Below are 51,452 nucleotides of genomic sequence, written 5' to 3'. Positions count from 1 at the left end.
TGAAGTTCTTTACGCCAAATGGAGATGCATATCATCCAACATGGAACATCATTGGACTTAGGAACCAACCGAGTGCAAAGATTTACATCTTTGACAGGTATGGAAAACTGCTCAAGCAGATTAGTCCAGCAGGTATTGGATGGGATGGAACGTATAATGGTTCGCCAATGCCATCACAGGATTACTGGTTTAGAGTGGAATATGTAGATCCATTTGATGGAACGGCAAAAGAATTTATCAATCACTTTACTTTAAAGAGATAAAAACATCAACAATAATATAGAATCAAAAAAAACCGGAGAAAAATAGCTTCGGTTTTTTTATGAGGTAAGAATTTGTTAATTTCAAGGAAAAAACAAAAATGTGTGAAAAAGCAAACTTATATAAGCGTTCTTCTGTTTCTGTGTTGCTGTTTTAGCACACATCACATAATTGCTCAAGACATTTCCTTATTCCAACAATTTAATGGTCGTTTTGACTATACCGCGTTTGGAAACACACTCAATACTGTTGAAAATGGCACAACAGGTCCTTGTCTAATCAACACTAGTTCTAGCGCTACTTTAACATTAGCTGCAGATCAAACAATGGTCGCAGCTTATTTATATTGGGCAGGTTCCGATGATGGAGATTTTGACATTGAACTTAACGGAATTCCAGTAACTGCAGAACGTACTTTTAGTGATGCATTAACTGCAGATCGCACCTTTTTTGCTGCTTTTGCAGATGTTACTGCTATTGTCCAAGCTGAAGGAAACGGTTTGTATACAGTGAGTGAATTTGATCTTACTTCAGTCATTGCACCTTACTGCCCAACAGGTACAAATTTTGGAGGTTGGGCTATTACAGTTATTTATGAAAATCCTTCGCTTCCTTTGAATCAATTAAATGTATATGATGGATTAGAAAGTGTTCCTGAAGAATTGGAGATTACACTTGACAACCTCAACGTTTTTGATAATATGGGCGCAAAAATAGGATTCATTGCATGGGAAGGCGATCAAGCTTTAAGCGTGAATGAGTCTTTACGTGTGAATGGCACTATTATTTCAAACTTACCTTTGAATCCTGCAGATAATGCGTTTAATGGAACAAATAGTTTTACAGGCGCTTCTAATCTGTACAACATGGATATTGATTTTTACAATATTCAAAACAACATCAGTATTGGTGATACAGAAGCAACTATCTCATTGACTTCAGGGCAAGATTTTGTGATGATTAATAATATCATTACAGTTCTAAACAGCCAACTTCCTGATGCAACCGTTGTTATTGATGAAATTGATAGTGAATGTGAATCGCGTGGTTTGGAAATTACTTATACCATTTCAAACACAAATAGTACAGCTGTTTTAGCTCAAAATACATCAATTGCGTTATATACTGATGGTGTTTTGATTGCAACTGATGTAACACAAGTAGCACTAACTATCGGTGGAAGCACACAGCAAACAATTATTGTAACGATCCCTACAACAATTCCAAATACATTTGACCTTTTAATTGTAGTTGATGATGACGGAACTAGCACAGGAACTGTAGATGAAATCAACGAAGATAATAACAGCGCTTTACAAAGTTTCACCTTACCTACTTCACCAGTGATCCCAATATTGCCTGCTTTAGAACTTTGTGACAATATTGAAAGTATTGTATTTGACTTAACTGCTCAAGAAAGTTTTTTTAGTGATCCTTCATTTACTTTTGAATATTTTGAAACATTACTAGATGCTTTAAACAATACAGATGCCATTACAAATCCTGATTCATACAGTACTACTAATTATCCCGCAGAAATTTTCATAAAAGTCACCAATAGCATCACACTTTGTAATTCTATTGGAAATTTTGAATTGATTCTTTTAGAAAGTCCTGAAGTAATGCAACCAGAAGATTTAGAAGCTTGTAAGTTGGACGAAACCGAATCTGTGACTTTCGATTTAACACTCAATGAGACGAACATAAATACGGATTCAAACCTCATCTTTAGCTATTATGAAACAGCCAATTCAGATGGGACATTTCAGGATGAAATCATAACTCCTACTGCTTTTGACAATACATCAAATCCGCAAACGATTTATGTAACTATAGAAAACCTATTGGGTTGTATTTCTTCAACCAGTTTTGAATTAATTGTAGATGATTGTGAAATTTATATTCCTAATGGTTTTTCTCCAAATAATGATGGAAAAAATGATGTTTTCAACATAGTAAATTTGGAAGCACATCCAAATCATGAAATTTATATCTACAACAGATACGGCATACTCATCTTTGTTGGAAATAAAAATACCTCACGTTGGGATGGATATTCAAACAGAGGTACTCCAAAAAACAAAAAACTTCCTACAGGAACCTATTTTTATGTACTTTATTTAAACGATGAAAATACACTCGCAAGTCCTTTATTATTAGAGCAAACCTATACAGGTTGGGTATATTTACAGAATAATTAAGTTTTCTTTACAATAATCTCCTTGATTTTCTGTATTTTAGTGTGGATGAATAGCAAACTTTAAAATTAAGTTTTGTGTACTAAAAACAATTTTAAAGGCTTGAAATTATGTATATATTTGTTCATAATTTACAATGACCTAGAACCCAAACGCTAGAGCCTGCCCAGTTCAAACCGTTTTAGTCACAAAAATGACTTAACCCCATACCTATGAAAAAAGTAATCCTAACGCTTTTTACTATTTGCGCCTACCAAATAGTTTCTGCGCAACAAGTAACTACTAACGAATCATTTACGCTACAACAACTTGTAGAACAATTAGTGCAAGGCTGTGTTGAAATTTCTAATGTTACTTCAAATATTAACGGAAACGTTGATGGTTTTGCTAGTTACGCTGCGTTTAATCAAGCTGGTTCCAATTTCCCTTTTGCAAATGGTTTGGTATTAACCTCTGGTAGAGCATCCGACGCAGGTAATGGTCAAAATCCAATACCACTGAATAGCGGAACTACAAATTGGGGAACAGATCCTGATCTTGAAGCAGTTTTAGGTGTTAACAATACTTTGAATGCAACTTCAATTGAATTTGACTTTATTGCCGTTACCAATCAAATTAGTTTTAATTATTTATTAGCTTCTGAAGAATATGCTGAGGATTTCCCGTGTCGATTTTCGGATAGCTTTGCTTTTTTAATTAGACCCGCAGCAAGTTCAGGTCCATACACAAATATTGCTGTAGTTCCGGGAACAAATATTCCTGTAAGTACAAGTGTAATTCACGATGAAATTGTAGGTTTCTGTCCTGCAGAAAACGAAGAGTATTTTGAAGGATACAATTTAGGCGATACCAACTATAACGGACGTACAACTGTATTGACTGCAACTGCAAACTTAATTCCAAATGAACAATATCATATCAAATTAGTACTCGCTGATGGAACTGATCAAAATGCAGATTCTGCTATCTTCATAGAAGGAAGTAGTTTCAACGCAACAGTTGATTTAGGTCCCGATATCACTACTTGTGCCAACTCATATTTATTGGATGGAGATATTGGAAATCCACTAGCAACCTATCAATGGTTTAGAAATGGAGTTCCAATTCCTGGAAGTACGAATACTACTCATGATGCCGTACTAACGGGAACATATCGTGTTGAAATTACCATTCCTGTTGGAACAGAAAGCTGTACGATAGAAGACACAGTAGTTGTTACTTTAAATGCTGCCCAAACTGCTGGTCCAGTTACTGATTACGAATTGTGTGATGATACAGGCGCCGTCGGTGTAGAGAGTTTTAACTTAACAATTAAAGAACCTGAAATATTAGCTACAGTTCCTCCAGCAAATTATACCGTAAGTTATCACCCTACACAGAATGATGCTGATAATGATACTAATGCATTACCTACGACAATTGATAACACAACATCTCCTCAAGAAATTTTTGTGCGTGTGTTAGATATTGACAATGGGTGTTTATCATTTACGAGTTTCAACTTAGTTGTGAACAACTTACCTGTAATAAATGAACCTACACCTATTGATGTATGTGATGAAGATGATGACGGAATTACACAAACTAATTTAACGGTTAGAAACGACGAAATTACGGGAATGAATCCTGTTCTTGGAGTTACTTATCACTTTACACAAAGTGATGCTGAAAATAATATAAATCCAATTGTAAATAACTATACCAATACAGGGCCTAACAATACGGTTTTTGTGCGTGTAGTTAATACAGAAACAGGTTGTGTAAGCATGACAACTTTAGATATAAATGTTGGAACATCTCCTGTACTGACAACACCAGTGAGGAACTTATTAGATGCTTGTGACCCAGAACACGATGGCTTTGCAACTTTTGATTTAACAGATATTTTAGCTGAAACTACAGCTGGACTTACAGGTGTAACTACCACAGTACACACCACACCTGAAGATGCGGAAACAGGTGACAATCCTATCACAGATATTACAGCTTTTGACAATACCAATCCGCAAGAACAAACATTATACATCCGCGTAGTTGATAATGACTCTGGTTGTTATACCGTTACACAATTCAATATTCATGCAAATGCACTTTTAACAGCTACCAATATTGCTGCCGTAAATCGCTGTGATGATCCAAGTAACGACGGCGTATTTGAATTTGATTTATTAGCTATTTATACATCTATTCAAAACGATTTAGCTTTTGTAAATATTCAATTCTTTTTAACAGAAGACGATCGCAATAATAATGTAAATCCAATAGATACTGGTGTTCCATTCAGCAACACTTCCAACCCACAGGAACTATTTTTACTACTAACAGATACTGATACTGGCTGTGAAGATGTTTCTTCTATCCAACTGACTGTAAATCCGTTTGTATCTGCCCCAACTGTTGGCACACTTACAGCTTGCGACACAAACTCAAATGCAATTGCTCTTGTAGATTTACAAATGTTTAATGCTGATATTTTAGGTACCGAAACTGGATTTGAAATCATATACTATTTAACATTTGCTGATGCTGCGGTTTCTGCAAATCCAATTACAGAACCTATTGTAAACTCGTCTAACCCTCAGGAGATATTTTTCCGTTACAGAAATACGAGTACATTTTGTTCAGATATTGGCTCGTTCATGTTAGAAGTATTACCTGCACCTGAAGTCAATGAACCAAGTACAATTTTAATTTGCGACGACGATACTGATGGAATTGCTGACGTAAATTTAACGCTTAGTCTTCCAGAAATAATTGCTGATCTTACAGATATCAATATTTCTTACCATACCTCTGGAAGCGGTGTTGCGAATAATACTGATATCATTACTGATCCAACAGCATACAATACGGCAAGTACTTCTGCCTTTTTACGTGTAGAAAATGCCATCACAGGTTGTTTTGCTACGGTTGAATTACCGATTATTGTGAATACGATTCCTGCAGTAGTTGCCACAGATATATATCAATTATGTGAAACTGATACCGATCAAACGGAAAACTTTATTTTGGAAACTAGAGATGATGAAATATTAAACGGTCAAACCAATATGACTGTTCTCTACTATCCTACTGCACAAGATGCATTGGACAAAACCAATGAAATCGACAAAACACTTCCATATGCAAATCAAACAAACCCACAAACCATTCATGTCCGTATAGAAAATGATACAGATCCTGATTGTTTTGCTGTATCCGATTTTGTAATTCAAGTAAGTCCTGCTCCAATGTATAATGACCCTACAGATATTTTTGTGTGTGATGACATTACAAATGATGGTATCGATACATTTGATTTAACAACAACCCGAGATGAAATTTCTGCAGGAATTCCTCAAAATTTAACGGTTACTTTTCATAACACGGAAGAAGATGCCGAAAATGATGTAAATCCTATTGGAAATACCATAACAAACACTTCAAATCCGCAAGCAGTCTATGTTAGAATATCTAATGATTCTAACTGTCATACTGTTGTAGATTTTGCATTGAATGTAGTTCAAGTTCCAGAAGCAAATCCAGCACCAGATGTTACAGTTTGTGATACAGATTATGACGGACAAGTTGTGTTTGATTTAACCGAAGCTGAGTTCTCTATCTTAAATATTCGTCAAGACGATGTTATAATTACCTATCATGAAACAGAAGACGACGCTGAAAACGGTACAAATGTAATTCCAGATCCTACAAATTATACTAACAGTAACAATCCACAACCAATCTTTGTACGATTGATCAATACAATTTCGGGATGTTATGTCATTATTCCATTTACATTAAATGTGAATTTACCTCCTTTATTAAACAATATAGCAGAAACTACTTTTTGTGATTCCGAAGTGCCTGGCACTCTAGATTTACGTCAAATCGACGACATCATTATCGATGATCCAACGGGAGTTTCAATATCGTACTATGGTTCTGCTGCTGATGCACAAAGTGATACCAACGAACTTCCTGATATTTATTCATACATTTCAAATCCAGAAACCATTTTTATCAGAGCTGAAAATGATACGACAGGTTGTTTCTTTGTACAAAGTATTAATGTAACTATAAATCCAAATCCTATAGCAAACCCTGTAAGTGATATGGAAGCATGTATTAGTGATAATGCGAATAATACACAAACTTTTGACTTCTCCACGCAGTCTGCAACCATATTAGGCACACAAAATCCTGGACTATTTACGGTAAGTTACCATGTAAGTATAGAAGACGCAGAAAATGATGTAAGTCCATTACCGCCATTATACAATGCATTCGATGAACAAATCATTTTTGCTCGTGTCGAAAATAATGTAACAGGTTGTTTTTCTACAACTTCATTTATGACCATTATTCATCCGCTTCCTGTAATTGATTTACCAGATGATATTACACTATGTTTGAATGATCTTCCTTTAACCGTAACTGCTGGTTCTGATATTGGAAGCTCATATCTTTGGTCTACAGGAGAAACATCAGCATCTATTGATATTACTTCTGTCGGTACCTATACTGTAACTGTAACAAGCCAGTTTGGTTGTCAAGAAACCGCAAGCTTTAATGTCAACGAGTCTGAATTGGCTACGATTGTAGAAGTAGATGTAGTAAATTTCTCGGATAATAATACCATCACCGTAACTGCAAGTGGAAACGGAGATTATTTATATGTTTTAGATGGTGGAACGCCACAGATTTCAAACGTTTTTGAATATGTTGGACCAGGCTATCATGTCGTAACTGTATTAGACGTTAATGGTTGTGGAGAAGTAAGTGAAGAAGTTGTGGTGGTAGATTATATCAAATTTGTGACGCCAAATAACGATGGCTATAATGACACTTGGCACATTATCGGAATAGAAACACTTCCAAAATCGGTTGTGTACATTTTTGATCGCTATGGAAAACTTCTAAAAACCTTACGTGCTAGCGATCCAGGATGGGACGGAAATTACAGAGGACGCAGAATGCCATCGAGTGATTATTGGTTCTTAGCAGAAATAAAAGACGGACCAGATTCGTTTGATATTAAAGGACATTTTACCCTGAAACGATAGTCACTTATATCTGTGAAAAAATTTGATGATATAAATGATTCTGAGTACTTGACTATTTTAAATGATATTCAAGAAACCAAGAAAATAGAAGAATTGCAGCCAACTGCAATGTCATTTTTAAAATTCTTCACTAAACTTCAAACTATATGCATTTCTATCAGCTTCCGATGGTACATGAGTGATTAGAATCATGGATACTGGAAAGTGGTTTAGCGACGGTAACAATCCTGTTTAAAAATACTTAACTCAAAAAGGAATTCATAAAAAAAAGAGGCTGGAGTCTAAAGAAAATAACATAGTTATTACTCATTCAAAAAAGTATTCACAAAATAGTCTTTATAAGCTCGACCAATTGGCACACAAATACCTTTAGATAAGTAAACTTGATTTCCTGAAATCTTCTCAATATGTTTTGTATTGATGATATATGATTTGTGAATTTGACAAAATGTTGTAGTTAATTTAGCCAACCAAGTTTTCAAAGAATCTGAGCTCAAATATGATTTATGTTGTGTAACAATTTTTACATAATCTTCATCTGAGGTAAAATACATAATTTCATTAGTATATATTTTAACCAAATCATGCCCAATTTTTATAAAAAAATGATCTTCATTTACAGATGTTTTTTCTTGAGCTACTTCTAAATTAGGCTTCATCAAAGAGACACTTTTTGAAATCGCTTGAATAAAACGTTGAAACGAATATGGTTTGAGTAAATAATCAACGACATTGTATTCATAACTTTCCAAAGCATATTCTGAAAAAGCCGTAGTTAAAATTACTTGAGGAGGATTTTGAAACGTTTTTAAAAAATCCATTCCTGATATTTTTGGTAAATGAATATCTAAAAAAATTAAATCCACCATATTATTTTGTAAAAAAACGATAGCATCAACTGCATCAGAAAACGTTCCTTTCAAGTCTAAAGTACCAACATCTTTAATGTATTTTTGTAAAATACGCTGCGCAGGCGCTTGATCTTCAATTATAATACAACTTCTCAACATATTATTTTCGTTCTTGTAATTGTAATGTAAGCGCTACATTATACATATTAATTGACGCATCAATTGACAATTCATATTTGTTAGGATATAAAATCTCCAAACGTTTTTTCACGTTCTCTAAACCAATACCTTGGGACAAACTTTGAGTATTTGAATCAGTTAAAAAACTATTACTACACATAAAGTTTAACTTTCCATCAGCAGAGACATCAATAGCAACATCTATCACAATACCTTTTGTTTGACTAGCTGAACTATGTTTAAAAGCATTCTCAACAAACACAATTAATATCAATGGAGCTATTACAAAAGTATCACTGACATTTTTTGCTTTAAAACTAGCTGCTCCTCTATTCTCTATTTGTAATTCATTCAAACCTGTAAAATGCTTTAAATGCTCAACCTCTTTGATAAGCGACACATAATCTTCTTTACAGTCATATAACATATATCGTAATACCGAAGAAAGCTCTAAAATAATAGAAGGTGTTTTTGGAGAATTCTCCATAGCATATGAATACAAATTATTTAAATTATTAAACAAAAAATGTGGATTGATCTGAGATTTCAAAAAACGCAATTCACTTTCTTGCATTGCTATTTTTAATTGCTCAACTTCATTCTGCTTTTTACTAATATCCCAAGCAAATTTAAAACTAACCATCGTCATTATTAATGGTACAATTTCTAATAAAGTATAAAACACATTAGAAATATATTTCGCTCTTTTATCCTCAAAAAAGATCCGTTCTAAAACAAGTTCTTCGGTTACATAAGCATACGCAAACACCAATAGCAAAGCACTAAAAAATCGCAAATATTTTTTAGTATAAAAAAATAATGGAAGTAACACATAACCAATAAAGAATGCCATAGACATATAGTGCAAAAAGAAAAAAAACTTGTGCATCTCTATATGCGGACTATGTTTATCAAAAGAATACAAGAAGAACAAAACAACTAAAAAAAGTCCTTGTGCTAACCATTCTTTTGTTCGTAAGTGTTGAAGCAAACGTTTCATTGTTTATAGTATCATTCTTTAATCTATTGGATACAAAATTCATGTCATCACACTGTTTCGCACATGATTTTAAAAACATGAATCTTATATTCTTCAAAAATAAGCTATTACATACTATTTTAGTATAAAGTAATAGCAAACAACACAAATACCACTGCGAACAACGAATATTCCATGCCAAAAACACAAATGTTGTTTACAGGAATCTTACTGCTGTTCACTGGATTCTTTTTTAATAAAAGAAACTACTCATTGATATTTGTCATCAAAAATAAATACATCCATGAAAATCAACTTGCTTTGCTTTATAATTGCATTGGGTTTTATTGGCTCATTTTCAGCTAATGCTCAAGAAAATACTGAAATAACAATCACTGGAACAGTGGTTGAAAGCAATAATGTTCCTGTAGCATTTGCAACAGTGCTTATTGCAGATAGGGATACTCAAAAACCAATCACTGGAGCAACAACTAACGAAAAAGGACAATTCTCTTTTACAACCTCAACGACTAATTTTTATATAGAAGTCAGCTTTATAGGTTTCAAAAACAAAAAAATCAAAAACTTTACCATACAAAATAACCGTATTGACTTAGATAAAATTGTATTATCAGAGGATCAATCACAATTAGATGAAGTTATTGTTCGTGCTGAAAAATCGCAAACAGTTTTTAAACTTGACAAACGCGTATTTAATGTAGGTGCTGATCTAAGTAGTACTGGCGCAAGTGCCTTAGAAATTTTAAATAATGTTCCTTCTGTAAATGTAAACATAGAAGGACAAATAAGCTTACGCGGAAATTCAGGCGTGCAAATACTCATCAATGGAAAGCCATCTGTACTTGCTAGCGAAGAGGGAAATGCATTGGGAAGTATTACTGCGGATATGATTGATAAAATAGAAGTGATTACAAATCCTTCCGCAAAATATGACGCTGAAGGAACTTCAGGAATCATTAACATCATTCTAAAAAAGAATGAAAAGAAAGGTTTGAATGGTTCCGTAACATTGAATACTGGTATTCCAAACAATCATAGTATTGGTGTAAGCCTTAATAGACGTACTGAAAAATTCAATCTATTTAGTCAATTAGGATATGGAAGACGAACCTTTCCAAGAGAAAGCGAATCTAGTAGTTTAAACAGAGCTACCGAAACTACCTTGACTACTAATGGCGAGAGTGATAAAAATGAAAAATTCTTCAATGTTATTTTAGGAACAGATTACCATATCAATGATTTAAACGTAATTACACTTTCTGGGCATTATGCTTTTGAAGATGAAAAAGAAAACTCAACGCAATTATATCAGTTTATTGATAATACAGCTACCACTACAGATGCTTGGAATCGCCGTGAGTTGACTACTGCTAGCAATCCTAAATGGCAATATGAATTACAATACAAAAAGGATTTTGAAGATCATAAAGAACATAGTTTACTTTTCAGTGCTTTAGGAACATCGTTTGGGAAAGACAAAACATCAAACTTTAACAACACTACGACTATTGGTAACATTCCTGACATGTTGCAAGAAGCTATTACAAATTTTGTTCAAAATGAATATACGTTCAAATTAGACTATACACATCCTTTTGGCGAAAAATACACCTTAGAAACTGGTGCACAATTTATCATAGATGATGTAAGCAATAACTATCAAGTTAGAGACTTCATCAATAATGACTGGGTAATCAATGCAAGTTTTAGTAATATTTTTGATTACAATCAAAATGTACTTGGTGTGTATTCTACGTTTGCATATGAAGCTGAAAAATGGGGAATTAAAGGTGGTTTGCGTTTAGAAAATACAGATTTAAGAACCAAACTTGTAAATACCAATGAGCGTAACACACAAAAATATACAAACCTATTCCCTGGCGTTCACACTTCTTATAAAATAACTGAAGATTTGTCATTACAAGCAGGATATTCTAAGCGTATATACAGACCACGTTTATGGGATTTGAATCCATTTTTCTCCTTCCGTGACAACTTTAATATTTCAACAGGAAATCCAAACCTAAATCCTGAATTCACAGATTCTTTTGAAATCACTAGTATTCTTAAATTCAATCAAGGATCCTTAAATTTTGGAATTTATCACAGAGCTACCAAAGATGTGATTGAAGACATTTCTACGTTTGAAAACAATGTGACCACTTCACAACCTAGTAATGTTGGGACAAACAAAGGAACAGGTATTGAACTTAACGCAAAATACAACGCGACAAACTGGGCAACTTTTACAACTGATTTTAACTACAATTCATTTGTTCGAAAAGGTCAGTTTGAAGATTTAAACTTTGATTTTAATGGAAATCAATGGAGTTCCAGATTAACAGGGAAATTTAAATTACCATTAGATTTTACCTTAGAAGCAACAGGAAACTATCGATCTAAATTTAAAACAGTTCAAGGAGAAGTTGCAGACAATACCTTTATGAATCTTGGAATCCGTAAAAAAATGATGAAAGGACGTTTGAATGCAAATCTAAGTATCAGAGATGTATTCGCTTCTCGTCGTCGTCAATCCATTACAAATCAAGTTGACTTTTTAAGAACCTCTAATAGTGTAAGCGGACGTTTTGTTACTATTGGAATTAGCTTTGGATTTGGAAAAGGAGAAGCCATGGAATTTTCTGGACAAAAGAATTTTTAAGTACAGACATTATGTAATTCCACCTTTATTTCCCCATAATAACCTGAAAAAAGGCAATCGAATGTGATTGCCTTTTTTTTATACTTTAAAAAGAAGTATATTAAGGATTCACATCTCCTTTGTTTCTATAAAAATGAAAAAATATACACTAATACTCTTAATGATCTTCTCTTTTGTGGGATGCCATAAAGAAAAAAGTTATTCTGTCAAACAACTAGATGCATATTCGTTTCGTAGAAATTATTTTGGAAGCGACACCTTGCAAGGAAAAGCTTCAGAAAGTTTTTTGAATAGAAACCCTGTTCAAAATTACGAATACAAAACTCAAGAAGGTCGCTTTTACGAAGAATTGGTGTCGAATGGAATCATAGATAACAAAGAACTTATTCTAAATAAATTTGATTCTTTACCGAATGATTTCCCATATAAAATTAGAGACAAATCAGTAATGTTGAACATATCGTATCCTGAAAGTTTTGACGTAAGCGGCCGAATTCTAATCTTTCGAGAAAGGGAAACTATCATTCATAGAGATACGATATATTTTGACAATCCTACGCAAGTAACTTTTTGCAAAATGGATGTAAATAAAAATGGCACCGATGAATTGTATGCTTTATTTGAATGGTATGCTGCAAATGGTGATAATTATGAACTGAGTGTGTATGAACTAGAAGAAAATTAACGGTTACATTAGAGTGGCAAGAAAATTGTTATCCTTCTATACAATAACCTATTTCTCAATAATTTATAGAATCTATGTTAGTTGGAATCGATTTAGGAACTACAAAATCTGTTATTGGATATTGGCATGAAGGTAAACCTCGTATAGTAAAACTCAATGGTATGTACAGCATGCCTTCCGAAGTTTCTTTTGTAAAAGACACCATATCTGTTGGAAAGCGTTCCAAAGAAAAAGAAGCGATATATATTGGCGGTATTAAAAGGCATTTAGGGCGCAAAGGCGCTGTAAAAGTATCCAAACACAAAAGTGTTCACCCACAATGTATTGCTGCTTTATTATTATGTCAATTAAAAAAAATGGCGCTGGAAGACATGAAAAGTCTCGGTTTGCCAGCAAAAATTGATGGCGCTATCATTGCAATTCCTTCACATTTTGATATTCATCAGCGTAGAGCTACTATGGAAGCTGCTTTAATTGCTAATTTACCTGTTAGACGATTAATCAATGAAGCAACTGCCGGCGCTTTAGAATATACAACACACAATCAAATTAGAGATCATTTAATGGTGGTCGATATAGGTGGTGGAACTCTAGATATTTCTGTGATTGATGTTTCACAAGAAGAACACAAAAAAGATTTTCCATTAGAAGTAAAAAATATAGAAGGTGACACCAACTTAGGCGGATTAGATTTTGATGATGCTATTTTTAATTGGGTGAAAGATTACAAAGCAAAAGATATCATAAACCTGAATAATCTTAGTATTGAAAAGACTATTGAATTCAAAGAAAAATTAGCCAAGTTAAAGCATGATTTAAGTAGCCAAGAAAAAGCTACCACACATTATCCTATGGGAATTCTGCGAGATGATTTGCAAATTTATGAACCACTAACACTCTCGCGAAAAGACTTTTTGGATATCTCAAAACCCTTATTTAACCGAATCTTAGCCTTGTTAGAAAAGTCACTCAAAGAGATTCCCAACAATACTTCATTTGACACATTATTGGTTGGAAGAGCAAGTCGCACACACGGTTTAAAAGTTGCTATTGAAGAAAAACTAAACACCAAATGTTTATCAAATACGGATCCAGAAACCTGTGTTGCCAAAGGTGCCATCATACAAGCAGCTATTTTAGACGACACTATCCAAAAGCACGATCAGCGGTTTGTGATAGAAGTGTTGCAAGACAATTATGGAATTGAATTACAAGATGGTGTTTTTCATAGCTTTTTCAATAAAGGACAAACAATTCCTAGAGAAGCAAAACACGATTTCCAAACAGTTTCTGATGGCCAAACCAGTTTAGAAATTAAATTTTACAAAGGATCAAGTAGCGCTATTAAAGACAATGTTTATATGGATTCTGTTACGATTCCAAACATAAAAAAAGCACCAAAAGGCGAAGAAAAAATAAACATCAAATTTGATATGGATGCCAATATGGAACTTACCATAATTGCTTTTAACGACATATATCAGGTCAAATCTAAAAACGGACTTACTCCTGAAGAAATACAAAGCTATCAAACCTTTGTGAACGATCAATTTTTTAATAAATAATCTTAATTAAAGCATGTTTCTTTCTGCAATTCTCAAAAAAATCAAAAAATAAGGTTACATGTATTCGATTAAGACATATACAATAAATACTGTGTTACATATATCAATACCATTCTTTTTCAGCTAGTAATCATACATGTAAACACAGACAATATTAAATTTTAAAAACTAAATAAGACAACAATGAAAAAAGCAGTATTCTTTCTATTATTTCTATGTATTGGAACTACTTGTTATGCACAAAGTGTATACTACAAAGGAAGTAGAATTGGTAAAATTGAAAGTGATGGAGATATTTATGTAAAAGGTTCTCGTGTAGGGAAAATTGAATCTGATGGAGATGTGTATAAGAGCGGATCTAGAATCGGGAAGATTGAAAGTGATGGAGACATTTACTACAAAGGATCTAGAATTGGCAAAATAGAAAGCGACGGAGATGTTTACTATAGAGGATCCAGAATTGGAAAGGTGGAAAGTGACGGAGACATTTATTACAAAGGCAGTAGAATTGGAGATTGTGACGGCATCAAGCCTGAACATGCTGCAGGATTTTTCTTTTTCTATTTCTGGGATCTTGATTCAGGTAGCGCAAAATAAATAGCAGCTTCTGCAACTTTGAAACCTTATGTTTGAACTTGAATAAAAGGAAGTATCAAATAACGAGCTTTCTGAATAAAAAATTGAGCATCAGCAGTCTTTGGCAATGATTTATTTTTCAATCTACAATGACAGTTGATGCTCGTTTCTTTTCGCTATTTTTGTAGGATCATTCAAAAAAGCAAACACCGTATATGAAGTTTAAAATTGAATCTGATTTTGAGCCAACTGGCGATCAACCACAAGCGATTGAACAACTTATTTCTGGAATTGAAACCAACGAACAATACCAAACATTACTCGGTGTTACAGGTTCGGGAAAAACATTTACAGTTGCCAATGTGATTCAACAAGTAGAAAGACCTACGTTGATTTTGGCGCATAACAAAACCTTAGCAGCACAGTTGTACTCAGAGTTTAAGCAGTTTTTTCCAAACAATGCTGTAGAGTATTTTGTTTCATATTATGATTACTATCAACCAGAAGCCTACATTCCAACTTCTGGAACCTATATAGAAAAAGATTTATCAATCAATGAAGAAATTGAGAAGCTTCGTTTAAGTACCACTTCTTCCCTACTTTCGGGTCGACGTGATGTGATTGTAATTGCATCCGTTTCCTGTTTATATGGTATTGGGAATCCTGTTGAATTTCAAAAAAATGTCATCAAATTAGAACGCGATCAAGTGATTTCTCGAACAAAATTATTGCATCGCTTGGTGCAAAGTTTGTATTCCAGAACTACAGCCGATTTTTTACATGGTTCATTTCGTGTAAAAGGCGATGTTGTAGATGTATTTCCGGGATATGCGGATTTTGCTTTTAGAATTCACTTTTTTGGAGATGAAATTGAAGAAATAGAATCCTTTGATCCTGCCACAAATACAATGCTTGAAAAATACAACCAACTCAATATTTATCCTGCAAATATGTTTGTGACTTCTCCAGAAGTATTGCAAAATGCCATTCATCAGATTCAGGAAGATATGGTGAAACAAGTAGATTATTTTAGAGAAATTGGAAAGCATTTAGAAGCAAAACGCTTGGAAGAACGCACCAATTTTGACTTAGAAATGATTCGTGAATTAGGATATTGTTCTGGAATTGAGAACTATTCAAGATACTTGGATGGTCGTGCGCCAGGAACACGTCCTTTCTGTTTGTTAGACTATTTTCCAGATGATTATTTAATGGTAGTTGATGAAAGTCATGTTACAGTTTCACAAGTGCATGCTATGTATGGTGGTGATAGAAGTAGAAAAGAAAATTTAGTGGAATTTGGTTTCCGTTTGCCTGCTGCCATGGATAACAGACCGCTAAAGTTTGAGGAATTTGAAGCCATTCAGAATCAGGTAATTTATGTAAGTGCCACACCTGCAGATTACGAATTACACAAAACAGATGGTGTCTATGTAGAGCAAGTCATTCGCCCGACTGGATTATTAGATCCGATTATTGAAGTACGCCCAAGTTTGAATCAAATTGATGATTTGGTAGAAGAAATTCACCAACGAACCGAAAAAGACGAACGTGTATTGGTGACAACCTTGACCAAACGTATGGCGGAAGAATTGACAAAATATTTAACGCGTATTCAAATTCGCTGTCGTTATATTCACAGTGATGTAGACACGCTAGAACGTGTACAAATCATGCAAGATTTGCGCAAAGGTTTGTTTGATGTTTTGATTGGAGTAAACTTACTGCGTGAAGGGTTGGATTTACCAGAAGTTTCTTTGGTAGCCATTTTAGATGCTGATAAAGAAGGTTTTTTACGCTCCACAAGGTCATTGACGCAAACAGTTGGTAGAGCTGCGAGAAACGTGAATGGAAAAGCCATCATGTACGCTGATAAAATTACCAAAAGTATGCAAAAAACCATCGATGAAACTGCTTACAGAAGAGAAAAACAAATTGCTTACAATATAGAACACAACATCACACCAAAAGGTTTAAACAAATCGTTAAACAATGCGTTGAGTAAAGATGAAAGTCTGGCTTGGGAAGATAGTATTGAAACGAAAGCTGCTGCAGAACCAGATGTAGCATACATGACTAAGGAACAAATAGAAAAACAGATTCGTGAGAAACGCAAATTGATGGAAGCGGCGGCTAAAGAATTGAACTTTATGGATGCTGCTAAATACCGGGACGAGATTAAATTGTTACAAGAGAAACTGTAACAAAACTATATCACCCCATACCAACTTATTATATCAAATTATATAATAAGCATATGGATATTAAAGAAGCATTTTCAGAAATTGGCAGCTATTTTGGAATGGCACTTGTTGTTGTTGGAGTAATATTTATTACTTCAGGATTGATATCTACTCCTACTAACTGGACAATTATTCTCATTGGATTAGGTATATTAATTCCTATTTTAATCTTTCTAATATATCTATTCACTTTTGCTTCTAAAATGAAAAAACAAATAGATCAGCAATACGATACGGATCTACAGGAATTCAAACAAAGAGCAGATAAAATTATCATTGTATTGGACAATGCTAACATTCAGGAAAAACATCAATATCAAACAAATACAATAGCAACAGTAAATGCTGCTGCCATTAACGAAGTATCAGGATATGGACATCATAATGAAGAAACTGTAAAACATACGTTTTGCAATGTGACATTTAATGTTCAGTATCACAACCAAGAATTAATTCTTACTACGACAATTCCAAAAGGTGAAACAGCTGTGCGCATGTATTTTTATATACAAAAAGAAACTATAGCATACATTGATCCTTTTGATCCAGAGAATTATCATATTGACCTAACCTTCATAGAAAATGAAACGCAAGAAAATTAGCAACGGCAAATATTACTTCTTCTCTTGCGCTTACACAACAATTATATATACTAAACAATTACGTATTTAATTTCAGTTCTAAAGTACCTAAACCAATAGACTGAACAGTTCCATCATTCCTTACATATGAACGTGTTCCTGTGATAACAATCGAATCAGACTTGGAGTAAAAACCATTCCAAAAATCAACCAAACAATACGGATAATCAATAGGTCTTTCTGAAACTGTAAAATTGATACTAAACGGTGCGCTTCCTTCTCCTCCATCATTATTATTTACCCAAGCATAACCGCCAATTTTCCCCTTTACAATCATCGTCCCTTCTGGGGTATAATCGTTCTCGTAAGTTCCTTCAATAACTCCAGTAGTCGGATCAGCTTTTGTAATTTCTATCCGAATTGTTTTACTAGGTGACATATATAAGCCAGGAGTTGGTATTGACATCTTTTTATAAGATTTAAGTGACGTTTCAATTGTTATATAAAAGTATGAAGAATGTCTTGATTTTGGTTAGCGTAGTACTTCGGAAAGTAAAAAACAGGTATAAATACGTATGCATTTTATTGTTCTGATTCAATACAATTTCTACATAAAATACAGCTAAAGATATTTTTATAAAAAAGAAGAATCTAAGAGTTTTTCAAGCTTATATTTTCCACATTACAAGACACTTGCAGTCGATTATGGGTTAAAAAATCAGAAAAAACAAGAAAATTTAAAAAAATAGAAAATTTAAAAACAAGGCAAGAACTCATAAAAGACGCGGGCTAACAACAGAAAAATGAAAAAATTAATATTAAATAATTGTAACCTTTTCAAAAAAATCTCACAATTGGTCGGGCGCGTGGTATTTGGCAGTATCTTTGTAACCATTAAAACAATTATTTAAATTTATTACAATGAGTAGAGGAACAGTAAAATTCTTCAATGACACTAAAGGTTTTGGTTTCATCGTTGAAGAAGGTTCAAACAAAGAGCATTTTGTACACATTTCTGGATTAATCGATGAAGTTCGTCAAGGAGATGAAGTAGAATTCGAATTAACAGAAGGTCGCAAAGGTCTAAACGCAGTGAACGTGAAAGTGATTTAATATTCTATATATATTTTATTCCTTAATGAAGTAAAAGTCTATCTCACGATAGGCTTTTTTTTATGTCTAAATTAAAAAGCACTACTCGCTACTTTTAAGTATCTTTGCCGCATGGCATTGACAAATAACGACATTTTTAAAAAACTTCGTGTAGCTTTAAAGCTCCGCGATGATGATATTGTAAAAATATTAGAATTGGTAGATTTTAGAATCTCCAAAAGTGAATTGGGCGCATTTTTCCGAAATGAAGATCATCCAAAATATAAAAATTGTGGCGATCAAATTTTGCGTAACTTTTTAAATGGCTTGGTCATTCACCTGCGCGGTCCAATGCCTAAAAAAGGGGATAAACCTAAACCCAAGCAAACGACTCCTCCAACTTCTAAACGTAAGGAGCGAAAGTAAATTATCTCATAACCGCAACATACAAATTCATTCGTTATGAAAATACTCATCATTGGAGAAAACGGAACAATAGGCAAAAAAATCACTGCATATTTTTAGCAAAAACACGAAGTATTAATTGCTGGACGTACTAACGGAGATGCTACGGTTGATATCAGTAATAGCGAAAGTATCAAAGCAATGTTTGAAAGGATTGGAACGCTTGATGCAATTATTTGCGCAGCTGGAGAAGCGAAATGAAAGCCATTTGATGAACTTTTGGAAGAAGATTATTATATAGGTTTCAAAAGTAAATTGATGGGACAAGTGAATTTGGTTCGTATTGGGTAACATTATTTGAAAAAAGGTGGTTCAATTACACTAACCACGGGAATTTTAGCTGACGAACCTGTTCCTATGCCTACCAGTGCTGCCATGGTAAATGGTGCTATTCACAGTTTTGTAAAAGCCGTGATTTTAGAATTAGAAGGTCGCATTCGTGTCAATGTAGTATCTTCTGGTTTGGTTGAAGATGCAGTAGAAAAGTATGATCCGTATTTCCCTGGACACAACCCTATTACCATGCCAAAAGTCATCAATGCGTATCGCAAAAGCGTGGACGGAAAACAAACTGGCGAAATCATTCGTATTTACAATTAAAAACTACTATTAATCTCACTATAATCGATTAAATAAATACCTTATCTGCTTTCATTTTTCAGTGAAACTTCTACTTTTGTCTCAAATTCTCAAAATCAACTATGAGCATCGAAAGAGACATCCAAAAACGTAGTGGCGCTGTATGCGAATTGTGTGGCAATACCCAAAATTTAGCCATTTATCACGTACCTCCAAATCATGATCATGCACTAGAAAAATCTATTCACGCCTGTGAAACATGTATTTCTCAAATAGAAGATCCTGAAACTATGAATACCAACCATTGGCGTTGCTTAAATGATAGCATGTGGAGCGAAATAAAAGCGGTTCAAATTGTTGCATGGCGAATGTTACATCGATTGAAAAATGAAGGCTGGCCACAAGATTTGCTCGATATGATGTATTTGGATGAAGATGATTTAGCCTGGGCAGCTGCCACTGGAGAAGCAGAAGACAAAGAAAATGCTATCAAACATTTAGATGTAAATGGCGTACAATTGCAAGCTGGAGACAGTGTTGTTTTAATCAAAGATTTAAACGTAAAAGGAGCCAATTTTGTCGCAAAACGCGGAACTCCAGTTCGCAACATTTCTTTGGTTCATGACAATGCCGAACATATCGAAGGACGCGTGAACGGACAACATATTGTGATTCTTACTAAATATGTAAAAAAGAATTAATTTTCATTTTATACAATATAGTTAAAGGTCATGTATTACATATGCCCTTTTTTAATATAATTACCTGAATATCATAAACATACTTATCATTCAAATGTTGTTTGTGGTAAAAACTATGTTGTTTACTGTTTTTTTTCTCTTATTCTTTTTTATCTACGAGTTTTACGGAAAACTATTTTTTATGAAAATAACGAACCGTAGCTTACATCGCGATATCGCATACTTTTATGTAGGGTTAATTAAAGCTTTTTCTTTTTCAGGAATTATACTGAATCATCGTCAAGATTGGTATCCAATGGATTATACTTATGAAACCAAGCCTTTTGAAATTGCAATCCCAGAAAATGAAGCAGCACTCACAGATGAATATTTAGCAAACGTAACCAAAGAATTGGGGGAATATGATGGACATAGGGTTCGTGATGGAGCATTAAGAGTATACTTTAAAGAAAGTGCAATTTTAGATACCGAAATGAAAACAGGAAAAGGAACCGTTGAGTACAAACGAAAAGTTCCTATTGTTGGGCATAGTATGTATTTACATAAATCTACGAATAGCTTCTGGATTTGGTATTCAGATATTTTTGGAGTTGCCATGTTAGTGATTGCTGTAACAGGTGTACTCATTCCAATGGGTAAAAAAGGATTTAAAGGTCGAGGTTGGAAACTAGCCGTTGCAGGTATGTTATTCCCAATACTTTTTATCCTATTATTTGCATAAAACATAAAATCATGGACAGGAAAAAATTTATTAAAAACCTCGGTGTAGGAGCATTAACACTTCCAATCGTAGGAACAATCGTAGCGAGTCAATCATATCAAAAAGTTGACTCCAAGAGAACTTCAAATGATGATGATAATTGTAAAACATCACCAAGAGAAACTGCGGGTCCTTTTCCTCTAAAATCAACTGCTGATGTCGTTAGAGAAAATATTATTGGAGATCGTATTGGTGTGCCATTAATTATCAATATAACCATACAGGATGCTAACAATAATTGCAAACCTTTACCTAACGCGTTTGTAGATATCTGGCACTGTGACGCTCATGGGAATTACTCAGAATATGCATGGCAAAATGATGGAAATTTTACAAATAAGAACTTTTTAAGAGGAAGACAAACCACAGATATGCATGGAAATGTTAATTTCGTTTCTATTTATCCCGGATGGTATCCCGGAAGAGCTCCGCATCTTCATATTGAAGTATTAGATCAAAAAGATCGATCGCTTTTAGTAACACAAATTGCCTTTCCTGATACTATCTCAAATGCAGTGTATACATCTGAAAATTAAGATGGTGCTGCTGAGACTTGCAATAAAAGAGATGGCGTATTTAGGAACAGTCTTAATAGAAATATGGCCGATAAGCTTCCTGGAAATACAACTAATGGTTATGTTTTAACAAAAGTAATCAAAGTTTCAAAATAGCTTAAAAACTTATCAGCAACAAAAGCATCTTAATCATTTCATCAAATCAGCTTTTGTTTTTTGTATATTTAGTTCTCTATGAGAAAACTATTATTACATATTGCCATAAGCCTAGATGGAAAAACTGCTCGCTTAAATGATGATGTCAATTGGCTAGACGCGATTCCACATACAGAAGGTGTAGATTATGGTTTTTATGAAATGTGCAATAGTATTGATACAACGATTCAGGGAAATAAAACCTATCAAAAAGTGCTAAGTTGGAACATTCCTTTTCCGTATAAGGGAAAGAAAAACTAAGTTTTCACTACCAATCCTAATTTGAAAGACAACGAAGATGTACATTTTATTGCCAAAGATCATAAAGAGTTTGTCAAAAATTGGAAACAACAAGAAGGAAAAGATATTTGGTTGATTGGTAGCGGACAAATCAATGCAATCTTACTCAATGAAAACCTCATAGATGAATTGCAAACCTTTATCATGCCAATTGTGATTCCTGATGGTATTCCACTATTTGGAGAACTCTTAAACGATCAGCAAATTGGTATTGAAAAGATTAAAAACTCTTTATGATTTTGGGGAAGAATATGAAAATTGTAGTTTTAAAAATAATAGAAATTCCTTAGATATACATTATTTATCAGTAATATGAAAAACTTGCTTTTCAAAATAAGCTTAGCATCATTAATCTTTATCTTTTCTTGTAGAAATAATGATAATGATAAAGTTCCTATAAAAACTAAAACTTCTGAATATAGCAACTGGAAAGACCATTGGGAAAACCCATCTCAAAAAATAAGTTTACATACAAATTCAGAAACTCATCCTATAATTAAAGAATCTCTAAAAGATACCTCTATCATTGTTTTAACGGCTACACTGACAAATGGAATTGAAAGATATTCTGAAGTGAAGTCTTTGGGCGACTTGAATAATGATGGCATAAATGACTCTATTTTAATCATCCCTGAATTATTTATAACAAAAGAAAATGCTATTGAAGAAGGTGCTTGAGTGATTTTTACAGATCCTAATATTCCTCGTATAAGAGTCGATTCTCCTTGCTTAGAAACTAATTACGTCTTTCCTGTATCAGATATAAATGAAGACGGAATAATGGAACTAGGAAAATACTATTCTTCTTGTGCAATTCGTTTTAAAAGTTTAGAATTAATTAGTTTAGACCAAGATCAATGGAAAGTAAAAGGTAAAGTAACTTTTGACATTTTTTATGAGGAGCCTAAAAAAGAAGAAAGAATTGAAAAAATTGGACTAAATAAGTTCCGAATGAGAGAAATAACATCTGAAAATATAGATGATAAAATTGATTTTTAGAAAGTATTTGAAATGGAATAAACACGATAAACCCAAGAAAATTTAAGCATGAAACAAATTTTATACTTAGCGTTAATAGTCTCGATCATTTCTTGTAAAGAAAATAATTCCCAAGAAAAAAAGAGTGTTGAAAAAGCTAAAAACTCACAGCAGATTGACAACCCAAAAAATGGAAAAAATGTAGCATTAAATTTTATTAAAAGACTAAAAAATGGAGAAAATGTATCTTCTTTATTTGGAGATACGTGGACATTTATATACCACGAAGATAATAGATGTACAGGTTCAACAGACGGAAAAGTAACTTATAATGGACATATTAAGTTAGACAACAAAGTACGTATTAAAGTGAAAAACGATAGTGAACATGCTTGGGCTTGCGAAAAAAAAGAAGCCTACTATTATGAAATGATTTTTGACTTAAAAGAGAAAATCAAAACTTGGGAAAGAATTGAACTGGACGATGATTCAGATACTGACACAACTGAAAAAGAAGCTAAAACGTTTTATATTCTGGGACGTGGAGCATCTGATTATATAAGAATTCATATTAATGAAAATAATTTAATTTCTACTTTTAAATATTCTAGTGAAGATCCAGGATAATAAAAATAAACTGAGTCATTTTAACAATTCTAACATAAAGAATATAAAAACACTAAAACTACTTGTGCTGAACTAACCAAAATAAAAAAGGCTCGCCAATTTCTTGACGAACCCTTTTCCCATTAACTAACCAATCCTAAATAATTATTATGCAAATACGTGTTTTATGAAATTTCTATGACACGCTTTGGTTTTACTTTGTCTTCTTCACGTTTTGGTAACGCTACTAGTAAAATTCCGTTTGTATATGTTGCGTTGATTTCTTTCTTGTTTACTGTTTGCGGTAATTTGAAAGATCTTTTGAACGATGAAAAACTAAATTCTCTTCGTGTATAATTGTCGTCTTTTGCCGTTTCATCCTTCTTTTCTTCTGTACTAATTGTCAATACATCATGATCTAACGACAGGATAAAATCTTCTTTTGCTTTTCCTGGTACTGCAACTTCAAGTACAAAATCGTTTGCTGTTTCTTTGATGTTTACTGCTGGAATATTTCCTTTTGCAGAAGTTGGATTTACCGTTCCACCAAACCAATCTGTTTGGAATAATTCGTCAAAAATTGAAGGGAAGTCTACGTTTTTTCTTTTTACTATGTTCATCTTATTTGTTTTTTTATAATTTGATTTCTGTTTTTTTTCAGTTTGTTATTTAAATACGAGTTGTATATGGCAAAAAGGATTCCAAGCGGAAAAATATGTCATTTTGACATATTTAGATGTCAAATAAATGACATAATGACACTTTTATTAAAAAATGATGTGACACGATGGCGAAGTTTTAACTATCAGAAGCTATATTACTTCATAGATTTCCGAAATAATAGTATTTTAGGACTACATGAACTGATTATTATGAAACCTATGTATAACAACAAAACCTACAATCCTATTCTTTATATTTCATTATTGATGTTAGTATGTATTGCATGCACTAGCAAAGGAGAACTCAAAGATTTTGACTCGAAAAAACTTAAAGAAGCTTATGAACTCGATATGATGTATACCAACGAACGCTTCAATGAACAAAAAAAGAAAGGTCTAACTTTCGAAAGACTTAGCAACTTAACAATGATAACCACATTGTTGATAAAAGGAAAGATTACATTTGATCCCAACGACAAAACATTATTTACATCTTTAAACAAGTTTAATCAAGCAAATAAATCCTATCATTTTTTTGATTATAAGATTGAAAATAAATCTATTATATCAATTAAAAACGAGTCTGATGATACATTTATAAAAAGTGCTATTTTACTTTAATATGGAAGCAATTACGAATATTTCAACTTTAAACCTATTGCAGGAATTCATAAAAATTTTGAGTTTAAAGCAGTAGAAATAAATTAAACAAATATAAACATGGAGAAAAAAATTATAACAGACTTTTACCAAACTGTCGTTACCATTCGACCAGAAACTAAAGCATGTTTAAATGATTATAAAAATGGAAACTGCGTTACAATTGCTCTCATTAAAGCTGCTTTGGTACAATTTAGTAGTATTGAAGATATATTTACTAGTTATGAAGAAGATTTGGAACGAATTCAAGTAACCTTTAAAGATGGATATACACTTTCCACAAATGTAGCCGATTTTGAAATTGTACGGAATATCTCAGGTATTAAAAAAATTGAAGGTTCGCTCTATTACGAGACTGCTATCAAAATTTACGCAATTATTGCAAAACGAATTTATTTACAAAAGGAAAACTACTCCAAAAAGTGCATCCATAGCTTTAAACATGCTGTAGAATATTTAAATTCAGGATATTCTACAGGAATAGCATACAAACTCTTGGCATTAGGCAAAAAGAAAATTAAAATCAAGAAGATCAAAAATTACAAAAGTGTGATCATTCGCTCTGGTGCACATGCTTCTTACTGTAGTTACGGATTGCAAGATATTATGGGTAAAGAAGCAAAAATAAAGAGAGTAGGATTTTTTTCCTGGATGAAAAACCCAATTGGAGTTGGCGGAATCATCAAAGAAGCATATATCTTAAAATAGATTCGACTATCAAACATTTTGATTTAAATTGAATTTACTTTACTTTATGTAACTAACCAACCTATCAAATTAGCAACCATAATGAAACAACCCTATTTTAAAATCTTGATAGTGCTCTGTATCACACTTATCTATGCGTGTGCAGATGCTAAAAAAGAAACTACACCAGCAAAAACCGAAAAAACAGAGAAACCAACGCAAAAAGAAGAACCTGTTAAACCAAAAGAAAAAGTAGTCGAAAACACCAAACCAGCTTTTGGAATCGACATTTCTTTTTACCAAGGAAATGAAATAGATGATTTAGAAAAAAGCAGAGACAGCATTGATTTTATTATTTGCAAGGCTACGCAAGGAACGGGTATCGTTGATCCAATGTTTCAACACAATTGGAAAGTGGCTAAAGAAAAAGGATTTATCAGAGGCGCGTATCATTTTTATGAAAGTGTCAATAACCCTATAGCACAAGCCGATTTTTTTATAGAACAAATTAAAGATATTCAACCAAACGACCTGCCTCCTGTGGTAGACGTAGAAGGTGGCGGAATTGAGAGAGGTCAATCTATTGATAATATTCAATTAAGCGTACTAACATTATTAAAAACTATCGAAGAAAGATTAGGTGTCAAACCTATTATATACACAAATATAGATTTTGCTAATCAATATTTAAATAATCCTGAACTGGCAAATTACCCGCTTTGGATTGCAGATTATGAATCGCAAAAGGCACCAGTGCTGCCTGTAACTTGGCAAGAAAAAGGATATGTACTTTGGAAAAAATCAGATACATATAAAATTCAAGGCTATACGAATGATGAAGATTATTTTAATGGTGATTTAGAAGCCTTGAAAACTTTCATTAAAGAAAGTCGCCTGTAAAACATATAAAATACAAGTATCAAAAAAAGCCTTTCTCAAAATTAAGAGAGGCTTTTTTTAAATATATAAATTGATACATAATATACTAATTTTTAGTTACGCTAACACTGCTTGTACTTTGTCAGCAGCTTCTTGGAATTCTACTGCAGACTCTACAGCTAATCCAGAATTGTCGATTAATTCTTTTGCGATATCAGCATTTGTTCCTTGTAAACGTACAATGATTGGAACTTTGATAGCATCTCCCATATTTTTATAAGCATCAACTACACCTTGTGCTACACGATCACAACGTACAATTCCACCAAAAATATTAATTAAGATTGCTTTAACATTCGGATCTTTTAAGATGATTCTAAACGCTTCTTCTACACGTTTTGCATCAGCTGTACCTCCAACATCTAAGAAGTTTGCAGGTTCTCCACCAGCCATCTTGATTAAATCCATTGTTGCCATTGCCAATCCAGCTCCGTTTACCATACATCCAACGTTTCCATCAAGGTCAACATAGTTTAACCCAACTTCTTTTGCTTCTACTTCAATTGGATTCTCCTCACGGATATCACGCATAGCAGCGTAATCTTTGTGACGGAATAATGCATTATCATCTAAAGTTACTTTGGCATCAACTGCCATAATTTTATCATCAGAAGTTTTCAATACAGGATTGATTTCAAATAATGATGAGTCAGATGATACATAAGCTTTGTATAATGAAGAAACAAAACGCGTCATTTCTTTAAATGCAGTTCCACTTAATCCTAAGTTGAATGCTACTCTTCTCGCTTGGAAAGGTAACAATCCTTGTGCAGGATCAATTTCTTCTGTAAAAATTAAATGTGGCGTTTCTTCTGCAACTGTTTCAATATCCATTCCACCTTCTGTAGAATACATAATCATGTTACGTCCTGTAGCTCTGTTTAATAATACAGACATATAAAATTCGTTTGGCTCACTATCACCAGGATAGTATACATCTTCAGCGATTAATACTTGGTGTACACGCTTTCCTTCAGCAGAAGTTTGTGGTGTTACCAAATCCATTCCGATGATTTGTCCTGCGATATCTTCTACTTCTTGCAGATTTTTGGCAAGTTTAACTCCACCTCCTTTTCCACGTCCACCAGCATGTACTTGTGCTTTAATCACGTGCCATCCTGTGCCAGTTTCTTCGGTTAATTGCTTTGCAGCTTCAACAGCTTCTGCTGGGGTTGACGCTACTTTTCCTCTTTGAACGCGTACGCCAAAACTTGCTAATATTTCTTTTCCTTGGTATTCGTGTAGATTCATTTTACGAAATTTTTTATAGTGGCACAAATGTAAAAAATCGATAGCATTAAACCCAATTAATTTTAGTTTTTGATGGATTAAAAAATAAAAAGAGTCGCTCCCATAAACGACTCTTTTAAAGTATGATTATCAAATATCATTTTCTTAACTTTCCTTCATTATGGAATTTCTCTATCAATTGGGAAAGGACACGTGAAAATTGAACAGTCCATAGTACAATCAATAGTACATAAATCTGTAGGTCTCGGAGGACAACCAAATAAGGTTGGTAGCCCACATTGTCCTAGCAAACAAGAAACACACGTACAAGTACTCATAGTTGGCGCATCTGTTGTAAATGGACCTGTACCACCAGTTTGTTCATGTAATTGACTAATTTTTTGTTTGTTTAACGATAGTGACTTTAACTTCTTTTTTTTCATGATCGTTCAGTTTTTTGGTTATACTTAAAGGTAAGTAACTTCACTATCAACACATTACGGTATACCCATAAAAAAAGCCCAGAAATACACCGTGATACTTCCGTTAACCATAAGCAAAAAAAGAAGAGACACTACATCTCTTCTTTCAAATTCTGATAAAAATAATTTCACAAATAAATCATCGTTTATGAACTTTCCTTTTAGCGTCCATCATTACAATAATCCGAATGATTTGCAGATGACATTATGCATGATTCTACTTTACTTTTATCAATTAGAGCAGAACTAGCGCCTTTAGCGCCGCCAAGAATAGTGTTCTGCAATTTAGAAATCGATTTTTTGTTTAGTTTTAAGTTTTGAGAAATTCTATCTTTCGTAATTTTTGTTTTGATTTCTGTCCAAAACTGAGCATAAAAACACTCAAGAACAACTGTTTACAGTGACCTTTTATAAAACATCACTTATTTATCATCTAAAATAACTCCATGAAAAAAAAGCGAATATTGCTACTCGCTTTTACATATATCTGGAGTTTTTCCAATGGTAAGGTTGTTTTAAAAAAGATTTAATATTGGTAACAAATTCTTCTTTTTGATTTATCTCCACATCCTTTCGATGCACATTGCGCGCCCTCAGTTAGTTCTCCTGTTGGATATCTACCATTTATTCTTACAGACTCTAACTGAGAAATTGTTCTAAGATTAAATGTTAATCGTTTTAACTGTAATTTTTTCATGTTAATATGATTTTAATTTAATTTCTTAAAAAGTACTACACCTCATAGGAAAGAAAAACTATTAAAACTAGTGTTTTATAAATATGGAGCAGCTTTATTTCAAGAACTACGCAACTCCCAAATTGTTACAAATATAACTTTATGTGTTATTTTTATATTTTTTAATTAGTTTTCTTTATTGTAAATTCAATTTATTATAGTTTTGAACTCGTAAATAATTACCATGCAAGAATCAGATTTATTACATATAGCAACACAATTTGGCAGCCCAACCTATGTGTACGATGCCGAAAAAATTAGGTCTCAGTACGAACGATTGACCTCTGCGTTTCAAACAGTACCCAAATTAAAATTACATTATGCGGTAAAAGCATTGTCTAATTTAAGTATTTTAAAATTGATGAAATCTCTTGGTGCTGGATTAGATACTGTTTCCATTCAAGAAGTACAGTTAGGTTTGGCAGCAGGTTTTAATGCCGAAGACATTATGTATACACCCAACGGTGTTTCGCTTGAAGAAATTGAACACGCGGCGCAGTTAGGTGTAAAGATTAACATTGACAATCTTTCTATTTTGGAGCAGTTTGGTAGCAAACATGCAAAAATCCCTGTTTGTATTCGCATTAATCCACATGTGATGGCTGGTGGAAATCACAACATTTCTGTAGGTCACATTGATTCAAAGTTTGGGATTTCCATTCACCAAATTCCACACGTATTGCGTATTGTAGAATTAACAGGAATGCACATTAACGGAATACACATGCATACAGGAAGTGACATTCTAGATATTGATGTGTTTTTATATGCTTCTGAAATTTTATTTAAAACTGCTACCAACTTTAAAAACTTAGAATTTATTGACTTTGGAAGTGGATTTAAAGTTCCTTACAAAAAAGATGATATTCAAACTAACATCGAAGAGCTAGGACAAAAATTAAGCCTACGTTTCAATGAGTTCTGTAAAGATTACGGAAAAGAATTGTCACTCAATTTTGAACCAGGAAAGTTTCTCGTTAGCGAAGCGGGTTATTTCTTAGCACAAGTAAATGTGGTAAAGCAGACAACCTCAACCGTTTTTGCTGGAATTGATAGTGGTTTCAATCACTTAATTCGTCCAATGTTATACAATTCATATCATCATATTGAAAATATTTCAAATCCTAGCGGACGTGAACTCTACTACTCTATTGTTGGATATATCTGTGAAACGGATACTTTCGGAAATAATAGAAGAATCTCTGAAATCCGTGAAGGCGATATTTTAAAGTTCAACAATGCTGGAGCTTATTGTTTTTCTATGGCTAGTAATTACAATTCTCGTTACCGACCAGCCGAAGTATTGTGGCTCAATAACCAAGCACATCTTATTAGAAAACGCGAAACTTTTGACGATATCCTAAAAAACCAAATAGAAATAGAACTTACACCTACGAAAAAGAAAAAAAGTGTTCCTAAAGAGGTTTAGATTTAGGAGAATATAAGTGTTGAATATTAGTGTCTGTGTGGTGCAGACACTTTTTTTATACTTAATTTTTTTCAACAGCTATAAGTTCTTTCAAATCACGATCATACTTAATGATGTATTCTATGTTATGAGCTACGCTGATATTATCTTCCACATAAATTAATGCAATATTCTTTAAAGAATCTTTTGGATAGAATGATTTTTCTAGAAAACTAAAACTTACATCTGCATTTATACCTGCTTTTTTTAAGGAATCTAACTTGTAAAATAATGTGACAAATTCTGGCATATCTGGCATTTTCTCAAAAACATCATCTATAAGTTTTTTGCTTTGATTCTTTTTTACAAGAAAACAGTCCAAAAAAACAAATTACAAACAATATTATAAATTTTCTACCAGTCATTACGAATACTAATTTAGGGTTTGATAAGCATTCAAAACCTAGGTTTTCAACTATAAATGTAACATTTTTCAAAAATTTCAACTCTTTTAGATAAAATAGTATCTTGTAAAAACATTTTACCTTCTTATTTGATGAAAAAAATATACCTATTATTATTTTTAACCTGTTTGAGTTGTGCTGAGCCTAAAGAATATGATCCTATTCAATTTGCATTGGCTTCAGATTCTGAGAAGATTCAAAAAGTAATGCGAAATCTGCAAGCGCATGAAGTACAAATTATGGTTTCGGACACAGAAGGTGATACATACAAATTTCAGATAAACAATAAAGATTACTTTTATCCAGCAAGTAGCGTGAAGTTTCCTATTGCACTTTTAGCGCTTGAAAAAGCCAATAAATTGGCTGAAATAAATAGTAAAACAATATTTCAAGTAGAAGGTGATTCTATAAAAACGACTATTAGAGATGAAGTTCAAAAAATCTTTGCCGTAAGTGACAACCAAGCATATAACAGATTATTTGAATTTTTAAGACCATTTGAGATAAACACACTATTTCCATTTTATAAAAAACTTAATTTGGTTCGAATTTCGCATCGGGTTGGCACAAAAAACGCAGATGATACACAAATGAAAGCGGTGGCTTTTTTTAAAAATGACAGTGTTATTTATGAACAATCAAGAACGAATAATGGTACTATTGAATCTTTGAATTTGAATAGAATCAAAAAAGGGAAAGGATATTATAAAAATGATTCTTTGATTATGGAACCGATGGATTTTTCTAAAAAGAATTACTTAACCATTGCTATGCTTCATGAAATCATGAATCGATTACATTTTCCACATAAATACGAGGAATTTCAACGATTTGATATTACAGAAAGTGATCGTGATTTTTTACTAAAAGTCATGCACAAAACACCCAAAGAACAAGGTTTTACTGATCCAGAATATTACGATAGCTATGTAAAATTCTTTATGTTTGGCGATAGCAAAGATCCTATTCCTGATCATATTAAAATGTATAATAAAGTTGGTTATGCCTACGGATACTTAACAGATTGCGCTTATGTTGTAGATACTAAAAATGACATTTCTTTTATAATTACTGCCACCATTCATGTGAATGAAAATCAAATTTTTAATGACGACACGTATGAATATGACGAAATTGGGATTCCATTTTTAGCAGAATTAGGAAGACAAGTATATCAATATTACCTCAACAAAAAACAATAAAATTATAAGTGAAATGAAAAAAATAATTTTCTTATTAATTTTTAGTATTTCAATAAGTCATGCACAACATGTATACATACGTAAAGATACGATTAGAACCACAAAAGACACATTAGTTTTAAGCATCAAAAACAATATGTTGTCACCTATGTATTTTAAAATTAGTCCGAAAGACCATATTATCCGTGAATTTGTTTACAAAGAAAAACTGGTCATTCACCCTTTAGAGAAAGTAGAAAACTATATAAAGATTCCTAGAAAGAAAATTGACACAACTAAAAATCTTAAACTCAAAACATATTTTGATTTTGCAATCGGTTATGGCGATCCAAATACCGTTACACCAAATAAAGAGTATTTATATTTGTTGCCATACAAGAAAAAGAGAAAGCTGATACAAGGAAATTTAGGACGTTTTTCACACGATCATATTCGTTCTTATCATGCGTTTGATTTTGGCACTAAAATCGGCGATACAATCTATGCTGCCCGTGAAGGAAAAGTAGTGTTGATCAAGGAAAATTCCAAAAAATATGGACGTTCTCGCAAGTATGCAAATGATGGAAACTTTGTCATTATTCAACATGATGATGGAACCACTGCTTCGTATTATCATTTACATTTTAATGGTGCTTTGGTAGAAAAAGGCGATCTTGTAGAAAGAGGACAAAAAATAGGAATTTCAGGTATGACAGGATTTACAACAACTCCACATTTGCATTTTGTTGTACACAAAGCTACCGAAGAAAAAGGAAATGTTTCAATTCCAATTCAATTTGAAGGCTATGTTGGGAAAAAACTAAAAAAAGGAAAAAGATATAAACGTAGAAAAAACTAATGGAAGGATTAAACATTGTAATAATTATCGCAGTACTCTTATTTGTCCGGTTGGGCATTCGACTATATAAAAACTATCCAAGATCTGAAGATTAATCACCAACCCATACTGTTGCTAAAAATTTTTCGTTCTGCTCGCAAACAACTTTTAAAAGATAATAAGTTTAAAAACTATATTTTATATGCCATTGGTGAAATTCTCTTGGTGATGATTGGAATTTTACTTGCCTTACAAGTCAACAATTGGAATGAAACCAGAAAAAGTAAGCTAAAAAATGATAGTATCTTAAGTACAATTGCCAATTATTTTGCTCTAGACACTTTGGTGGCTAATCAAGTTATAAAACATTATGAAGTCAGTCAAAAAAATAGCATGCTAATTATAAAGAATGTCCAAGTTGCACGAGTCTTATTACTTTATATAAACCTTTGACCATTCAAACCAAAGAATATGAACTTTTAAAGAAAAACACCAACCTACAAGTAAATAAAATAATAGTCCGGTTACTGATCTTTCTTAACTATAGGTATTGTTTCTCCCAATGTTAGAAAAAAGTAATAATCGTTTAGAAAATGATGTTTTAAAAAATCTAGAAAGTTTTAAACAATATGATTGGTTTGTAGATTGGACGCAACAAAAGTTTAATCAAGATATAATAGTCTACTTTACTTCTAGTGAAGATTACCGAACAAAAGTAGCATCTCATAATTTACTAGCTTCCAAAAACCATTTAGCGATTGCTATGTCTTATAAAGCCAATGTAAAAATATTAATGGACCGTATTAAAGCTAGATTGAAAGAAGAGTAAGTTTATTTAACATCTTCATAAAACGTTAAACCATTCATATCCAAATCATAAAAAGCGAATTCTTTGGTATTCCAAGGAGTTTCTCTAAGGACAGTCTGCTCGTGAAATACACCTTTAGTTTTATATTCTTGAAATAAAGTTTCAGTATTTCTTATTAAAAAACGGAGTATCTGTCTATAAATGCCTTTTTCCCATTCGGAAGCATCATGCCATTGCAAATGGATTTCTACATTTCCTCGAATAATTCCTGCATATTTCGGATCTGTATCATGATTAGGAAAACCAACTTTAACCCTAATTTACGAACATCAAAATCGAGCGATTTTACCACATCTTTTACTGCAAATACAGGATGTACACTTAAAAACTATTTATCTGTTGTCATAAGTTGATTTTCATCTATTTAAAGATAAGACATTTTCCAAATAAGATTTCTTTTTGTGTTCTAAAAAGGTATCTTTAACGGTAATTTACGTCATTATCCATACTTTATTTCCTATGAAACGTTTTTGTTTTTTACTTTTTTTATTGAATTCACTACTCACAATTGCCCAAAATAATGGTTTAAAAACGGAAGGCGCACTTTCAGAAATTGGTTTCTACACCATGAATACCAAACTGGATGAAGCTGCAATTGAAAAAGAATTAAAAGCTGTTTTTCCAGATGCCGTTTTTGTAGACGAATCCCCAGAGACTATTGACAAAACAATGATTTACATAGAAGCCATCACAGAAGTTGAAGAAGACTATCCGGCACATGATATGGAATATTTAGAATACTTTGCAGAAGGGTTTTCTGAAGCGCAAAAAAGTAATTTAAGTGACTCCAACAACGCTTTTATCATAGTCCTTTACTATGAAAATAAAAATGTTTTTACCCATACAAAAAAGTTATTTGATTGGGTTTACAAAAAAGTAAAAAACACTGATTTTGTTGTATATGATGGTGAAGTTAGGGAATACTTTTTGCCTGAAATATGGAAAAGAGATCGCGTAGATGCTTGGGAAAACGGAATCCCAAATGCCATGAGACAGCTTACCTTACATTCATATAGAGAATATGAATATTGCCGATCTATCACGTTTGGAATGCAACGTTTTGGCTTACCTGATTTTGTCATTTCTAATTCTCCTTGTTCTAATGTAACCAGCGCTAGTCAACTACTCACTATCATAGGACAGTTACTACTTGAAGGCAAACAAATTGAGAAAAATAGTTTGGAAGTAGATTTGGATGCTATTGAAAACTCCGAATTTAAAAAAGTAATTCCAGGTATTGTGTATGAAAACGCAAGCAAAAAAGCTACGATCAACTTTAACACTTCTGTGCCATTAGAAGAAGGCGATCCGCTTAATATTATATATCAAGTGAATTTTAAGAATAAGAATTATGAAAATACACAGGTGTATGAAAGCGAAGTGTATAAAAAGATTTTTGGACTAGAAGATGCAGTCACCTATATAAGTCATAATGAAGAAATCATGGCGGCTAGTCTACTAGCTAAGGCAAAATTACCAGAATTAAAGATATTATTTAATGACGGACTAGATCAAGCTACTTTATTACTAAAAGCTCCTTTTACTACCGATGATGGCGGTAATGAATGGATGTGGATTGAAGTAACACGCTGGGTAAGTTTAGAGATTGTTGGCATTCTTCAAAATGACCCATACCATATCAAAGGATTAAAGTCTGGAGCAAAAGTAACCGTACAACAAGAAGATATTTTTGACTATATTTTATACAAAGCCGATGGTACACAAGAAGGCAATGAGACTGGAAAGTTAATTGAAAAGTATGGGAATTAATCTTGACCTTATTAGATCATTAGACTGTCTTGGACTTATAGACTTATTAGACTTTTTTTAGATTATAATAGTTCTCCACTGCGCTCCAACTAACGCTCAGAGTATCTTAAAAAGATACCCGAAGCGATTCAAAACTGCTTGCGCAGAAATCTCTGTCAAAGTGAAGCGCGTCTAACAATTTAAGAGCGATAGCGATCTAATCCCACTACACTTTCCTCAAATTCAGCTACCATTTCTGCTACAACCGTAGCCGCAGGTTTGATAGCGTGAATCAAAGCAGATACTTGCCCAATTTCCAATTCGCCTTCTACCAAATCACCTTCAAACATTCCACGTTTGGCACGTGCTCTTCCTAATAAGGTTTTAAGTTCTTCTACAGTCGGACCTGTTGTGTATAGTTCTTCTAAATCTTCATAGAATTTATTTTTCAACAAGCGCACAGGAGCTAATTCTTTCAACATTAATTTTGTACTTCCTTCTTTAGCTTCTACCACTTGTTTTTTAAATTCTATATGGGAAGAAGCTTCATCCGTTGCCACAAATCTGCTTCCAACTTGTACACCATCTGCGCCTAAAACCATTGCAGCTAACATTGCTTTTCCAGTTCCAATGCCTCCGGCAGCAATCAACGGAATTTCTAATTTTTCTTTTACAATTGGAATCAACGTTAAGGTTGTCGTTTCTTCTCTTCCATTATGTCCACCTGCTTCAAAACCTTCTGCTACAACCGCATGTACTCCAGCATCTTGCGATTTTAAAGCAAATTTAGAACTACTTACAACATGTGTTACTGTAATTCCGTTTTCCTTTAAAAATGGTGTCCATGTTTTAGGATTTCCTGCAGAAGTAAATACTATTTTCACACCTTCTTCCACTATAATATCCATGATTTCTTCAATGTTTGGATACAACATTGGAACATTAACACCGAATGGTTTGTCCGTCGCTTTTTTACACTTTTGAATATGTTCACGCAATACATCCGGATACATCGATCCAGCTCCTAATAACCCTAATCCGCCAGCATTACTTACGGCAGATGCTAATCGCCAGCCACTTGCCCAAATCATTCCTCCTTGAATTATTGGATATTGTATATTGTATAATTGTGTAATTCTGTTATGTTCGAATAAAGCCATTCGTTGTGTAGATTTTATTGTTTTATTATTTTTTTGGTGATCGTTTCCCCATTTGTATCAATACTTAACAAATACATTCCTGCTGCTAATTGACTTACGTCAATACGTTGTGCACTTGTAGTTGTTGTATATATTTTAATGGTTTTCCCAAACATGCTTCCTAAAGTAATAGTTGCATTTTGCGTACTTTCAGGCAAATTGATTTGTAGTATTGCTTTCGCAGGATTTGGGAAAATTTCAATGGTTGTTGCATTTTTTACTTCATCCCCAGATAAGGTTTGAAATGCCGCTTCAAAATCAGGAATTCCATATCCTAATTGAATCGTTGGATTCCCATATATTGAAGCTGATTCGCGTACAATTTGCATCAATTCTACGTTGGTTTTATTTGGAAAAGCCTGAACCATACACGCCATAGCACCTGTGATAATTGGTGATGAAAACGAAGTTCCATTAGACGTGGTTAAGCCCATTGAATTCACTACAAAAGTATCTCGCCCTTGTGCTACAACATCTGGTTTCACAGGAATATTTGGTGTTCTTCCTCTTGAACTAAAGGATGCATAATCTCCATTATCTTCTACAGCTCCAACTGTAAATACATTTCCGTCGGCAGGTGCAGAAATAATTCCCCAACTTGTATTTCCTGAGTTTCCTGCGGAGTTTACCATTAATAGTCCTTTTTCAACGGCAATATTACCTCCTTTGGTAATAAATGCAGTATTTCCATCCATATCGGCTGTTGTATAATTATATCTGCTGTCATCAAAAGTAGTATATCCCAACGACGTATTTACAACATCAACACCTAAACTATCGGCACGTTCTACCGCTTCTACCCAATAAGATTCTTCTAATGGTGTTTCTGTATTAATATCCTCTGTTCTAAACAGGTAATAACTTGCATCTGGTGCTGTACCCACAAATTGCCCATCAATATATCCTGCCATGTCCGATAAAACTCTGGTTCCATGATCGCTTCCTGTAAAAGCATAAATATCTGTGGTACGATCTACAAAATCATACCCATTTAGCAAATCGCCATTATCTCTTAATCGTTGAAAGGCTGACAATGTATTCACATTTGAAAAACCGCTGTCCATTACAGCAACTGTAATACCTTCTCCTGTAAAATCCAACTCATGCAATTTGTCTACATTAATCATAGTAGTTTGATTGGCAGCATTTCCATAGTTGAACATGACAAAGTTTTCAAACCTTTCCTTATTTACAGTAGAAATCGTTGCTACAGCAGGTCTCCCTGAAGTATTTAATGAACGGTCTGCATATACAATTTGATCGATAAAAGATAGATTCAATAAGTTATCAATATCCGTTTGTGTTCCTAAAACGTGTACACAATTAAACCATTTTGATTTGGCCATTACTGTGATTCCAGTTTGATTTTTTATTTGTGTGATATACGATTCATTCACAGGAACATCACGCTCATCAATAACGATACTGTGGTTATTTTTACGATCAACAGCTTTTTGTGTTAGAATTGTTGTCGGATTGGCGAGCGCATTTGCAACATCTGGTTTATCTGTAAAATATACCCAAGCATGCTCTGTTTGAGCCACACTGAATTGTGCCATAAGCATCATTGCCAATACGATCAATTTTTTCATTTTTTCGATTTTGTTTTTGTTTTTTTATTGATTTGTTTTCAAGTTCAGTTTCAACTTCGAATTCAAAATCAACTTCAACTTCATCAAGAAATTACTCCTGAACCAATCAGTTCATCTTCTATATACCAAGCTACAAATTGTCCTTCAGTAATAGCGCTTTGCGGTGTTTCAAAATCCACATACGCACCACCTTCTATTTTATATACAATTGCTTTTTGCAAAGGTTGACGATATCGAATACGCGCCATTACTTCCAAAGATTCATCTGGTTGCAATGCCATGTCTTCACGAACCCAATGCAATTCATCATCCGTTACAAATAAGGTACGTCTGTACAATCCTGGATGCGATTTTCCTTGTCCTGTGTAAATGATATTTTCTTCTACATCAGTTTCAATCACAAACAAAGGCTCTACAGTTCCACCAACAGCCAATCCTTTGCGTTGTCCTTTGGTAAAGTAATGTGCACCTCGGTGTTTTCCTACTACTTTCCCATCTGTTTTTTGATAGGTATATTTTTGCGCATAAAATGCCAATTCTTCTTCTTTTGTTGTAAACTCTGGCAACTCTTTACGATAGCTATCAATGCTATTAGGCACCTCAACAATCACCCCTTCTTTAGGTTGTAATTGCTGTTGTAAAAAGTCTGGCAATTTCACTTTTCCAATAAAGCACAATCCTTGCGAATCTTTCTTTTCGGCAGTAATTAAATCTGCTTTTGCTGCAATTTCACGAACTTCTGGTTTTGTTAACTCTCCAATTGGAAATAGTGATTTCTCTAATTGTTCTTGTGATAATTGACATAAGAAATACGATTGATCTTTATTACCATCTTTACCAGCTAGTAATTTATGAACCGTTTTTCCATCTTTTTCAATCGTTTCTTTACGGCAATAATGTCCCGTTGCTACATAATCTGCTCCTAAATCTAAAGCTATTTTTAGGAAGACATCAAATTTTATTTCTCTATTACAAAGTACATCTGGATTTGGCGTACGTCCTTTTTCATATTCGTTGAACATGTAATCAACGATACGTTCTTTGTATTGTTCGCTTAAATCTACCGTTTGAAATGGAATTCCTAATTTTTCTGCCACAATCATGGCATCGTTACTATCTTCTAACCAAGGACATTCATTGGAAATTGTTACAGAATCATCGTGCCAATTTTTCATAAATAGCCCAATTACTTCGTATCCTTGTTCTTTCAGTAAATACGCTGTTACACTTGAATCCACTCCTCCAGAAAGTCCTACTATTACTCGTTTCATTTAAATCCTTTCACTTGTTTGTTTTAAGTAAGACGCAGCTTACTTTAATTGCTGACAAAGATACTATCTTTTTCGTGTTTTTTTTTGCGTTGTTTTTTATGAAACAAAAAAGCCTGAGTGGAAAGAACACTCAGGCTTTTTTTATATCACATTTCTATTTACAATGCAGATAATTCAAATACTAAATATTCTAAGAGTCTGTCAATTGTATTGAATCCGTCGTCGTGGTTTTCCGTATGAAATGAAGAGTAAAATACGCCTCCTTCTCCAACTAGAAATGTAAACGCCAAGTCTTTATTTTCTGTAATTTCAGCGCCACTCGCATCTCTGTAAGTTACAGGTCCGTTAAACCAGCTAATTACAGTTGCATCGTTAGCACTATTTACTACTTGCCAAGCAGAAAGAAACTCGTCAAGTAATATGGTATCATCATTGCTTATTGTTATTCCGAAATTAATTTCCAACCAATCAATTAAGTCTTGATCAAAAATAGTAGCTTCAGTTTCTGTAGAACGCCCGCTTTTGTTTGGTTCTAAGAAATCAATGTATTGTTGTCCATCACCAATGATCCCTTCTAAGTATTTAAAAGCCCAATCTGTAGCATATAAAATTCCTCCATTGCTTACATATTGTGTAATATTATCATTGAATTCTGTGTAACTTTCGCTCAATCCACAGTTTAGAAATATAATATCATATTCTCCTAATAGTTGCGTGTCAGAAATCAAATCTGAAAAATTGAAATCTACATTAGGCTCCAAGTTGCTATTTTGTTTTGATATCACTAAGTCCGAAGAACCTCCATGTCCGTGTCCATGACTTCCTGTAGCTGGTCTTCCTGCATACGAACCATCAATAATATCAAAAAGTGGTTCTTGCGTTACTGGATTTACCAAACCTATATCATACAATACAGATTCTATATGATCAAAGCTTCCCGTAACTACAGCAATATTTGGAAAAACTTCAATAGGAATATCTGGAATATCAAGATTATCATCTTCACCTATATCAACAGTCCTTTCAGAACTAAATAATCCTTTTTTCAAAGATATCGTATAGGTTCCTGCGGTTAAATTTGTCAATCTAAAGCTTCCGTCTGTTCTTGAAAGTGTTTCTGACACTACAGTACCATCTTTAGTTGCAAGGATCAATCCGTTTACAATTGGGTCAGCATTGTTTGGTGCTAAAAATTTTCCAGCGATGCTACTTTCCGCTAAAGGTGCTGCTTCATTGTCTTTTTCACACGAAAGTAAAAAAGAAAAAACGAGCACAATAAGTATTACTTTTTGAATTTTCATCTGCTGTATGGTTAGATTGTTATTGAGTGGATGCACAAATTGTATTATGGCTGCGTCTATTTTGAAATTTTACTTATTTCATTGTAAAGCAATTATACGCATTGCATACACTATTAAAACAATTCATAATTTAAAATTCCCCTAAACTTCTTTAAAAAACATGCCATTACAAGTGTTGTACTACTTCTAAAACTTTTGCATTTGAAAGTCAGTTTATCTTTTTATTTCATCTTTTTTAGCGTATATTTCGATGAAAGAGGCATAGCTTTTGTTATGACTTGCTATGAATAAACACAGCATTAAAAGAATAGAGATGAAATTGAGGTTAGGAATTAGTATAATCATGTTTTTATGTACGGGAAACAGTATGTTTTCACAAAGTAAAAAAGCGGACAGTCTAGATATTAAAATAGGACAAATGATTATGCTTGGTATTGGTGACGATACCGAAATTAGGGCTGATAATAAGATTTTAGCAGATATCAAAGCACAGAAACTTGGTGGCGTTTTATTGTACGAAAAGAATATTACCAAATTGAATTCTGCAGAGAATTTAAAAAAGTTAGTTTCTGTACTGAAAAAAGATTCAAAATTGCCACTTTTGGTGAGTATTGATGAAGAAGGAGGAAAAGTAAACCGTTTGAAACAGAAATATGGTTTTCCAAAAACAGTTTCTGCCAAGTATTTAGGTGAAGTTAATGCTATTGATTCTACTAAATATTACAGTGATATTATTGCGCATAATTTGTTACAGTTAGGAATTAATGTGAATTACGCTCCTGTTTTAGATGTTGACAATCCTACGAATCCACCAATTGGAAAGAACCATCGTGCGTTTTCAGAGAATCCAAAAGATATTGTGAAGCATGCACGACAAGTGATTAAAAGTCACCGTTATTTTAATGTAAGAACAGTTGTAAAGCATTTCCCAGGACATGGAAATTCGCGTCAAGACTCGCATTTTAATGTTACTGATGTGAGCAAGTATTGGAAGCAGCAAGAAGTTTTTCCGTATGTAAAGTTGTTGTATGAAGGTAATGTAGATGCTATTATGACGGCCCATATTGTGAATGATAAGCTAGATGATTCTAAGTTACCTGCTACACTTTCTAAGAAGATTATGACCGATTATTTACGTGGCGATCTTGGTTTTGATGGTGTTATTTTTTCAGATGATATGCAAATGAAAGCCATTGCTGATCAGTTTGGATTTGAAAAGTCAATTCAAATGGCAATTCATGCTGGTGTAGATGTATTGATGTTTTCAAATCATATTCCTATGAAAGATCGTGATACTATAAGACCTCAAGATATTATTGATATAATTAGAAAGATGATTACAGATGGTAAGATTTCTGAAAAGCGTATTGATGAATCGTATCAGCGTATTTTGAAGTTTAAAAAAGGACTTTAGTGTTGGGTGTTAGGTGTTCGCTTCACTTCGACTTCGCTCAGTGTGAGCGCTTTTAGACTTGTTTGAAATTAATTTTGAAATTGGTATACTCAAAACTAGCAAACTATGATTTGTCATTAAGAACGCAGTGAAGTAATCTGTGACTTCAAATAACAATTGCATGAAACAATAAACAGACTGCCACTTCGTTTTACTCCTCGCAGTGACGATTTTCGAATACTAAAAGGCAGATTCTCTAATCCTTATATTTTAATTTTTAAAAGCAACTAGATAAAAAATAATTTCATCTTGATGTTTTGACTATTTTATCTTGATAAAATATTTTTTTGTCTTGATGTTTTTGAGCTTCCATCAAGATATATTTTAAGTTTTAAATAGACTGTATAAAAAAAGCTCCTCAAATTGAGGAGCTTTTTATGTTATAGAAAACTATATTTATTTTCTTCTTTTACTTGCATTTGCCTTTTTCTGTGCTTCTGCTTGCTCCATCATTTCCTGCATTTTCTTTTGGAAGCGGTTCTGTTTTTTAGGCTTCTTTTTATTCTCTTGGATTTTTGCGTGAATTTTATCTTCATCAATGATGTAGTTTTTAATCACTAACATGATACCAATAGTAATTAAATTCGATACAAAGTAGTATAAACTTAATCCACTCGCATAGTTGTTAAAGAAGAATAACATCATTAATGGAGAGAAATACATCATATATTTCATCATTTTACTCATATCAGGCATTCCGTCTTGCTTTGGTTGCTGCATAGAGTTCATTTGTTGCCCTGTTGTCATTCTCATGTAAAAGAAAATTGCAATAGAAGCTAAAATTGGGAATAAACTGATGTGGTCTCCATATAATGGAATGCTAAATCCTTCTGGGAATTTGTAAATGGTATCATAAGATGATAAGTCATCTGCCCATAGGAAACTTTTTTGACGTAATTCAAATGCTGATGGGAAGAACATGAATAATGCATAGAATACTGGAAGCTGTAGCAAGGCTGGAATACAACCTGCCATCGGACTTACACCTGCTTTTCCATACAATTTCATAGTTTCTTGTTGCTTCTTCATTGCATCATCCTTGTACTTTTGGTTGATCTCGTTGATCTCTGGGCGAATTACTTTCATCTTCGCCTGTGATAAGTACGACTTGTATGTTACTGGCGATAATAGTAAACGAACTAATATCGTCATCACAATAATTGCAATACCGGCTGGTAAGAACGCACTTAGCAGTCCAAATAACGGAATTAAGAAGTAACGGTTAATCCAACCAAAAATTCCCCAACCTAATGGTACAACCTCATCAAGATTTCTATCGTATGCAGATAAAGTATCATAATCAGTAGGACCGTGATACATATCCATTGTATAGTTTAATTCCCCTCCTTTTAATTCTAAAGGAATTGTTGCACTAAAGTTTTTAAGGAACTCTACATCTTTTTCTGCCATCTCACCATCTACAATGTTTTCTGAAGTAACATTGGCTCTTCTAAAAGGTGTATCTGACAATAAAATAGACGAGAAGAAATGTTGCTTGTATGCAACCCAAGTAACTGCTTTAGGAGTTTCTTCATCGGTAGTTTGTCCTAAGTAACTATCTTTTCCTCCTTCATATTCGTAAATTAATTCCGTGTATCGATTCTCATACGTAACACTCTTTGCATGTCTAAAACTTTTTAATTTCCACTCTAAATTTACAGGTTGACTTGCATTGATGAATCCGTTTAATCCTTGCGAACGAACTGTGAAATCCATCATATAATCTTCTTTCAACTCATATCGGTATTCTAAAAATTTATCTGCTGCAACTTTCAATTTCATCGAAAGTACTTTTACGCCATCATTTTCAGTATATGTTGGTTCAAAAGGTAATTGTTTTGTATCAAGTACACGATTATCTGTCGTGGTTAAGTTTAATCCAAACGAAGCATTTCCGTCTTTAACTAAGTATACAGGTAGTGAGTCATAGGTTTTTAATTCTTCGAATTGTCCTTTAACTTTTTGGCCTTTTACAAGTGCTTCTATAATTTGCCCACCTTTGTTGCTTACTTTCAGAGAGATTAATTCATTCTCGATGGTAGTAACTCCATCCATTGGAACTTTTCCTGCGTTGAATCCAAAAGCACCTGTGGCATTTTTATAATTTGCTACTTGTGTAGAATCCCTTAAGTCTAAGGTTTTAGCTTCAGTAATTTTATTTGTAGTAGCCGTAGCTGTACTATCAGTTGCGACTTGCGTTGTTTTTGCTTTTTCGGCTTCAGCTTTGGCAGCTTCTTCTTCAGTAGGTTTCATGGTATTTAACCAAAAAACTCCAATTAAGGCTATTAGCGCAAATCCTATTAGCTGTTTGTAATCAAACTTGTTTTCTTCCATTTAATCATTAATTTATACGAATCTCTCTTTAGAGATTTATCTACTATTTAAAATAGACTTCTTTTTTGATGTTTTGTTACGCAAAAAAGAATCCATTTTTCGTTTTTATGCCATAGTGGCATTTTGTTTATTTTCTGCATGTACTAATGCAGCTTTCACAAACGCTACAAATAGCGGATGCGGATTGGCAACAGTACTTTTATATTCAGGATGATACTGCACACCTACAAACCAAGGATGTGAAGGCAATTCTACAATTTCTACCAGTCCAGTTTTTGGATTGAATCCTGTAGCAATTAATCCTGCGTTTTCTAATTTTTCTTTGTATTCGTTGTTAAATTCATAACGATGACGGTGACGTTCTAAAATCATTGAATGTCCGTAAATGTAATGCGCTTTGCTTCCTTCTTTCAATTCACATTCCCAAGCTCCTAAACGCATGGTTCCTCCCTTGTTCGTTACTTCTTTTTGTTCTTCCATTAAGTTGATTACAGGACTAGCCGTATTCGGATTCATTTCTGTAGAATTGGCACTGTCTAAACCTAAAATGTTTCTAGAGAACTCAATGACTGCCATTTGCATTCCTAAACAAATTCCTAAGAACGGTATATTTTGTTCTCGGGCATATTGTACAGCACGAATCTTCCCTTCTATTCCACGGTCTCCAAATCCTGGTGCTACTAAGATTCCATCTAAGTTTTTAAACTTTTCAGCAATGGTTTTTTCTGTGATATGCTCAGAATGAATAGACTCCACTTTTACTTTGATTTCGTTTTCTGCTCCTGCATGAATAAACGCTTCCAAAATAGACTTGTACGAATCTTGTAATTCCACATATTTTCCAATGAGTCCAATAGTGACTTCATTTTTAGGGTTTTTGAGCTTTGTTAAAAACTTGTTCCAACGCTTTAAATCTGGCGTACCTTCATCAACTAAGCTTAGTTTTTTCAATACAACTGTATCCAAACCTTCTTGCAACATTAAGTTTGGTACGTCGTAAATTGTTTTGGCATCAATAGATTGAATTACCGCTTCGCGCTTCACATTACAGAATAGTGCCAATTTATGACGTAATTCTTCAGAAAGTTCATGCTCCGTTCTGCATACCAAAACATCCGCTTTGATTCCGCTCTCCATCAAGGTTTTTACAGAGTGCTGCGTTGGTTTTGTTTTGAGTTCGCCTGCGGCAGAAAGATAAGGTACTAAGGTTAGGTGAATTACCATTCCGTTACCTTCTCCTAATTCCCACAATAATTGACGAACCGATTCTATATATGGTAAGGATTCAATATCTCCGACAGTTCCACCAATTTCAGTAATCACGATATCATAATTTCCTGATTTCCCAAGAATTTGAATACGTTCTTTGATTTCGTTGGTAATATGTGGTACTACCTGAACCGTTTTTCCTAAAAACTCACCTCTACGTTCTTTTTCAATAACGCTTTGGTATATACGTCCTGTAGTTACATTATTTGCTTGTGAAGTAGGCACGTTTAAGAAACGTTCGTAGTGACCCAAATCCAAATCAGTTTCCGCTCCATCATCCGTTACATAACATTCTCCATGTTCGTAAGGATTTAGGGTTCCTGGATCAACATTGATGTAAGGATCTAGTTTTTGGATCGTAGTTCTGTAACCTCTTGCTTGTAGTAATTTGGCGAGTGATGCCGCAATTATTCCTTTTCCCAAAGAAGAGGTAACACCGCCGGTAACAAATATGTATTTGGTGTTTGCCATTATTGTAATTATGTTGTTGTGTTGTTGTTGTATTCGGCGGCAAAAGTACAAAGAAGAATTTATAATTAATAAAGGTTGAATAACTATTTTTCAAGTGTATTCAACCTTTGTTTTTTTTTCTGATAAAACTGATTATCAGCTCACTATGTTTTAAAAAATCTGACTACATTTTATGTTGTTGATTTTTTGAGGATTGCATTAAGCATTTGCTTCATTATTTCCATCCTCTTTTTCCTTCACAAAACCAATTGCTGTATTGATTACTGTGTCTAAGATACTATTCTTTAGGTGTCCTAGTTTTATTTTAGAAACACCTGCGGCATATAATCCTTGCAACACTACTAAATCTTTTTGGCTTTCTACTAACCATTTGTAGTCATCGAGTGTAATATTTCCTTCGGCTAGTAAGGTAGTCCAACGTTCTAATTTTGCTTTAGATGCTTTTAAAAAGTCTTGTACATCTTTTTTTGACTCATCTTTTAAGTCGTCAAACTTGGAACCCATTAAACTTAATAAGTTTCCTTTTAGCTCTTTCAATAAATCTTTGAAGTCCATCTTTATATAGTGTTATGTCGTTATTGTATTCCTAGAATTGCTTTCAATTTGTTTTCCGCTACTGGATCTTTTTTCCCTTCGTATTGAAGAATTAAATCCAAGGCATCACTTACCTGTCCTTTTGCTTCGGTAATAAAAGGTCCAATTAAAGTTCCTTTTTCTTTCCAACGCTCTAAAAATCCTCCAATAAAGTTTTTATCAGGATTTGCGATCATTTTCCACATAGCGTACGATATGGTATTGTTCTCTCTATTTTTTTGGTATTCTAGCATTTTGTCAAGTTCTGCTTGAAACGTATCTATTGCGGTCTTTTCTGAATCATAAGACATAGTAGCTTTGTCCATTAAATTCAGAGCATCTACCTTAAGTTCGGTTCCTTTTTGATACGAATATTGATCAAAAACAGGAGCTCTTAGTGATCCGCATGATGAGACTAGAAGCAGCGTTAAGGCACCTAAATACACTGCATAAAAACGTGTTTTCATATTTGAATAGTTATATGGTTATAGATAGTTTAAAATAATTCTTGTTGTACTCTTTTGATGGCTTCTACATGGTAACGAATGATTTTTGATCGTCCTTCACGTGTCATTAAGAGCGATTTGCATTCTTCTTCATTGTCCATAAAGAAGTTTTCGGTAAGAATGGCTGGCATTCGTGTTTGCTTTAATACATAAAAGTTTTTTTCTTTATCTAAATCACCATCAGAGAAATCGGTACGCAATCTTCTGTTTGGAAATTCTCTTTTAAATTCTTCCCCAAAAACCGTGGCTATTGCATCACTTCTAGTGTTCCGAACTGAGGTAAATATTTCACTTCCATGTCCACCACCAGCATTTGAGTGCACACTGATATAGAAACAGTTCCGTGAACCATACTTATTGGCTCTTCGAACACGTGTTTGCAGTGTAACATCTCGGTATTCTGGTGCTAAATTTTCATACGGAATGCGAAGTGTTGTGAGTTCTTCTATAATTCCATTAACGATGGCGCGATTAAATTCGCCTTCAAATAATTGCGAACCATCACTCCATATTGGAGAGCGTTTTCCTGGTGTTTGGTAGGTTCCGTTAATTAAACCTCCGTGTCCATTGTCTAATAATACGATCATACTATATGTGTTTAAACAAAAAAACCCCTTAACTCATACATTAAACCCAACTATTTCACTGGTTTATTGAATGTTGAAGAGAATAGTTAAAGATATGGAATATTTAAAGATCGTTGAAAGGGGAAAAACCCCTTTTCTGTCCTTGCAGGTTAAATGTTCGTTAAGATTGGAGCTTGTTTAGTATAATTTATGATAAGTTATGTTGAATTTAACGAAATCTATATTCCGTAATGATCTACCAAACTAATAACCGCTGATCGGTTTTCTGAATATGCTTCCCAAACTGTTTCACACCAACGTTTGATCATGTTATCTCTTTCTTGTCCAGACGCAGCTTCTAAAACATTTAAAACTGTATTTTCCCTCTTTCTTCAGGCAAAACAATAGTTGGCAAAGTATTTTGTTTTTTGCCATTTTCATGTGATATAATTGAACTGCTCTTCCTGTGAAATCTTTTTCTAAGTATAAATACAATCCGATAAGTGCGAATATAATTTTGATTGGTTTTGTAGTAGCATCAACAGTTTGCGCAGCATAGGCGTCTACAATATGTTGATGAATGGAGTAGTCTCGAGGTTGTGCTAAAGTGTAAAATGATAATTCGTGGAATTTTTCCTCATTGTTCATGCTTATAAATATGGCATAGAACCTTTATTTTTCAAACTGACGTTGAATGTTTCGAATCATCGGTTCTAAACCGTTGATTTTGATATCGAGCATCTGTTCTAATTGCCGTCCTAATTTTCCTTTTGGAAATCCTTTTTGTCGATACCAAATTAAGTATGCTTCTGGTAAGTTTACCAAATATTTGCCTTCATACTTCCCAAATGGCATTTTAGCATGTGCCAATTCTATCAAAAGTTTTTGTTGGGCTTCTCTGTCTGGAAAGTCAGTCATTATCTGATGGAGATCGCTTGTAGTTATCGTATTTTTTGAGCTCGCGTGCAATTAGTTTTTGCCATTTTACTTGCCCTTCATAATCCCTTGAATAGTCTGAACCTGCGTCATACGCATTTTGCATGTCACGCAATTCTTCATTGATTTGATCGTAAATCTGACCTATTTCTTGCTGAATGTTTTTGGTAAACTTTGTTTCTTGAATTCGCTTACGAAACTTGCGCGCAAACAATTCCGAAATGTCAAAATGCAATTGTTCGTGACCCAAAACGGTATCATTGACACGTTCTTTTAAGTACCATGATTTTTCAGGATAAAATTGCGCCATTACTTTGGTCGTATATTCTATTTTATCGCTGTTAGAATAGGTTTTAGAACTGAATCCATAGGTAATCCCTGAAGCTGTAATAGCAACCACGTCCGAGCTATAATCGGGATCGCCCTCAAAGTTTCCCCACTGTAGTTTATCGTGCTGTGACCAAGTGATCGTTTCTTCGTTTTGAACGAGTAGAAAGAAGCAAAGTATACCTATGATTCTGTACATTTATTTCCAATGAAATTCAACAATCTTTTCAATATCTGGATGAAGACTGTAATGTACAGGACATGTATTTGCTGTATTTTCTAGTATTTTCTTGGTTTTGTCGTCTGCTTCAAATGGCAAATGAATTTGAACTTCTATTTTTGAAATTCTTCTAGGATTTGAAGCCATTGTTTTGGTCACTTCTGCAGTCGTGTTTTCCATATTCACACCGAGTTGTCCTGCTTTAATTCCCATTACCGTTAACATACAACTTGCGAGTCCTGTCGCAACAGTATCTGTAGGAGAGAACGCTTCTCCTTTTCCATTATTGTCTGTAGGAGCGTCAGTTATGAATTCATTTCCAGATTTTATATGTGTTGAAACCGTTCGAAGGCTTCCTGTATATGTTACTTTTGAAGTCATGATTGTTATTTGTAGGGTTTATTATCTAGCTTCTTTGATTTCTAATCCGTCATATTTTACAATGTACACACCTTTGTTAAAAAATCCGCCAAGAAGTTTTTTACGGTAATCAAATTTACTTTCTACATAGTTTGTTTCTGTACCAGCGCGAACACTTTTTGCTAAGTTTTGATCGTATGCTAAACGCAATAAGATATCAAACGTAATGTCGAATCCACGTATTGCAGTTCTACTTGGTGAAATCCCGTATTGAGCTTTGTACTTTTGCACAAATTGATTGTCTAATGACGAGGGTTTACGGTTAGATGGATAATGAAAATTAAGATTTGCTAAGTGGCTATTGTAAATATTGGCACTTTTATCGTACCCACTATTTTTATTAGTTGTCAACAATACAATCTTACGTTTACCGCTTGTTGCATAAGAGTTTAACACCGAAGTAACATTCGCAATCAGCGACAAATCATCTGTTTCAAGAATGACCCAATTTTCAACATCTTCCTTTAAATGTGGAAGAATTAACGCAGGTTTGATGTAGTTTCCTTCTTCCGGATTGAAGATTTTATGATTTGGTAAAATCGATTGTAATGTAGCTTTTATTTTAGCTTTCGTTTTATCAGCAATGATTATTACATTTTTATCTTGACCATTCTGTTTTAAGAACTCCAACATTTTTTCTTCCAATAGTTTTTTATCTGGAATTGTTTGATACACATTTCTATGATCAACTTTTTTATTGGTCAATGGCGAAATTACTGGAATTCCATCCGATTTTAATTCAGAAGCTACAATTTCTACATTCGTATCTAATATAGGACCAATAACAGCATGCACATCTGTAAAATCATTTGCTGTAATTGCGTTTCGAGTTGCATCTTTCTTTCCTCCATTGTCAATTATTTTTACATTGACAGAAAGTCCTAGCTTTTTGATAGAATCTAATGCCATTAATGAACCTGTATAGAAATCAGTAGCTAACCCTAATAAACGATCTTTTTTGAGTTTATTTTTTGTTTGACTTACCGAGTCTATGTCCATTTCGTTCAACTTGAATGGCAACATGATAACAATATTAGATACGTTTTCAGGATTTGCATTTTCAATGAAATTA

General features: G+C 33.5%; 51 protein-coding genes (1 of these 51 only partly in view). 30 read left to right on the top strand and 21 right to left on the bottom strand.

The window, feature by feature from the left end; all coding sequences use genetic code 11:
- From MK119_RS06315 to MK119_RS06305, 3 genes are all read left to right on the top strand, one after another.
- Positions 1 to 263 (top strand): T9SS type B sorting domain-containing protein (locus tag MK119_RS06315; RefSeq protein WP_290671948.1); only part of this gene is annotated, 263 nt, incomplete at its 5' end.
- A 102-nt stretch (positions 264 to 365) separates the two neighbouring features.
- Positions 366 to 2,462: a gliding motility-associated C-terminal domain-containing protein gene (locus tag MK119_RS06310; protein WP_290671946.1), complete on the top strand. Its 2,097-nt coding sequence runs from the start codon at positions 366 to 368 to the stop codon at positions 2,460 to 2,462.
- A 209-nt stretch (positions 2,463 to 2,671) separates the two neighbouring features.
- Positions 2,672 to 7,504, top strand: a complete 4,833-nt coding sequence (locus MK119_RS06305; RefSeq protein WP_290671945.1) for a choice-of-anchor L domain-containing protein — start codon at positions 2,672 to 2,674, stop codon at positions 7,502 to 7,504.
- A gap of 302 nt (positions 7,505 to 7,806) precedes the next feature.
- On the opposite strand, the gene MK119_RS06300 is transcribed toward MK119_RS06305, so the two are convergent.
- Complete coding sequence (locus MK119_RS06300) at positions 7,807 to 8,514, bottom strand: LytTR family DNA-binding domain-containing protein (protein WP_290671943.1); 708 nt, start codon at positions 8,512 to 8,514, stop codon at positions 7,807 to 7,809.
- A 1-nt stretch (position 8,515) separates the two neighbouring features.
- On the bottom strand, positions 8,516 to 9,388 hold the full coding sequence (locus MK119_RS06295) for a histidine kinase (RefSeq protein ID WP_290671941.1): 873 nt from the start codon (positions 9,386 to 9,388) through the stop codon (positions 8,516 to 8,518).
- Between the two features lie 430 nt (positions 9,389 to 9,818).
- Here MK119_RS06295 and MK119_RS06290 point away from each other — a divergent pair, with 430 nt between their 5' ends.
- From MK119_RS06290 to MK119_RS06265, 6 genes are all read left to right on the top strand, one after another.
- Positions 9,819 to 12,197, top strand: a complete 2,379-nt coding sequence (locus tag MK119_RS06290) for an outer membrane beta-barrel family protein (RefSeq protein WP_290671939.1) — start codon at positions 9,819 to 9,821, stop codon at positions 12,195 to 12,197.
- Between the two features lie 133 nt (positions 12,198 to 12,330).
- Positions 12,331 to 12,882 (top strand): hypothetical protein, encoded by a 552-nt coding sequence (locus MK119_RS06285; RefSeq protein ID WP_290671937.1) that lies wholly within the window; start codon positions 12,331 to 12,333, stop codon positions 12,880 to 12,882.
- A 74-nt stretch (positions 12,883 to 12,956) separates the two neighbouring features.
- Entirely contained in the window at positions 12,957 to 14,447 is a 1,491-nt protein-coding gene (locus MK119_RS06280; protein ID WP_290671936.1) for an Hsp70 family protein, read from the top strand.
- Between the two features lie 183 nt (positions 14,448 to 14,630).
- Positions 14,631 to 15,044, top strand: a complete 414-nt coding sequence (locus MK119_RS06275) for a 5-fold beta-flower protein (protein ID WP_290671935.1) — start codon at positions 14,631 to 14,633, stop codon at positions 15,042 to 15,044.
- A gap of 194 nt (positions 15,045 to 15,238) precedes the next feature.
- Complete coding sequence (gene uvrB / locus MK119_RS06270; RefSeq protein WP_290671933.1) at positions 15,239 to 17,227, top strand: excinuclease ABC subunit UvrB; 1,989 nt, start codon at positions 15,239 to 15,241, stop codon at positions 17,225 to 17,227.
- A gap of 53 nt (positions 17,228 to 17,280) precedes the next feature.
- Entirely contained in the window at positions 17,281 to 17,868 is a 588-nt protein-coding gene (locus MK119_RS06265; protein WP_290671931.1) for a hypothetical protein, read from the top strand.
- 58 nt (positions 17,869 to 17,926) lie between these two features.
- Here the strand turns inward: MK119_RS06265 and MK119_RS06260 are convergent, their stop codons facing one another.
- Positions 17,927 to 18,313 carry a hypothetical protein gene (locus MK119_RS06260; RefSeq protein ID WP_290671930.1) on the bottom strand — a complete coding sequence of 129 codons (387 nt, stop codon included), beginning with the start codon at positions 18,311 to 18,313 and terminating at the stop codon, positions 17,927 to 17,929.
- 455 nt (positions 18,314 to 18,768) lie between these two features.
- On the opposite strand from MK119_RS06260, the gene MK119_RS06255 reads away from it, so the two are divergent.
- The 11 genes from MK119_RS06255 to MK119_RS06205 all read left to right on the top strand — a co-directional run bounded on the left by MK119_RS06255 (position 18,769) and on the right by MK119_RS06205 (position 24,059).
- The gene (locus tag MK119_RS06255) at positions 18,769 to 18,960 is read left to right on the top strand and encodes a cold shock domain-containing protein (RefSeq protein WP_007094903.1); all 192 of its coding nucleotides are present in this window, start codon (positions 18,769 to 18,771) and stop codon (positions 18,958 to 18,960) included.
- Between the two features lie 111 nt (positions 18,961 to 19,071).
- On the top strand, positions 19,072 to 19,365 hold the full coding sequence (locus MK119_RS06250; protein ID WP_290671928.1) for a DUF1456 family protein: 294 nt from the start codon (positions 19,072 to 19,074) through the stop codon (positions 19,363 to 19,365).
- 336 nt (positions 19,366 to 19,701) lie between these two features.
- Positions 19,702 to 20,004 (top strand): hypothetical protein, encoded by a 303-nt coding sequence (locus MK119_RS24220; protein WP_366512775.1) that lies wholly within the window; start codon positions 19,702 to 19,704, stop codon positions 20,002 to 20,004.
- Between the two features lie 101 nt (positions 20,005 to 20,105).
- The gene (locus MK119_RS06240; RefSeq protein WP_290671926.1) at positions 20,106 to 20,684 is read left to right on the top strand and encodes an alkylphosphonate utilization protein; all 579 of its coding nucleotides are present in this window, start codon (positions 20,106 to 20,108) and stop codon (positions 20,682 to 20,684) included.
- Between the two features lie 181 nt (positions 20,685 to 20,865).
- The gene (locus MK119_RS06235; RefSeq protein ID WP_290671924.1) at positions 20,866 to 21,405 is read left to right on the top strand and encodes a PepSY-associated TM helix domain-containing protein; all 540 of its coding nucleotides are present in this window, start codon (positions 20,866 to 20,868) and stop codon (positions 21,403 to 21,405) included.
- Positions 21,406 to 21,416: 11 nt separating this feature from the next.
- Positions 21,417 to 21,980, top strand: a complete 564-nt coding sequence (locus MK119_RS06230) for an intradiol ring-cleavage dioxygenase (protein ID WP_290671923.1) — start codon at positions 21,417 to 21,419, stop codon at positions 21,978 to 21,980.
- Positions 21,981 to 22,193: 213 nt separating this feature from the next.
- Positions 22,194 to 22,415, top strand: a complete 222-nt coding sequence (locus MK119_RS06225; protein WP_290671921.1) for a hypothetical protein — start codon at positions 22,194 to 22,196, stop codon at positions 22,413 to 22,415.
- Between the two features lie 21 nt (positions 22,416 to 22,436).
- On the top strand, positions 22,437 to 22,691 hold the full coding sequence (locus MK119_RS06220; protein WP_290671919.1) for a dihydrofolate reductase family protein: 255 nt from the start codon (positions 22,437 to 22,439) through the stop codon (positions 22,689 to 22,691).
- A 75-nt stretch (positions 22,692 to 22,766) separates the two neighbouring features.
- Positions 22,767 to 23,132, top strand: a complete 366-nt coding sequence (locus tag MK119_RS06215; protein ID WP_290671917.1) for a hypothetical protein — start codon at positions 22,767 to 22,769, stop codon at positions 23,130 to 23,132.
- Positions 23,133 to 23,453, top strand: a complete 321-nt coding sequence (locus MK119_RS06210; RefSeq protein ID WP_290671915.1) for a hypothetical protein — start codon at positions 23,133 to 23,135, stop codon at positions 23,451 to 23,453.
- Between the two features lie 48 nt (positions 23,454 to 23,501).
- Positions 23,502 to 24,059, top strand: coding sequence for a hypothetical protein (locus tag MK119_RS06205; RefSeq protein ID WP_290671913.1), 558 nt, complete (start codon positions 23,502 to 23,504; stop codon positions 24,057 to 24,059).
- 164 nt (positions 24,060 to 24,223) lie between these two features.
- Here MK119_RS06205 and MK119_RS06200 read toward each other — a convergent pair whose 3' ends face one another.
- Positions 24,224 to 24,658, bottom strand: a complete 435-nt coding sequence (locus tag MK119_RS06200; RefSeq protein ID WP_290671911.1) for an Hsp20/alpha crystallin family protein — start codon at positions 24,656 to 24,658, stop codon at positions 24,224 to 24,226.
- A gap of 135 nt (positions 24,659 to 24,793) precedes the next feature.
- Here MK119_RS06200 and MK119_RS06195 point away from each other — a divergent pair, with 135 nt between their 5' ends.
- From MK119_RS06195 to MK119_RS06185, 3 genes are all read left to right on the top strand, one after another.
- Positions 24,794 to 25,321 (top strand): hypothetical protein, encoded by a 528-nt coding sequence (locus tag MK119_RS06195; protein ID WP_290671909.1) that lies wholly within the window; start codon positions 24,794 to 24,796, stop codon positions 25,319 to 25,321.
- Between the two features lie 99 nt (positions 25,322 to 25,420).
- Positions 25,421 to 26,068, top strand: a complete 648-nt coding sequence (locus MK119_RS06190) for a hypothetical protein (RefSeq protein ID WP_290671907.1) — start codon at positions 25,421 to 25,423, stop codon at positions 26,066 to 26,068.
- A gap of 111 nt (positions 26,069 to 26,179) precedes the next feature.
- Positions 26,180 to 26,947, top strand: coding sequence for a GH25 family lysozyme (locus tag MK119_RS06185; RefSeq protein ID WP_290671956.1), 768 nt, complete (start codon positions 26,180 to 26,182; stop codon positions 26,945 to 26,947).
- 96 nt (positions 26,948 to 27,043) lie between these two features.
- On the opposite strand, the gene sucC is transcribed toward MK119_RS06185, so the two are convergent.
- Complete coding sequence (gene sucC / locus MK119_RS06180) at positions 27,044 to 28,237, bottom strand: ADP-forming succinate--CoA ligase subunit beta (protein ID WP_290671905.1); 1,194 nt, start codon at positions 28,235 to 28,237, stop codon at positions 27,044 to 27,046.
- A 158-nt stretch (positions 28,238 to 28,395) separates the two neighbouring features.
- A complete protein-coding gene (locus MK119_RS06175; RefSeq protein WP_290671903.1) occupies positions 28,396 to 28,659 on the bottom strand; it encodes a hypothetical protein in 264 nt (87 codons plus the stop codon).
- A 959-nt stretch (positions 28,660 to 29,618) separates the two neighbouring features.
- On the opposite strand from MK119_RS06175, the gene lysA reads away from it, so the two are divergent.
- Positions 29,619 to 30,863 (top strand): diaminopimelate decarboxylase, encoded by a 1,245-nt coding sequence (gene lysA, locus MK119_RS06170; protein ID WP_290671902.1) that lies wholly within the window; start codon positions 29,619 to 29,621, stop codon positions 30,861 to 30,863.
- A gap of 61 nt (positions 30,864 to 30,924) precedes the next feature.
- On the opposite strand, the gene MK119_RS06165 is transcribed toward lysA, so the two are convergent.
- A complete protein-coding gene (locus tag MK119_RS06165) occupies positions 30,925 to 31,152 on the bottom strand; it encodes a hypothetical protein (RefSeq protein ID WP_290671900.1) in 228 nt (75 codons plus the stop codon).
- 246 nt (positions 31,153 to 31,398) lie between these two features.
- Between MK119_RS06165 and MK119_RS06160 the strand changes: the two genes are divergently transcribed.
- From MK119_RS06160 to MK119_RS06140, 5 genes are all read left to right on the top strand, one after another.
- Positions 31,399 to 32,508, top strand: coding sequence for a serine hydrolase (locus MK119_RS06160; protein ID WP_290671898.1), 1,110 nt, complete (start codon positions 31,399 to 31,401; stop codon positions 32,506 to 32,508).
- 13 nt (positions 32,509 to 32,521) lie between these two features.
- The gene (locus tag MK119_RS06155) at positions 32,522 to 33,346 is read left to right on the top strand and encodes a M23 family metallopeptidase (RefSeq protein WP_290671896.1); all 825 of its coding nucleotides are present in this window, start codon (positions 32,522 to 32,524) and stop codon (positions 33,344 to 33,346) included.
- Positions 33,347 to 33,457: 111 nt separating this feature from the next.
- The gene (locus MK119_RS06150) at positions 33,458 to 33,778 is read left to right on the top strand and encodes a DUF6090 family protein (protein ID WP_290671894.1); all 321 of its coding nucleotides are present in this window, start codon (positions 33,458 to 33,460) and stop codon (positions 33,776 to 33,778) included.
- Between the two features lie 109 nt (positions 33,779 to 33,887).
- A complete protein-coding gene (locus MK119_RS06145) occupies positions 33,888 to 34,154 on the top strand; it encodes a hypothetical protein (RefSeq protein WP_290671892.1) in 267 nt (88 codons plus the stop codon).
- A gap of 498 nt (positions 34,155 to 34,652) precedes the next feature.
- Positions 34,653 to 35,963 (top strand): DUF2314 domain-containing protein, encoded by a 1,311-nt coding sequence (locus tag MK119_RS06140; RefSeq protein WP_290671890.1) that lies wholly within the window; start codon positions 34,653 to 34,655, stop codon positions 35,961 to 35,963.
- A 179-nt stretch (positions 35,964 to 36,142) separates the two neighbouring features.
- Here MK119_RS06140 and MK119_RS06135 read toward each other — a convergent pair whose 3' ends face one another.
- The 4 genes from MK119_RS06135 to MK119_RS06120 form a co-directional block, all read right to left on the bottom strand.
- Entirely contained in the window at positions 36,143 to 37,102 is a 960-nt protein-coding gene (locus tag MK119_RS06135) for a nitronate monooxygenase (protein ID WP_290671888.1), read from the bottom strand.
- A gap of 14 nt (positions 37,103 to 37,116) precedes the next feature.
- On the bottom strand, positions 37,117 to 38,733 hold the full coding sequence (locus MK119_RS06130) for a S8 family serine peptidase (protein WP_290671886.1): 1,617 nt from the start codon (positions 38,731 to 38,733) through the stop codon (positions 37,117 to 37,119).
- 83 nt (positions 38,734 to 38,816) lie between these two features.
- The gene (gene mnmA, locus MK119_RS06125; protein WP_290671884.1) at positions 38,817 to 40,004 is read right to left on the bottom strand and encodes a tRNA 2-thiouridine(34) synthase MnmA; all 1,188 of its coding nucleotides are present in this window, start codon (positions 40,002 to 40,004) and stop codon (positions 38,817 to 38,819) included.
- A 158-nt stretch (positions 40,005 to 40,162) separates the two neighbouring features.
- A complete protein-coding gene (locus tag MK119_RS06120) occupies positions 40,163 to 41,305 on the bottom strand; it encodes a carboxypeptidase-like regulatory domain-containing protein (RefSeq protein ID WP_290671882.1) in 1,143 nt (380 codons plus the stop codon).
- A 313-nt stretch (positions 41,306 to 41,618) separates the two neighbouring features.
- Between MK119_RS06120 and MK119_RS06115 the strand changes: the two genes are divergently transcribed.
- Positions 41,619 to 42,719: a glycoside hydrolase family 3 N-terminal domain-containing protein gene (locus MK119_RS06115; protein ID WP_290671880.1), complete on the top strand. Its 1,101-nt coding sequence runs from the start codon at positions 41,619 to 41,621 to the stop codon at positions 42,717 to 42,719.
- 435 nt (positions 42,720 to 43,154) lie between these two features.
- Here MK119_RS06115 and yidC read toward each other — a convergent pair whose 3' ends face one another.
- From yidC to MK119_RS06065, 10 genes are all read right to left on the bottom strand, one after another.
- A complete protein-coding gene (gene yidC, locus MK119_RS06110) occupies positions 43,155 to 45,092 on the bottom strand; it encodes a membrane protein insertase YidC (protein WP_290671878.1) in 1,938 nt (645 codons plus the stop codon).
- Between the two features lie 105 nt (positions 45,093 to 45,197).
- On the bottom strand, positions 45,198 to 46,832 hold the full coding sequence (locus MK119_RS06105; RefSeq protein WP_290671876.1) for a CTP synthase: 1,635 nt from the start codon (positions 46,830 to 46,832) through the stop codon (positions 45,198 to 45,200).
- 198 nt (positions 46,833 to 47,030) lie between these two features.
- Positions 47,031 to 47,387 carry a hypothetical protein gene (locus MK119_RS06100; protein ID WP_290671874.1) on the bottom strand — a complete coding sequence of 119 codons (357 nt, stop codon included), beginning with the start codon at positions 47,385 to 47,387 and terminating at the stop codon, positions 47,031 to 47,033.
- 20 nt (positions 47,388 to 47,407) lie between these two features.
- Entirely contained in the window at positions 47,408 to 47,872 is a 465-nt protein-coding gene (locus MK119_RS06095) for a hypothetical protein (protein WP_290671872.1), read from the bottom strand.
- A gap of 29 nt (positions 47,873 to 47,901) precedes the next feature.
- The gene (locus MK119_RS06090; protein WP_290671870.1) at positions 47,902 to 48,498 is read right to left on the bottom strand and encodes an N-acetylmuramoyl-L-alanine amidase; all 597 of its coding nucleotides are present in this window, start codon (positions 48,496 to 48,498) and stop codon (positions 47,902 to 47,904) included.
- 309 nt (positions 48,499 to 48,807) lie between these two features.
- Positions 48,808 to 49,125 (bottom strand): DUF5946 family protein, encoded by a 318-nt coding sequence (locus MK119_RS06085; protein WP_290671868.1) that lies wholly within the window; start codon positions 49,123 to 49,125, stop codon positions 48,808 to 48,810.
- 24 nt (positions 49,126 to 49,149) lie between these two features.
- Positions 49,150 to 49,395 (bottom strand): DUF3820 family protein, encoded by a 246-nt coding sequence (locus MK119_RS06080; protein WP_290671866.1) that lies wholly within the window; start codon positions 49,393 to 49,395, stop codon positions 49,150 to 49,152.
- Positions 49,388 to 49,939 carry a DUF922 domain-containing protein gene (locus MK119_RS06075; RefSeq protein WP_290671864.1) on the bottom strand — a complete coding sequence of 184 codons (552 nt, stop codon included), beginning with the start codon at positions 49,937 to 49,939 and terminating at the stop codon, positions 49,388 to 49,390. Before MK119_RS06075 ends, MK119_RS06080 begins: the two co-directional genes overlap by 8 nt.
- Entirely contained in the window at positions 49,940 to 50,341 is a 402-nt protein-coding gene (locus MK119_RS06070; RefSeq protein WP_290671862.1) for an OsmC family protein, read from the bottom strand.
- Positions 50,342 to 50,362: 21 nt separating this feature from the next.
- On the bottom strand, positions 50,363 to 51,452 hold the 3' portion of the coding sequence (locus MK119_RS06065) for a LysM peptidoglycan-binding domain-containing protein (RefSeq protein WP_290671860.1). It continues 827 nt past the right edge of the window; 1,090 of the gene's 1,917 nt are visible here — the last part of the coding sequence; its start codon lies beyond the right edge, outside the window — the gene reads right to left on this strand; its stop codon occupies positions 50,363 to 50,365.

It is taken from the genome of Kordia sp. (assembly GCF_022447245.1).
Lineage (GTDB): Bacteria > Bacteroidota > Bacteroidia > Flavobacteriales > Flavobacteriaceae > Kordia.
The sequence above is the reverse complement of the archived record's forward strand: the minus strand, read 5'-3'. Positions and strand labels throughout refer to the sequence as shown.

What these genes read in the sequence shown, in the direction of transcription:
- MK119_RS06240 (WP_290671926.1), top strand. Translation starts at nt 20,106, where the DNA reads ATGAGCATCGAAAGAGACATCCAAAAACGTAGTGGCGCTGTATGCGAA.
- MK119_RS06115 (WP_290671880.1), top strand. Translation starts at nt 41,619, where the DNA reads ATGAAATTGAGGTTAGGAATTAGTATAATCATGTTTTTATGTACGGGA.
- yidC (WP_290671878.1), bottom strand. Translation starts at nt 45,092, where the DNA reads ATGGAAGAAAACAAGTTTGATTACAAACAGCTAATAGGATTTGCGCTA.
- MK119_RS06165 (WP_290671900.1), bottom strand. Translation starts at nt 31,152, where the DNA reads ATGCCAGAATTTGTCACATTATTTTACAAGTTAGATTCCTTAAAAAAA.
- MK119_RS06255 (WP_007094903.1), top strand. Translation starts at nt 18,769, where the DNA reads ATGAGTAGAGGAACAGTAAAATTCTTCAATGACACTAAAGGTTTTGGT.
- uvrB (WP_290671933.1), top strand. Translation starts at nt 15,239, where the DNA reads ATGAAGTTTAAAATTGAATCTGATTTTGAGCCAACTGGCGATCAACCA.
- MK119_RS06075 (WP_290671864.1), bottom strand. Translation starts at nt 49,939, where the DNA reads ATGTACAGAATCATAGGTATACTTTGCTTCTTTCTACTCGTTCAAAAC.
- MK119_RS06100 (WP_290671874.1), bottom strand. Translation starts at nt 47,387, where the DNA reads ATGGACTTCAAAGATTTATTGAAAGAGCTAAAAGGAAACTTATTAAGT.
- MK119_RS06205 (WP_290671913.1), top strand. Translation starts at nt 23,502, where the DNA reads ATGAAACAAATTTTATACTTAGCGTTAATAGTCTCGATCATTTCTTGT.
- MK119_RS06260 (WP_290671930.1), bottom strand. Translation starts at nt 18,313, where the DNA reads ATGTCAATACCAACTCCTGGCTTATATATGTCACCTAGTAAAACAATT.
- MK119_RS06095 (WP_290671872.1), bottom strand. Translation starts at nt 47,872, where the DNA reads ATGAAAACACGTTTTTATGCAGTGTATTTAGGTGCCTTAACGCTGCTT.
- MK119_RS06130 (WP_290671886.1), bottom strand. Translation starts at nt 38,733, where the DNA reads ATGAAAAAATTGATCGTATTGGCAATGATGCTTATGGCACAATTCAGT.
- MK119_RS06295 (WP_290671941.1), bottom strand. Translation starts at nt 9,388, where the DNA reads ATGGCATTCTTTATTGGTTATGTGTTACTTCCATTATTTTTTTATACT.
- MK119_RS06140 (WP_290671890.1), top strand. Translation starts at nt 34,653, where the DNA reads ATGAAACGTTTTTGTTTTTTACTTTTTTTATTGAATTCACTACTCACA.
- MK119_RS06085 (WP_290671868.1), bottom strand. Translation starts at nt 49,125, where the DNA reads ATGAACAATGAGGAAAAATTCCACGAATTATCATTTTACACTTTAGCA.
- mnmA (WP_290671884.1), bottom strand. Translation starts at nt 40,004, where the DNA reads ATGAAACGAGTAATAGTAGGACTTTCTGGAGGAGTGGATTCAAGTGTA.
- MK119_RS06175 (WP_290671903.1), bottom strand. Translation starts at nt 28,659, where the DNA reads ATGAAAAAAAAGAAGTTAAAGTCACTATCGTTAAACAAACAAAAAATT.
- MK119_RS06080 (WP_290671866.1), bottom strand. Translation starts at nt 49,395, where the DNA reads ATGACTGACTTTCCAGACAGAGAAGCCCAACAAAAACTTTTGATAGAA.
- MK119_RS06160 (WP_290671898.1), top strand. Translation starts at nt 31,399, where the DNA reads ATGAAAAAAATATACCTATTATTATTTTTAACCTGTTTGAGTTGTGCT.
- MK119_RS06145 (WP_290671892.1), top strand. Translation starts at nt 33,888, where the DNA reads ATGTTAGAAAAAAGTAATAATCGTTTAGAAAATGATGTTTTAAAAAAT.
- MK119_RS06290 (WP_290671939.1), top strand. Translation starts at nt 9,819, where the DNA reads ATGAAAATCAACTTGCTTTGCTTTATAATTGCATTGGGTTTTATTGGC.
- MK119_RS06155 (WP_290671896.1), top strand. Translation starts at nt 32,522, where the DNA reads ATGAAAAAAATAATTTTCTTATTAATTTTTAGTATTTCAATAAGTCAT.
- MK119_RS06265 (WP_290671931.1), top strand. Translation starts at nt 17,281, where the DNA reads ATGGATATTAAAGAAGCATTTTCAGAAATTGGCAGCTATTTTGGAATG.
- MK119_RS06200 (WP_290671911.1), bottom strand. Translation starts at nt 24,658, where the DNA reads ATGAACATAGTAAAAAGAAAAAACGTAGACTTCCCTTCAATTTTTGAC.
- MK119_RS06190 (WP_290671907.1), top strand. Translation starts at nt 25,421, where the DNA reads ATGGAGAAAAAAATTATAACAGACTTTTACCAAACTGTCGTTACCATT.
- MK119_RS06120 (WP_290671882.1), bottom strand. Translation starts at nt 41,305, where the DNA reads ATGAAAATTCAAAAAGTAATACTTATTGTGCTCGTTTTTTCTTTTTTA.
- MK119_RS06275 (WP_290671935.1), top strand. Translation starts at nt 14,631, where the DNA reads ATGAAAAAAGCAGTATTCTTTCTATTATTTCTATGTATTGGAACTACT.
- sucC (WP_290671905.1), bottom strand. Translation starts at nt 28,237, where the DNA reads ATGAATCTACACGAATACCAAGGAAAAGAAATATTAGCAAGTTTTGGC.
- MK119_RS06195 (WP_290671909.1), top strand. Translation starts at nt 24,794, where the DNA reads ATGACACTTTTATTAAAAAATGATGTGACACGATGGCGAAGTTTTAAC.
- MK119_RS06230 (WP_290671923.1), top strand. Translation starts at nt 21,417, where the DNA reads ATGGACAGGAAAAAATTTATTAAAAACCTCGGTGTAGGAGCATTAACA.
- lysA (WP_290671902.1), top strand. Translation starts at nt 29,619, where the DNA reads ATGCAAGAATCAGATTTATTACATATAGCAACACAATTTGGCAGCCCA.
- MK119_RS06225 (WP_290671921.1), top strand. Translation starts at nt 22,194, where the DNA reads ATGAGAAAACTATTATTACATATTGCCATAAGCCTAGATGGAAAAACT.
- MK119_RS06135 (WP_290671888.1), bottom strand. Translation starts at nt 37,102, where the DNA reads ATGGCTTTATTCGAACATAACAGAATTACACAATTATACAATATACAA.
- MK119_RS06090 (WP_290671870.1), bottom strand. Translation starts at nt 48,498, where the DNA reads ATGATCGTATTATTAGACAATGGACACGGAGGTTTAATTAACGGAACC.
- MK119_RS06305 (WP_290671945.1), top strand. Translation starts at nt 2,672, where the DNA reads ATGAAAAAAGTAATCCTAACGCTTTTTACTATTTGCGCCTACCAAATA.
- MK119_RS06280 (WP_290671936.1), top strand. Translation starts at nt 12,957, where the DNA reads ATGTTAGTTGGAATCGATTTAGGAACTACAAAATCTGTTATTGGATAT.
- MK119_RS06070 (WP_290671862.1), bottom strand. Translation starts at nt 50,341, where the DNA reads ATGACTTCAAAAGTAACATATACAGGAAGCCTTCGAACGGTTTCAACA.
- MK119_RS06285 (WP_290671937.1), top strand. Translation starts at nt 12,331, where the DNA reads ATGAAAAAATATACACTAATACTCTTAATGATCTTCTCTTTTGTGGGA.
- MK119_RS06105 (WP_290671876.1), bottom strand. Translation starts at nt 46,832, where the DNA reads ATGGCAAACACCAAATACATATTTGTTACCGGCGGTGTTACCTCTTCT.
- MK119_RS06250 (WP_290671928.1), top strand. Translation starts at nt 19,072, where the DNA reads ATGGCATTGACAAATAACGACATTTTTAAAAAACTTCGTGTAGCTTTA.
- MK119_RS06300 (WP_290671943.1), bottom strand. Translation starts at nt 8,514, where the DNA reads ATGTTGAGAAGTTGTATTATAATTGAAGATCAAGCGCCTGCGCAGCGT.
- MK119_RS06235 (WP_290671924.1), top strand. Translation starts at nt 20,866, where the DNA reads ATGAAAATAACGAACCGTAGCTTACATCGCGATATCGCATACTTTTAT.
- MK119_RS06215 (WP_290671917.1), top strand. Translation starts at nt 22,767, where the DNA reads ATGAAAAACTTGCTTTTCAAAATAAGCTTAGCATCATTAATCTTTATC.